Genomic DNA, 57114 nt, shown 5'->3' with positions numbered 1-57114 from the left:
TCTGTCATACTACAACTATATGCTAGGTAATACTATTGGTCTACAGACTATAGTATTCTACAGTTTTCGGAATATTAAAAAATAATGTCGGGTTTTAGTTATATTTTATTGAAGGAAACTTATATCTAAAAAGAATTAATATGTGAAAAGAATTAATATAAATAACTTTGTATCAGGTTGCGACTACGATTACCAGCGTTCTCAAGGAGCTGAAAAACAGGTACAGGCGGTCAATACAACAGCTGCCACCGAGGAGCAATATCGGCCTCCGTGGAAGAGATTGCGGCATCCAGCCAGGTTTTAGCCAAGATGGCCGAGGAATTTCAGACAGCGATTAGAAAGTTTACAATCTAGGAAGTGTGTTGTGTTTCGTTTGGAAAAATGGAAAGCATCATCAACCTTCGCGGCAAGGTATCTCTGTTCCGTAATACGTAAAAGGGAAGCCGCCTAAAGAGGGTGCTTCCCTTTTGCATAAACATTGAAAAGAGCAACTTGCGATGCAAATCTTTTCCAAGCCTAACACTATTCTTTGGGGTGAGTGGGGTATGACTGAGCTAAATGCCATTATCGAAGACATGAAAGTTTTAAAAAAATATTACAATAACGCCAGACTGGTTGACCCTTTACTCAAGAGAGTAATTAATTCTGATGGGACGCATAGCTCAATTTTTGAGACAGAACCAAATGCTGAGCCGTGCTATCAGTTTTGGGCAACTGGTCGTGTTTGTGCAAACTGCATTTCCTTGAAAGCGGCGTTAAACAACGCTACTTTTGCTAAATTCGAGGGTTGGGGCGATAAAATATATATGATTACTGCTTTGCCTATCCGTCTAGATGATCGGACTGTAGTGCTAGAACTGCTTAAAAATGTTACTAATCAGGATATCTTGCTAACTTTGATGGGTACGGTAAGTACTTTAACGGATATAAATCAGAAAGAGCAAATGAAAGCAATTTCCCCAAGATACGAAAAACACCTCGAAGATTTGGTAAGGCAAAAGACTGAAGCGCTGGAAAAGGCTAATAAGCAACTGCAAAAATATAGGATTCTGGCCGAACATGCGAAAGATATTATGCTATTTATTAACATGGATGGACGAATTATAGAAGCGAATGAGGCCGCAGTTCGTACCTACGGCTATACTAAAGAAGAGCTAATCTCGATGACTGTTGGTGATCTGCGGGAAAGCAGCACCAAACGTCAGATAGCAGCGCAGATGGCATTGGCAGATAAAGAAGGGATAGTATTCGAGACAGTTCATAAATGTAAAGACGGTCGGTTGCTTTATGTCGAGGTAAGTTCTCAGGGAACGACTATCGGCAATGAGAGGGTCCTCTTGAGTATCGTGCGGGATATATCGGATAGAAAGCAAGCCGAAGAACAGTTAAAGCACATGGCTACCCATGATTGGCTGACGGGTATTCCCAATAGGCACTATCTTGAAAAATATCTTGAGGAAACTGTGCAAAATGCAAAAAAGGAGACTACAGGTGCGCTTCTTTTTCTTGATATAGACAATTTTAAGGTCATTAATGATACGTTCGGACATGCCGCAGGCGATAAGGTATTAGTAGATTTGACGAAAAAACTAAAAGCGATTATTAGAAAAAACGATTTTTTAGCAAGACTTGGCGGCGATGAATTTGCCATTGTACTGCGTGGCGTAAGCGTCGAGGGGGCAAAAAGGGTAGCTAAAAAGATATTGGCGACACTAAATGAAGTCGAGTTTGCTGTGGATTTGATTGGCAACCATTGTAAGGTAAGTGTTAGTATCGGTATTACCATTATTGATAAGCTAACAGACACACAAAAACTCCTGGCCTATGCCGATGTGGCCTTATATCGGGCCAAAGAAGAAGGTAAAAATAGAGCGGTATCTATTGAAAACTGCGACGAGAAAATACGGCTATTTGAAACACATTCAACTGTAAAAAAGATTAATGACAGTTTGAGAGATAATCGCCTTGTTTTGCACTATCAGCCGATTATGTCAGAAGCTGGGATAAGTCATTACGAAGCACTGTTAAGAATCTTGGATTCTGATGGAAGAATTATTTACCCGAATGAGTTTATTCCTACTGCGGAGCGTTTTGGTCTAATGAGTCAAATTGACAGATGGGTCATTAATGCTGCTATGGAAGCATTGATGAAAAATCCTGAATTATCCATTTTTGTCAACCTCTCGCCTTCAAGTGTAGGTGATGATGAGTTACTTGACTTTATTGAATTTGGTCTTTTCAACAAAGGAATAAAGCCTGAGAGAATCGGATTTGAGATTACGGAAATTGCGGCAGTCAAAGATTTAATAAAGGCCCGGCATTGGATTAGCCACCTCAAAAAATTTGGATGCAAATTTGCTCTGGACGATTTTGGCGTAGGGTTTTCTTCGTTTACACATATCCAAATGCTACCTGTTGACTATATCAAAATTGACGGGTCGTTTATAAGGAACTTGGATAGTGACTTAACTCAAAAAGCCTTAGTACAAGCCATTAATACGGTAGCCCACACTTTGGGGAAAAAAACAATTGCGGAGTTTGTCGAAACCGAGATGATATGGCGAACTTTAAAGGAAATTGGGACTGATTTCGGGCAGGGATATTTCTTTGGTAGGCCTCGTCCAATTGATGACATATTAAAAATTAGCTTCTCATGTTTATGGCAGACTTATTTTGCATAGTTTGGCTGCCGAAATCTGCACGTATAAAATGCCGAAATTGAACAAAGTTTGCATAAACTTTGCATGGAGGGGCGGGTATGATTGGCTGTTCTAGCGGTGTTGCCTAAGCAACGCCGCGCAGCCTAAATATCATACCCGCAGAGGCTCCTTGTCAAGTTTATGCGGATGGATGAATAATTACTTAATTGCCGAAATCTGCATTTTTGGATTGCCAAATACATTCTCATGTGTTAATGAGTAGATGAACCAAATTTAAAGAGATTTGGTCAGCAACGTAATTAATTAAACAAAAAAGTGAATGGATACAACAAAGTAATTACAATCGCAATGAATTGGTCGAAACAATTTTGTATAAGGTGGTATGGGAAACAGTGCGGGAATGCTTAGATCTGTCGAGTGAGTTGAATGCCAGCCTTGCGGCTTTTCTCATCAAGACTATGCCGCTAGCTGTAATGATTGTAAATAACGAAGTTAGAGTACGGTGCATCAATGACGCAGCCATAAAATTTTTTTGTATTTCCAAAGAAGAAGCCCACCTGCAAAAGTGTGGAGAGGTCTTGAGATGCGTTAACGCTCGTGGTCCTGAGGGTTGCGGAGGATCACCCGGTTGTTTGAGATGCGTGTTGCGTAAAAGTGTACTCGAAGCTTTAAACGGACAAGTTGTATCTCGCAACAAAGGTATTTTTAATGTTATCCAAGATGGTGAGGTCAAGAGGCTAACCCTCTTGGTGACGGCAGCCCCAATACTATATGAAAACAAGCGAATGGCAATCGTGCTTACTGAAGATGTATCCCTTGTTACTCAGCTAGAGGGACTAATTCCAATCTGCTCGATCTGCCATCGTATTCGTGACGAACAGGGCAATTGGATAACCCTCGAAAAGTATTTAAAAACGCATTCTGAAGCGGAATTTACGCACGACTATTGTCCAGTGTGCAGTGATGAGATGCGCACCAAACACTCTTTGAGTAAAGAATAAGCAACTACTATTTTCTGCAGTATGAATTTCGTCGACACGGTAGAAAAACGCGGCAGAAGTTGAAGATGGCCTTTCCGCAACGCGTCGGCTGTGCTGCAACGCTTTTCATGCAGGTGGCTGTTTTTATTTGGCAGGGAGTGCGGCATTGAGCATGAATCGCATGCAAAAATACATCATCAGGCATTGATAGGGGCGTTTCTGCTCCTATTTTTGTTTTGGGTTGTAGGCTACTAGTGGAATGCCCGCAGTAATGCAAAATTGAACTAAAAAGTTGCTGGGACGGCATAGCAGTATTTGGGGCCGCTGGGCCCCTTGCAGTCATAAAATATATTGTAGATAGTGTGGCTAATAGCGAACAGGGAAAAAATCCGTATGATAAGGGGGAAAACTGGTGACACCCGATGAGTTTATTGCCTGGTTGGGACCCGTAGCTCAACGTGTTTGCCGCAAGTACGGCCTGCCTGCCAGCGTCTGCATCGCCCAGGGAGCACTGGAAAGCGGCTGGGGGCGGTATACAATCGGCGAGTATAACCTTTTTGGCCGCAAGGCCGTTGCTGGTGACAAGTCAATAACCATCACCACACAGGAGTATATTAACGGCGAATGGGTAACTATAAATGACGAATTCAAGGACTACGCCAGTCTGGACGAGGCCGTGGAGGACTGGTGCGTGCTAATGACTGAGGAGCCGGCATACGCTGACGCGCTGGCCATATGGCAAGAAACGCATGACATTGAGCAGTTTGTGTGTACGATGGGACGAATATATGCCACGGACCCGGAGTATGCGGATAAGGTGCTGGCGACGATCAGGGCGAACGACCTGACGTGTTACGACGAGCAAGCGGCCTAAAGTGATGTTTGATCTGCATACTAATTTCGAAAAGCTGTGTATATACTGCGGGCGGTCATTGTGGCCGCCGGCAGTATTTTTGCTAATCATTGGGTGGGCGAAAAGTTTTTCCCCAAGCAGCAACAGACGCCGCAAATCAGCGTGAACTTGGACGGAAAACCATCAAAACCCAGTGAGCCGCAAGCTGTATATATCCAGGGACAAAATACCAGTACCCGGGAAATCGTTTACGTTCCTAAAGAAACGGATCCCAAAACAGGCCAGCAAGAACGCACAAACGTCCAATTCGAGAAGCGGCAGGGTAAGGTCTATGTAAAAGTAAACGGCAAGGAGTTTGAAGTCCCTGCCGAGGTTAAAGAAGAAGCTAAGTTTGAAAAAGGCAAACTGGTTGTTACTGAAGAAACTGAAATTCGTATTAATATTACCGCCCCTAAGCCTACGCTGAATGTTGGCGTTGGCTGGTCGATGAACGGTCCGGCAGCGCAGGTGAATGGGCAACTGTGGAAATCGGTCAGCTGGTGGGTTTACGGAGACCGGAAGACGGTGGCTGGTGGAGTGCAGTTTCCAATAATGAAATAATTTCCCCTTAGGTTTCACTCGGTGGTTTCGGCTGCTTTAGGAACCTTAAAAAGGCGCAAGAGGTCATAAAAAACTATTAAAGACTACAATAGCGGCAAGTCGGAAACGCGCAATTGTTGAGGCGTGGCGATACATTCGGAACAATTGGGATGGAATATGGCTATTGACAGTGTTTATATCGGCGTGTTAATATCTAAAACAACCAAATAAGTCACTCTTATCCAGAGAGGTCGAGGGACTGGCCCGATGACACCCGGCAACCGGCAACGCAAGGTGCTAATTCCAGCAGGAGTAATCCTGGAAGATGAGAGGAGAGGTATACTAACATTCCTTTCCTCGGAAAGGATTTTTTGTTTGCCGCTGACCGATTAACAAAGAGTAGGGAGGAAATGGCCATGGCGGTTAGCAGTAACATGAATACACCCGACAACCTGCCACCCCGGGTATGGGAAAAGATTGAGGCGGCAATCCGCACAGTAGGATACGGTTCAATCACGATCATCGTTCAGGACGGGAGAGTCATCCAGATCGAAATAAACGAGAAAATCAGGCTGGTCTGATGGGAAAGGGGAAGCGAGATGGACGCGAAAACAAACGGGGTAAGCGATTTTAAGATCGGGGCTGTCAGGGCGGAAATTCTCAAGGCTCTCAGCGGTCTTCAGTACGGGCAAGTGGTCATTCAGATAAAAGACGGGAAAGTGACCCAGATCGATAGAACCGAGAAAAGGCGCCTACCGCGACTGGAAGGTGTGGACGGCGACGGCATCTGATTTCAGGCCAATCAGAAGACTACAATTAGTTTCATATAAACAATCACGCTTTTCAGGTGCCATTCGTCTGCGGCGCAAACCTGGGTGAGGCGCTGCGCCGCAACGGCGAAGGTGCGGCGATGAACCGTGCCAAGGGAGAGCCCGGTACCCCAATCTCAGCGAAGCAGTGCGGCACATACAGCCTGGTAATGGGCGAGATCAGGCAGCTCCAAGGCTGGCACCCGAAGAAGTGACGGCTTTTGCTAAGAATATAGCTGCATGGCGTGGGGTTCGAGGACCCGCGCGATCTGCTTGATGATTTGTTTGCGCCATGGCTAAAATAGAGCACGTTGACACCAATGGCTACATGTGGTAAACTTAAAAACAAGTAAATAACTCTGAGCTGATCAGTAAGACTGAAGGCTGAGGTAAAGTCCCACCGGGACTTTTATCTCAGCTTTGTTTTTTACTCTTAGTCACGGACCAACTATACCGCTGTTCCCGGTAGATCCTGCTGCCCGTGGTCGGAGTGGCTGGGCAGCGCGGTCATCGGTTACCGCACTGGCAGCATGAACCAAGTTCTTGACCTTGAGAATAAACAAAAAGCTTAGGAGGAAAACAAAAATGGCCAAAATAGCGACGAACTTGACAGATCTCATCGGCAACACCCCGCTTCTGGAACTGGGGAATTACAACAGAGCAAAGGGACTAAACGCCAAGCTCATCGCCAAACTGGAATACTTCAATCCACTGAGCAGCGTCAAAGACCGCATCGGTTACGCCATGATCAAGGACGCCGAAGACAAGGGACTTATCAATAAGGACAGCGTTATCATCGAGCCGACCAGTGGGAACACCGGCATAGCCCTGGCCTTCGTGGCCGCTGCCAAAGGCTACCGGCTTATCCTTACCATGCCGGACACGATGAGTGTCGAGCGGCGTAACCTGCTCAAGGCGCTGGGCGCGGAACTGGTGCTCACGCCAGGGGCGGAAGGAATGAAGGGGGCCATACGCCGGGCCGAGGAACTGGCGGCTGAAATACCCAATTCTTTCATACTCCAGCAGTTTAAGAACCCTGCCAACCCCGCAATCCATCGTGTCACGACTGCGGAAGAAATCTGGAACGACACTGACGGCCAGGTAGACATCTTCGTTGGTGGTGTTGGCACCGGTGGCACTATCACCGGTGTCGGGGAGGTAATAAAACAGCGTAAACCTTCTTTCAAAGTCGTCGCCGTTGAACCTTTCGACTCGCCCGTTCTTTCCGGCGGAAAACCCGGTCCTCACAAAATCCAGGGTATTGGCGCCGGCTTCGTGCCTGATGTCCTTAACGTGAAAATAATCGACGAGATTATCAAAGTCAAGAACGAGGAAGCTTTTGCCACCGCCCGCGAACTGGCAAAGACCGAGGGGCTGCTTGTCGGCATATCCAGTGGCGCCGCAGCCTTTGCCGCCACCCAAGTGGCTCAGCGCCCGGAGAATGCCGGAAAGACCATCATGGTGTTGCTGCCCGACACGGGGGAAAGGTACCTTTCGACGGCGCTTTTCCAGGAAGAACTGTAGCATATATTTATAGCGATTATGTGCGAGATATTTCAGAAGAAATGCGGCTCGTTTATTGAGTTACCCAAGATATGGATCATGACGGTTATTTAGCGGATAAGAAGACGCAGCGAACCGTTGGAAAATGCCTCGGAAATAATTGAATTGAGAAAATGACTGAGCTTAGGAAGCATAAGGTGTCAAAAACGACATTTTATGCTTCATTTTGTTATGCGACAGTATGCCAGACCTTAGCAAATTACAGGGCCTTACTCTACTCGATTATTTTATTTGTTTGCAGGTATTGCCAATGTTCGGATGTAATTTTACATTTTGGATATTTTCGCGATAGGAGGTCAGCAGTGTGGATAATGCAAGAACCGCGCAGGTAACGGAACGTGGTTTGACAATGCCGCAATTTTGGCAAGGCGCCAGGGACGCCGGGCCAATTATGGTAGGTGTTATACCTTTTGGCATTACCTGTGGTGTAATGGGATTGACAGCAGGGCTAACACCGCTGGAAACAGTGATGATGTCACTCTTAGTGTTTGCCGGAGCTGCCCAGTTTATTGGCATTACAATGATCGGGGCCGGCATCACCGGTTGGGGCATTATTGTGTTTACAACCTTATTGGTTAATTTACGCCATTTGCTGATGGGGGCTTCCTTGGCGCCATATCTGGTGCGACAGCCTTTATCGCTGCAGGTGCTGCTTTCTTTTTTACTGACCGATGAGTCTTACGCCATAACCGTCAGCCGCATTTATCAGGCAGGATATAATCCTTCCTATCATCTGGGAGTCAGTCTTTTCATGTATGTCACATGGTGCTTGTCAACGGTGGCAGGAGTTTTTGTCGGCAGTTACATTCCCGACCCGTTGGCATGGGGATTGGATTTTGCGATGCCCGCCACTTTTTTGGTACTGTTGTTTCCCAGGTTAACGGACCGGACGAGTGTGGCGGTTTGCATAATCGCCGGGCTTATCGCTGTGGCGGGAGCATTATATCTACCCGGAAAATGGTACATGATCGCGGCCTGCCTGGTGGCAACGATAATCGGGGGGCTGATGGAAGGAGACAAGAAGCGTGCATCTTGAGACTTTTGCGATAATAGTCGGTATGGCGTTGGTAACATTTGCGACCCGGTTTAGCTCTGTAGCGTTGTTCAGGCAAACGGGAATTCCCGGCTGGCTGGAGCGCTGGTTAAAACACATTCCCACAGCCATTCTTACGGCGCTGATTGTGCCGTCTTTGGTATTGCCGAAAGGGCAGCTCGATCTATCTTTTCACAACCACTATTTGTTAGCAGGTATTGTTGCAGCGATTGTCGCATATAAAAGCCGTAATATTGTTGTGACACTGACCACTGGTATGGGAACCATGCTGGCACTGCGATGGCTGTTTTTTTAAATCTTTAATTTTTTTATAAGTATTATTATCAAGTTAGGAGTTGTAGCTGGCTTATGCTTTCCGTACTAGCGATTGTTTGTACGCTCGCCGTAATTGTTATTCTTCTTAACCGAAAGATAAAAATGGGCTATGCCATGTTGGCCGGTTCGGCCGTTCTCTTTTTTGCATCAGGTCCGCAGCTATCCAAATTGACAATGGCTATAACCGCAACGCTAACGGCGCATAGCACCTGGGAAATTATTTTTGCCCTGTATTTTGTGATGTGCCTGGAATATCAGCTTCGCACCAGCGGGACGATTGATGGTTTTATGTCAGTGTCCCGGCAAGTCTTCAAAAGCGACCGTTATCTATTAGCCATGATGCCGGCTTTTCTCGGCTTCCTTCCTTCTTTGGGCGGCGCTATTTTTTCGGCCCCGCTGGTAGAAAACGCCGGCAAGTCATACGGTCTTTCCGCCGAAACCAAAACGATCATTAATTATTGGTTCCGGCACGTTTGGGAATTTACCAACCCTATCTTTACCGGGATGCTGCTGGCCAGTAATCTTTCCGGCATTCCGCTGGGCACGCTGGTTTCGCACATGGCCTGGTTAACGGCATTATCAATAACTATCGGCTGGCTGACCTTTATCTCGCCGTTAAAAGGCAAATCATCGCTTAATTCTGCCCCGGCCGGTCCCTGCCCCGATGCTTGCGCTTACCGCTATGTCGCGCTGGCCGTCGGCCCTATTTTAGCCAATTTGCTTCTGGTTGTTTTCGTTGGATTGGACGCCTCTATATCCATGGCAATAGTTGTAGCCGCCATGAGCGTCATCCTGCGGCAAAGTCAGGCCGCTGTTCGCGGGATGCTTGTTCATGCTTTTGACCGCAATCTGCTACTCGGTGTCCTTGGCATCCTTTTTTTCCAAAATATGTTGCGGCAAGCAGGCGTAGTTGACGATATTGCCGCCCTGTTTCACAGCCTTGCTGTCCCCGCCGCAGTTGTCGTAGGGATCATTGCTTTTTTGGGCGGACTCCTTACCGGAACTTCCCAGGGATTTGTCGCTATGACCTTCCCCTTTATCGCCGTTTTGTCGCCCGGCGACCTGACCTTGGTTACAGTCTGCTTTGTCATGGGCACGGCCGGGCATATGCTGTCCCCGGCGCATCTTTGTTTACTTGTTACACTCGACTATTTTAAATCCGACTTCTTTAAGTCGCTTCGCCCCATACTGGCTTTGGAGATCATTATGGTTGCGGCGACATATGGCGTCATCAGCCTTTGGGGTTGACGCCAAACGGCGGTAATGGGCCGTTACCGCCGTTTTTACCATATATTCTTGCAGGAAGATTAGTATGAAGTGATGACCTCAGCGGTTAATATATGCCAGATACTTGTCATATATTATACGTATTGCCGTGATAATTGCTTTTTTCGCGCTCCCTTGGTAAAATTTTTCGATGAGTTGAATAAGATTCTCCGGGCCATTACGCAGGCTTTTGCCGACTAATAGACGCGATACAAATTGTGCGGACATTGGTGTTGACAGCGTACAGTCAGCATCGACTATTACATCTGTTTGTCGGTCAATTAAAACAACCAAGGCCATTACTCCATAGATTTTGCCTGAAACAGTTCCTGATGGCAGTCGAGCATATCCGGAAAATAAGATATGGTTCTCATTTACCATAGTGCCTCCGTATCAGAGAGCGTAAAGAGAATTAGCCTTTTCTGAAAAAGCTAGTATTACTTGCCATCGAAAAACTGACTGATTTTTGTATCGTCCCACCCTAATACTTCTCTGATAATTTCATAGGTATGCTGCCCCAAAAGCGGAGCTGGAAATTCTACTGAGCCGGGGGTCGCCGACATCTTTACCGGAACTCCTGGCATTTTGAGTTTACCGGCTACCGGGTGTTCAACTTCGACTATCATCTCTCTCGCCTGAATATGTGGATCATTCACGATCTTGTCAATAGTATTGATCGGCGCGCAAGGAAGTCCGGCTTCTTCCAAAGCGGTCAACCATTCAGCGATTGTTTTTTCTTTAAATATTTCATTTAGGATCGTAGTTAGTTCTTTTGCATTAGCCGTTCGGCGGGCATTCGTGTCGAAGCGTTCGTCCTTAATCAGATCAGGACGACCTAAAATATTGCATAAGCGTTCCCACAACCGGTCATTACCGGCGCCTACAATAATGTATCCGTCTTTCGCCGTAAAAGATGAGAAGGGTGTGATGGACGGATGACGGTTTCCTAACGGCCCTGGCACAACGCCAGAAGTCACATAGCGCGCAATTGCATTTTCCAATATTGCAACTTGGCAGTCGAGCATTCCTACATCTATTTTTTGTCCTTCCCCGGTTCTTTCCCGGTGGAACAGAGCCATCATTATGCCATATGCAGTGAACATACCGGCGATAATGTCCCCTACTGAAGCGCCAACACGGGTCGGGTCACCGTTTTCGGGACCGGTAATACTCATTATTCCCCCCATGGCTTGTACGATTATATCATAGGCCGGTTTATCGCGGTAAGGACCGGTGTGTCCGAACCCAGAACATGCAGCATATATTAATTTGGGATTAAGCTCTTTTAGTTGGTCATAGCCAAGCCCGAATTTTTCCATTGTACCGGGACGATAGTTTTCCACAACGACGTCGGCATGTTTTACCATTTCTTTGAATAGATCACGTTCTTCCTGACGTTTAAAGTTTAAGGCGATCGAGCGCTTGTTTCTGTTAAGGCTCATAAAATAAGCGCTTTCTTTACCAACAAACGGTCCAAAGGCACGGGAGTCGTCACCTACTTCAGGTGGCTCAATCTTGATAACATCAGCGCCATAATCCGCCAGCATCATTGTGCAGTACGGTCCCGCCAGAACCCGGGTCAAATCCAATACGCGAATTCCTTGCAATGCTTTCATTTTAAACATCTCCTTTTATTACAGATAATATTTGAAGGCGCCAATCTAATTACATACGCTTGCTTCTTTTGGCTGTCTACCTCCTTCCGGCGTGTCATTACTAATGAAAAAACAAAGGGACAGCAGGAGTAGGTCACTCACTCTGTCCCTTTTTCACTAGCTTATTATTAAATTTTGGTTGCGTAAGACTTACCCGTTTCCCAGATGCATTACACCTAGTCCGGCTCTCTCATGGTTGGTCAGTGGATGAAGCGCTGAATCACCAAATAAGGCGACTGCTATCCACGAATCATCTCTGACAATCGCAATCTTCACAGCCAGGCTTACACTGCTGGCAACATTGACCATTATACCACGCTTTGCTTCGTCAGTTGCGTGGAGCAAAGCATGATAGTTAGTTGCGGACTTGCCAATAATCCCACTGTTTAAGGCTGCGCCGATAACTGCTTTGGTAGTTTTTTCCTGAAATTCCGTTAATGACGATTTACCTCCGACTTCAGTCACTACAAAGCGGTAACCTTGATCGGCAAGCATTTTTTTTACTGTCTCTTCATCACTGATTGTGCGGGTTAGGGCCAGCAGCATAGCCGCCGTTGCTACACTACGTATGCTTTGAACCAAAAAGGGCGGATTAAAGTCACTCATTCTCATTCCCTCTATCTCTATATGTAAGATTCTATCACTTTTTGGATTTTTTCGTCAAGTTATGCGAGCATTATTTATAAGCTGCGGCCGTTAGCTAGCTACCTTAGTATGCAGCTTATACTTCCAGCATCCCTTCTGCCGTTCTGGACTATAGAGATTGCATCTTGGGCGTTGGAGCTGGCTTGGTCTAGGCTGCGGATCCCTTATATACCAAGATTCTCTTTGCCGGAATTGTCACGGTTTATTCAGGTTTTGGTCTGCAATGGGGAGCGTCATGGGGAGGTGGGGCAGGGGGGCGAAGGGCATCGGCTACGGCCCTGGCTTGCTCTTTGGAAAGGCCGATATGCTTAATTAATTCGCCGATTATATCCGGCGGATTTTTCATTTTCCGTTCCATATACGCGTGGCGTTCTTCGGGAGATTGCGTCGTTTGTTGTTTTTGCATTGGCTGAGGATAATTTCGACAATACATTTCTATTACTAGTTGGCCGGTGCTTCTAAGTGGGACGGATATTGTTTAAGTTTTCACAACTTCAGGAAAAAGTTTTTAACACACTATTTACACTAGTATGGTAGAATGGTATAATTTCTCGTGGAAATGTTTTGAAATGTAATAACAGCCAAATAAGTTCTATTTTATGGAGGGATAAAGTTATATGCTCATGTCTTTTCGTTGGTATGGCAGCAAGTTGGACAAGATTCCGCTGAGCTATATTAAGCAAATTCCGGGGATGCGGAATGTTGTCAGCGCGCTCTATCATATCCCGGTAGGCGAAGTGTGGCCGTACGAAGATATTCTGGAACTTAAACGCCAGATAGAAGCTGCCGGACTTATGTTTAAAACGGTAGAAAGTGTAAACGTTCATGAAGATATTAAACTCGGGCTGCCGACCAGAGACCGCTATATTGAGAACTACTGTAAGACCCTAAGGAATTTGGCTAAAGCCGGAGTTAGCGTTGTTTGCTATAATTTTATGCCTGTTTTCGACTGGATGCGTACCGATCTGGCCAAAGTTCTGCCAGACGGTTCAACGACAATGTCTTATGACGAAAAAATTATCCGGGGTTTGAAGCCGGAAGTGCTTGTTGAGGAAATGGAGAAGGGATCGAACGGGTTTGAACTGCCCGGCTGGGAAAAAGAACGCCTGACTGAGATAAAGAAGCTGTTTGATTTATATAAAGACATCAACGAAGAAAAGCTTTTTGCCAATTTGAAGTACTTTTTAGAGGGGATTATTCCGACTGCCGAGGAGTGTGGCATAAAAATGGCGATTCACCCGGACGATCCACCTTGGTCGGTGTTTGGGTTGCCGCGCATTGTTGTGTCCAAGGAAAACCTGGAGCGGATTGTGAAGCTGGTGGACAGCCCGGCCAATGGCTTGGCACTGTGCAGCGGTTCGCTCGGGGCCAATACCCAAAATGACATGGTGGCTATTTTCCGCCACTTTGGCCAAATGAAGAAAATCCATTTTGCCCATGTCCGCAACATCAAGATATACGAGCCGGGCGTTTTTGTCGAAACCGCTCACAAAGACGATGAGGCCTCGCTCGATATGTATGGCATTATGAAGGCGTTATACGATACGGGATTTGATGGTCCGCTGCGTCCGGATCACGGCCGGATGATTTGGGGTGAAGACGGCCGGCCGGGCTACGGCTTGTATGACCGGGCACTGGGCGCGGTGTATTTACAGGGGATCTGGGATGCACTCGCGCGACAGGATAAAAAAGGATAACCAGTTGCCAACAAGAGGTGATGTCGTCTAAAGGTAAAGGTGTAATTTGGTGTCGGAGGTGGGCTGCTAGAGGGCTAATTTGTGTGTTTGGGAAAATAGACCTGCCTGCCTTATTTTTGTTTCGCGATTATAAGTTTAAAGGAAAGGGTGCGTGAAAATGTCCAAACGACTTATTCTTGTTGTATTGCTGATTGTGGCAATACTAACGCTTACTGCCTGCGGCAGTTCAACCAAGACCCAGCAACCGCAGGGGGACAAAACATATACGCTTAAGATCCATATGGTTATCAACGAGCAGGATCCGGTATACTTGGGCTACTCTGAGTTTAAAAAGGGTGTGGAAGCCCGTACCAATGGCAAAGTTAAAGTTGAACTCTATCCAAACGGCGTATTGGGCAATGACGAGGATTTATTGCAGCAGGCCATGATGGGCGGAAACGTCGCGGTTAACTCCGATGCCGGCCGCTTAGGCGTTTGGGTACCCGAGATCGGGATATTGCTTGCGCCATACCTAACCGATTCCGTGCCGGAAATGCAAAAACTGGTTAAGTCCGATTTGGTTAAAAAATGGACGACTGACCTTTCCCAGAAAAAAGGCCTAACCGTGCTGTCGTTTAACTATTACACCGGCTCGCGTAACCTTGTTACCAAAAAGCCGATTAACGGTCCGGAAGATCTTGACGGCTTAAAGATCAGAACCCCTGGCGCACCGGTTTGGCAGGAAACGGTTAAAGCCATGGGGGCTAGTCCGGTGGTTTTACCTTGGACTGAAACTTATCCCGCATTTGAACAAGGGGTTATTGATGGGGCCGAGGCGCAAGATCCGGCTACTTATGGGGCAAGATTGTATGAAGTTGGCAAATATATTACCAAAACCGGTCATATTCAATTGTGGAACTGTTTGGTTGTTGGCACAAAATGGTTTGAACAATTGCCGAAAGAATATCAGCAAATCCTGATCGAGGAATCGGTCAAAGCGGGCGACTTTACAACCAATAAGCTTCTGTCCGGCCAGAAAGAGCTTGAAGCCAAAATGGCAGCTGCCGGTGCGGTAATCAAGGAAATCGACACCAAACCGTTCAAGCAAAAGACCGAGGCGGTATATACCAAGCTGAACTATCAGGAATTGCGCAAGGAAGTTAATAAATTGTTGGGCAAATAAAGCCGTGATTTAATAGTGGTATGCCGGGCAATACCGGCATACCACCTAAAATTATTTTGAATCTGTCAAAACCGGGGGGCTAAGTATGGTGCAACGATTGGGTGAAATCGTTGACAAAGTTGAAGTTGTCTTGTCCAGGTTATTATTGGTGCTGATCGTTTTGTTGGTCTTTTTTTCTTCGTTGTTACGCTATTTAGGCTATCCGATAAACGGCGCCGACACGGTGGCGGCTGCCTTGTTTGTCTGGCTTATCTACATCGGTTCCGATCTGGTTTTGCGGCAGGATCGCCACTTAGGGGTGGACTATCTTACTCAGCGGTTGCCAATTCGCTTAAGAAAAATTGTAATGCTGATCGTCCATTTCATTGTACTGGCATTTTTGGCGGCAATTACTCACGTCGGCGTCGTTTTGACCATTGCCAATAACGGTCGGATATTGGGCGATTTGCCGGTAAGTTATGCCTATGTGGCAATGGCGGTGCCGGTGGGGGCCGCGCTCATGTGTCTGACGACGGTGACGAAGATTGTGACGCTTATCTGCAATTTTGGCCGGGTAGATTAGAAATCCGGTGGAGAAGCGAGGGGAATAACTTGTTAACAGTATTACTGATATTTACTGTTCTGCTTTTAATCAATGTACCAATAGCGTTTACATTGGGTATTGCTGGTATGACCTATTTTTTTACGGAAACCAGCATACCGCTTCCTGTCGTCGCCCAGCGCATGATAACCGGGACACAATCTTATCCGCTTTTGGCTGTGCCCTTTTTCATCTTGGCCGGTCATATCATGAATGCCGCTGGCATAACCGCCAGGTTGATGAAACTGGCAGACGTCCTGACCGGTCATTTGATCGGGGGATTGGCCCATGTCTCGATTGTTCTAAGCATGCTCATGGGCGGGGTGTCAGGTTCATCCAACGCCGACGCGGCGATGCAGGCGCGGATCTTGTTGCCGGAAATGCGCAAGCGCGGTTATTCCGACGGGTTTTCGGCTGCCGTATTGGCCTCCGGTTCGCTGACGACGGCAATTATCCCACCGAGCATAGGGCTTGTACTGTATGGTTTTGTCGGCCAGGTTTCCATCGGAAAACTCCTTATTGCCGGTATTATTCCGGGGCTACTCATGGGCCTGGTTCTCATGTTTACCGCGTATGTTGCGGCGAAAAAACGGGGTTACGACGCTGACGGTCGGAATCGGAAACGGACGTTGGGCGAATTGGTGGAGGCGGTCAAAGAAAGCTTTTGGGCCCTGTTATTCCCGGTTTTGTTGGTGCTTACCATCCGGCTCGGAATTTTTACCGCGACCGAAGCCGCGGCTTTTGCCGTGGTGTATGCCTTCCTGATCGGTAAGTATATTTATCGGGAGTTAAGTTGGGAAAAGCTGAATGCGGCGCTGAAAGATACTGCTGAGGACAATGCCGTCATCATGCTGATCATTTCCATGGCAGCTGTAGTAAGTTATGTGCTTGGTTATGAAAAAGTGCCGGTCCAATTGGCCAATTTTATTGTCGGCATATCAGATAATCCGTATGTGATTATGGGGACCATTATCGCCTTTTTATTTGTTGCCGGCATGGTGATGGAAGGTACGGTAAACATCTTGCTTCTCACGCCGATCTTTTTGCCGATTGTTACCAAAGCGGGCTTCGATCCGGTGCATTTCGGGATAATTATGGCCATTATGGTGCAAATCGGCGGGATTACGCCACCGGTCGGGGTTAACATGTATACGGTCTGCTCGCTGGGGAACATACCGATCGAGGCCTTTGTTAAAGAAAGCGTGCCGTTTGTCATTGCGCTTATGATTACCATAACGTTATTGGTGGTCTTCCCGCAGTTTAGTCTGCTCTTGCCGGGAATGATCAAGTAGAGTGGCATGAGATATCTGGGAAAGTAATTATAGCTTTGTTGGCATACATAACCTTGTCTAAATGGCGAGGTTATGTATTTGTGTATGATAGAATGGTATAATTTCTAGTGGAAATGTTTTGAAAGGAGTTACATTAAAGCTTGTTTATTATCGAACGGTCGAAACACGAATCGGCACGCGAGTACGTTTACCGGTTATTAAAATTCAATATTATTAATTTAACCCTTCCCCCGGGGCAGAGCCTTTCGGAGCAGGATATCGCCGATCAGCTGAATGTTAGTCGTACACCGGTGCGGGAAGCGTTTATCAAATTGGCGCAGGAAAACCTGCTGGATATTCTGCCCCAGAAGGGAACATACGTCTCGCTTATTGATATTGACCATGTTGAAGAATCGAAGTTTGTACGCGAAACCCTGGAGCGGGAGGTCGTCCAGCAGGCTTGCAGCTTTTTTCCGAGCGAACTGCTATTTGAGCTTCAGTCCAATGTTACGCTGCAAGAGCTGTGCATTAAAGAGAAGAACTACCATAAATTCTTTGAACTTGACGAGAGCATGCACGGTACTATTTTTAAAGGCTGCAAGAAAGCACGCACTTGGGCGATGATGCAGCAAATGAATACTCACTATAACCGGGTAAGGATGCTTAATTTGGCGGTAGGTTATGATTGGGATCAACTGATTTTTCAGCATCAAGAACTGGTGCGGGCTATTCGGGAAAAAGATGTAGCGCTGGGCAAGCAGACGATTGACAAGCATTTAAATAAAGTCGTCGTTGATTTAGAGTATCTGCGCAAAGAATACGAGCACTATTTCTTGCCGCCAAAGGCATATTCCGTGAATGTAGTAACAACTAAATAAATAACTGGACACTATCTCGCGCATAAAAATGGGGTCTGGGATGCGCTTGCCAGAAGCGCTAACGAAAACAGATCAATATAAAAGTTGAGGGGTTGCTTATGGGATTGACGTATATCGAAAATGAAAAACAGTTAACTCAGGCTATTGGGATAGCTTCGGGAAAACTTCCTGGCTGTTTCCGCCAAGTTGGGCGAAAACGGTTATGAGAGTAAAACAGATGGGATATGAAGTTGATTTTTAAAAAAGGGAGAGGGGGATACCATGTTGCAGTTAAACAAGGAAAGTATTAAAAATGTAGAGAAATGGGAACAAGCAGGGGTGGAAACGTTAAAATTTGATTATGAGAAAATGGTGGCTTTAACCAAGGAAAATCCAACTTGGGTGCATTTCGGGGCCGGGAATATTTTCCGCGGATTTATTGCCGTATTGCAGCAGGCACTTTTGAATTCAGGCGAAGTTGATACAGGAATTGTTGCGGTGGAAACCTATGATTATGAAATTATCGATAAAATATACCGGCCGTATGACAACTTAGGTTTGCTGGTAATTATGAATGCCGATGGCAGCTTAGACAAAACGATTGTCGGCAGCATTAGTGAAAGCCTGGTGGGTGACCCTTCGCGGGCAGATGACTGGCAAAGATTGCAAGAAATATTTGCCAAACCGTCACTGCAGTTAGCCAGTTTTACCATAACTGAAAAAGGTTATAACTTAAAGAATATTTCCGGCGACTATTTACCCGATGTGCAGGAAGATATGCGGAAGGGGCCGGAGTGTCCTAAAAGCGTCATGGCTAAGGTGGCGGCCTTGGCTTATGTAAGATATAAAAACGGTGAACTGCCGCTTGCGTTTGTGAGCATGGATAATTGTTCCCATAATGGCAGTAAACTTCATAGTGCAATTGATGCGATAGCCAGGAAGTGGGTAGAAAACGGGTTGGTTGAAGCAGAATTTCTTGCGTATATAAATAATCCGCAAAAAGTATCGTTCCCCTGGACCATGATCGATAAAATTACCCCCCGGCCTTCTGAAACCGTGAAAGCTGAATTACATAAAATCGGATTCGAAAGTGCGGATATTATTTGTACAAGCAAAAATACCTGGATTGCTCCTTTTGTTAATGCCGAAAAACCGCAGTACTTAGTAGTGGAAGATAATTTCCCGAATGGTCGTATGCCGCTAGAACAGGCAGGGGTATTTTTTACCGACCGCGAAACGGTCGATAACGTGGAAAGGATGAAGGTATGCACTTGCTTGAATCCTTTGCATACGGCGCTGGCTATTTTCGGTTGCCTGCTGGGATACACATCGATTGCTGCGGAAATGCAAGACCCGTTACTAAAAAGGCTGGTCGAGAAGATTGGTTATGACGAAGGATTGCCAGTGGTGGTTGATCCCGGGATAATGGATCCGGCGGCGTTTATTAAAGAGGTAATTGAGGTAAGACTGCCCAACCCATATATACCTGATACGCCGCAGCGAATTGCAACAGATACGTCGCAAAAGGTAGGGATAAGGTTTGGTGAAACCATCAAGGCTTATATGCGAAGGCCGGATCTGGAACCGCAAAATCTTACCTATATTCCGCTGGTTATCGCCGGCTGGTGCAGGTATCTGCTGGGCCTAGACGATCAGGGCCAAGAAATGGGTTTAAGCCCAGATCCTTTGCTGGATACCCTGAAAGCTGCCGTTACCGGCATCAGGTTAGGCGATGCGGCATCGGTAGGCGATAACTTAAAGCCGATACTTTCCAATGCGGAACTGTTTGGCGTAAATCTTTATGAAATTGGCTTGGGAGAAAAAATCGAAGGCTACTTTAACGAAATGATCGCCGGACCTGGTGCTGTAAGAAGCACATTGCAAAAATATTTATAAAAGCTAGAATACATTAACCATGTAACGCAATGCATTTCCGATAAGTCCGCTTTAAGCCCGCCAAAGCAAGCCGAGTAAGCCTTGGTGGGCTTGTTTTTTTAGCGTTAAAACCGGAGGAATATTATGGTTATATGTCGAATATGACAGGCAACCAGTGAAAAGAGGTGGACTCATTGTTCAAAGATCGCAGCTTAAAATTTAAATTAGTTGTATTGTTTCTTTTGTTTGCACTAGTTCCTGTCAGTATAGGCGGGATTGTCAGCACCTATTTAAATGCCGTTTCGGCGAAAGAAGATGTTTCGCAGGCCAACCTGAACACGGCTCGGCAAATCGCCGCGCAAATTGAACGGCTGCTCGACGACTCCCGCGGTCTGGTTGAAACACTGGCGGCTACGCCTACCGCCCAGTCGATGGACGTAAACGCCATCCGGCAGATGATCTTGGCGGCCAAGGAAAAAAACCCCCAGTTTGAGCTTATTTTTGTTATGAATACCAAAGGGATGCAGGTCGTCAAGACAAGCGGCAACCTGCTGGACCGTAGCGAAAAGACATATTTTAAGGAAGCCATGAAAGGCTATACTTATTTTACGGAAACCTATATTTCGGCAGGTACAAACGCGCCTACCGTGACCATAGCCACGCCGATCAAAGACCAATACGGGGCGATCGTAGGAGTCTTGGCCGCCGACATCAGTCTCAAGGCGATTTGGGATATTACCGATAATACCCGTGTAGGCGATACGGGCTATATTGATATAGTGGATAACAAGGGCGTGGTAATCGCGCACCCGGATAAGGAACGGGTAAAGAAGATGGAAAGTTTCACCGGGCATGAATATGTTACGGATGCGATTTCCGGTCAGCTGGGCGCGGTTGAAGCCGTCTCCACTCGTGGCGACAAGGCGCTCACCGTTTTCGCGCCGGTAGGAAAATACAAATGGGGCGTCATTATCTATGAGCCGATTAAGGAAGTGTTCGGTGCCCTGATCAAGACGACCCTTATTATGACGGTTGTTATCCTGGCCACGGTTGCTGCCGCAGTCGGGCTGGCGTTCAGGATTTCGCGGGGCATTGTCAGTCCTTTGCGCGAACTGATTGATGCCGCCGGTAGGGTAGCGGAAGGCAATTTAACCCAGAATATCGCGGTTAACGGTGTGCGCGAGGTCAATGAGCTGGCGGCGGAGTTCAGCGCCATGACGGCTGCGCTGCGTCAGATCATCGCCAAAACACTGGCTACCGCCCAGTCGGTTGCGGCCGCTTCCCAGGAATTAGCGGCATCGGCCGGCGAAGTGGGCAAAGCGTCGGAAGAAGTAGCGTCAACCATTCAGCATGTTGCCAACGGGGCTACCAACCAGGTTAAACTCGCCGATAAATCAGCCCAGGTTATCGCGCAGATGGTCAGCTCCATCGTCGATACTACTCAAGCGGCAAATGCTGTCGCCGCTGCTTCCAAGCAAAGCGAGCGGGCGGCCGAACACGGTGCAAGTCAGGTTAAGCTGGCTATTGACAAAATGAATGAAATTCAACGGGACGTTAACAGCACGGCGCAGACCATTCATTCTCTCGGTGAGCGGTCACGGCAAATCGGTCAAATTGTCGACGTTATAACAGGTATTGCCGGCCAGACCAATCTCCTGGCTTTGAACGCCGCGATTGAGGCGGCCCGGGCCGGCGAACAGGGGCGCGGATTTGCGGTAGTGGCCGATGAGGTGCGCAAGCTGGCCGAGCAGTCCGAAGCGGCAGCCAAGGAAATTGCCGCCATTATTGGCGACATTCAGCGCCAGACCGATGAAGCGGTTAAGGCGATGGATACAGGCAGCCAGGAAGTTGCCAACGGTGTGCAAGTTGTTGCCGCCTCCGGCAAGGCTTTTGAGGAAATCTATCAGGCGATCAAGAACATGCATCAGGAAGTCGAACAAATTGTGGCCCTGGCGGATAGACAGCAGCAGAGCAGCGGCGAGGTGGAGCAGGCGATCCACACTATCGCCGATGCTGCCCGCGCCAATGCCGCCAGTGCTGAACAAGTAGCCGCCGCCAGCGAGGAACAAAACGCCGCCGTCGAAGAGATAGCCGCATCTACGGCCAGTTTGGCCAAAATGGCGGCGGAACTCCAGGAAGTTGTCGCGAAATTTAAAGTGTAAAAAAAGCACAGGCGGAGGACGTTACTCCGCCTGTGCTTTTTTACAAATTTGGGCTTGTTCAATGGCATGGGCAAAATCGGCCGGGAGCGGCGCGTGGACTGTAAGCTCGCGTTGGTCTTGTAGGTGCCTGAAGCTGACGAAAGACGCATGCAAAGCCTGTCTGCCGATCCATGGTGAGCGCACGCCATACATGCCGTCGCCAATAACCGGGTAGCCGATATGGGCTAAATGAACCCGGATCTGGTGGGTGCGGCCGGTGTCCAGTGTCAGTTCAAGCAGGGTGGCTTCAGGGAAGCTCCTGACCGTTTGGTAATGGGTTATTGCCGGGTCGCCATGCGCGGTTACCGCCCGCCGGTTAGCAAAATGCGGGTGGGGACCGATGGGAGCATCAATCGTCCCGGCCGGGGGCGAAACGCTTCCTTTAACTAACGCCCAATAGGTGCGTTTTAGCGTCCGCGCGGCTAGTTGCTGTTCCAGGAGGAATTGGCTGCGGGCATCTTTGGCAAAAATTATACAGCCTGATGTTTCCCGGTCGAGCCGGTGTACGGCGCGAATCGTACAGATAATTCCCCGCTGCTCGAGATGATATGCCAAATAGTTGGCCAGCGTGCCGCTTGTTGTGTGGCCGGTAGGATGCACCAGCTGGTATGCCGGCTTATTTATGACCAACAGGTAGTCGTCTTCGTAAAGTATTTCGACCGGTCCTTGCTCCGGCTGAACCCCGTAGGCATTATCCCCGTCCACAATGACCCGCAAAGTGTCATCCGGTTTTACTTTCTTCTGCAGGTAAACCGTTTTACCGTTGAGGAGGATGCCCTTGCGGCGGGTTAGTTTCTGGATTTGCCGCCCCGAGTACTGTAAGACCTGTTTTAAATAATTCTCAACCGTTAAGCCCGCATGTTCCTTGCTTACTTTGTAGGTATTGAATGATTTTGTTTTCAACCCTTTTCCCTCCTCCAATACCTGGCAAGCGACCGTTTCCTGCAGTCTGCGGGAAACGGTCGCTTGGTGGTTAATCAGGTATTTTTACGAGAAAACGCAAGGTAGGGCCGGTTTTTTGGGGCGGTTCCACCATTTCATAGCCGGCTTTCACTAATTCTTCCGGAACGGAAGTAAAACTTTGCGGGCAGTCGGCGAGGATTTCCACGACTGTTCCTTTTTCCAGTTTGCTAAGTGTTTCCAACGAAAACACTACGGGATAAGGTCAGGCCTCGCCGCGTAAGTCCAGTAAATATCTTTTATCTGGCATCTGGTGACCTCCTTAAAAGTATTCCTTTTTTTGATGTTTGATACCAATCAGCCCAGATATACAGGATGAGGAGCATTGCCAGCGTTAAGCCGATCGCTCCGGCCAATCCGAACTGCTTGGCCAAATCAATCCGTGGAAAAGGTGATACTAACCAAGGATATACGATTGGATCCCAGGCAAGGGTAAGAAGCGTAGCGCCGATAATATTGCCCAGGCCTACGAACCAGAAGTGGATTTGCCCTTCCATTGCCCGATACATCCAACCGGTCTCACAACCGCCGGCAATAACGATGCCGATGCCAAACAAGAGGCCGCCGAGAAGCGCACCCGGCCCGGCCCACCAGATAACGTTTGGCGGCATGCCTTTGCTTAAAAATACGGCGGTAATCAGGGTTTGCACGGCAATTGCCCAGACGAGAGCGTGAGCCGTGTTCGACCGTCCGGTCAGCCAAAGGTCACGGAAGGCGGAAGTAAAGCAGACCTGTCCTTTCTGAATAAGAAAGCCGAACCAAAACCCAAAAATGGTTGCCAACAGCAGCTTTGGCGGATAGGCGCCGGTGGCCTGGTTAACAAGGTAAAGGATAAATAAAGCAAAGCCCACAAAGCCGATATACGGCTGCAGGCGGTAGTATGCCTCGTTTTCTTGGGGCTCACCTACATTTTTTACCGCTACCAGCTTAGGTTTTCCTGCCAGCCAGGGATGCATGCTAATTTTCAGGCCGAAATATGTTCCTATGATCGTGCCCAGGGTGAAAAGCCAGGTATGAAAGGAAAACTGGGGAATCCCGGTAAATAAGGCGGCTAAGTTGCAGCCCATGGCCATTCTGGTACCGAACCCGGCAATAATACCGCCGATAAGCGCCTGAATGACGCGCTTGCCGGTAGGAATTCTGAATTTGAAATTCTGCCCGAAAAGGGCGCTGATAAAAGCGCCGGCAAACATGCCGAACACCAAAACGCCATCGACCCGGGTCAGCGGCGTGCCGGTGAAGTTGATCAGCTTCAGGTAGCTGTAAGCAGTAGTATTAACACCAATTAGCTGAAGAATGTGTCCACCCCACCGGGTAAATTCGCCGGTTACCGCCCAGGCAATGCCGATGACGCCGAAATACAGCGCGCTTAAAACACCGAGCGCGATAATCGTGTATTTTTGATTCCAAAAACTGGTGATAATATTGGTATAATAGCGACTTAGCAGCGAGTTCATCCAACGGCCCCTTCCCAATAATATATTAAATCTATGACACTCATAAATTTTATTACAGTTTGCTGAGGTCGTCAATCCGCAAAAATACCACTTGTCAATCTCTGGTATTCGTGCTACGATGAAGACAAAACCGAATATGGTTGGAGCTAGGGGAGCCGGGAGGCCGGCTGAGATACAGAACCGTTAATTTCTGTGACCCTTTAACCTGAACTGGGTAATGCCAGCGTAGGGAAGCTTAAGCGATTGTTTCAAGGTCAGGAAAGCGCATCCTTACGGGGGAGGCGCTTATTTTATTATGGGCGAGGTGGGCTAACCATGAAAAAAGCATTGACGATTGCCGGTTCGGATTCATCCGGCGGCGCCGGTATCCAGGCCGATTTAAAGGCTTTTGCCGCCAACGGTGTTTTTGGCATGAGCGTTATTACGGCCGTTACGGCGCAAAATACCCAGGGTGTTTTTGCGGTTCAGGATATTGACCCGGCAGTTATCGCCAAACAGATCGAAGCTGTCTTTGAAGACATTGCAGTCGATGCGGTTAAAATTGGCATGGTTTCCCAGATTGAAACCATCGAGACGATTGCGGCCGGGCTCAAAAAGTACCAGGCCCGTAACGTTGTCGTCGATCCGGTGATGGTATCGAAAAGCGGGTATCATTTGCTCAACCCGGCGGCTGAGAGCAAACTGACCGCTTTGCTGCTGCCGCTGGCGACGGTAGTGACGCCCAATATTCCGGAAGCGGAAGTTATTACCGGCATGAAAATTACCAGTTTGAAGGATATGGAAGAAGCCGCTAAAATGATCCACCGCTTTGGCCCGCAAAATGTCTTGCTGAAAGGCGGCCACCGGGCTGACGATGCCACCGATATTTTGTTTGACGGCAATACTTTTCGCTATTTTTCATCGCCTCGTATCGCCACCGCGAATACTCATGGCACCGGCTGCACGCTGTCGGCGGCCATTGCGGCCAACTTGGCCAGGGGGTATGCGGTGTATGACGCCGTAGCGCTGGCCAAGGAATATATCACTACTGCCATCGCGCACGCGCTGGCCATTGGCAAAGGCGTCGGTCCGACGCATCATTTTTATGATTTATATAAAAAAGCAGGGGTGTTTATTGATGAGTAACGGGCAAACCGACCTACTGGCCAAAATTGCCGCCATCCTTACCCAGGTAAAGCAAAAGCGACCGTTAGTTCACCATATTACCAACTATGTGACGGTTAATGATTGCGCCAATATCACGCTCGCGCTCGGCGCCTCGCCGGTTATGGCGAGCGATATCGCGGAAGTGGAGGAAATGGTTTCTCATGCCGCAGCGCTGGTGCTCAATATCGGCACATTGAGCTCCCGGGCGGTGGCGGCGATGGTTGCCGCCGGTAAAAAGGCTAATAGCTTAGGGGTTCCGGTTATTTTCGATCCAGTGGGCGTAGGTGCCACCGCCATGCGGACCGCAGCGGCCGAACAAATAATCCGCGAGGTACGGCTGGCCGTCATCCGGGGTAATATGTCCGAGATTAAAGTATTGGCCGGTCTGAATACGGGTATAAAAGGGGTAGACTCGATAGCGGACGAACAGGGCGGCGTGCAAGCAGCCCAAAATCTTGCCCGGCAGCTGGGGTGCACGGTGGCCATTACCGGTAAGACGGACATTGTGGTGCGCGGCGACGATCTCTGTCTGATCAACAACGGACATCCGCTGCTGACAGCGGTAACCGGTACGGGGTGTATGGCGACGTCCCTGATCGGGTGCTGCTGCGGCGCGACCGACGACTATTTTGCCGGGGCGGCGGCCGGTATTGCCGTTATGGGGATCGCGGGGGAACTGGCGCAGCGGTTCCTAAAACCCGAAGACGGGATCGGCACTTTCCGGATGCGCCTTTTTGATGCGGTGTTCAAGATGACGCCGGCCATCATCCATGAGTATGGCCGGATTGAATACTACGGCAGGGAGCGATAAGCGTGAGGCTGAAAAAACTGACGTTTACGGCCTTATTTATGGCTATTGGGGTTTTGTCCGCCCACCTGGTGTATATTCCGGTTGGTGCGGCCAAATGTTTTCCTGTCCAGCATGCCATCAACGTCTTATTAGCGGTGCTGCTGGGGACCCGCTATTCGGTCAGTGCCGCTTTCGGGATTTCGCTTTTGCGCAATATTCTTGGCACCGGTTCGCTCCTCGCCTTTCCCGGCAGCATGATTGGCGCGGCCCTGGCCGGAATTGTGTACCACCGGACAGGGCATATCCTCGGTGCGGTGGTGGGCGAAGTTATCGGCACCGGCATCATCGGCGCCCTGGTGGCGTTCCCGGTGGCCAAATATCTTATTGGTTCTAAGGTTGGCGCGTTCTTCTTTGTTATTCCCTTTTTCGTCAGCACTGCTGGCGGTAGTATTATTGCTTATCTGTTGTACCATACGCCGGTGGTTAAATTTTTTCGGGAAAAGCTTGGGCAAGGTGCTGCCTAATTAAAGATTTATAGATTTATCCGGCCAACTTGCCGATTGCGCATAATGCCGATTACATAACAGTCCCCGTCAGCCGTAAGGCCGACGGGGACTGTTTTTGGTCGGAGTAATATTTGGGCCGATTTATTTGGCAACCGGTGTTACGGACAGGTATAATGATGGGTAAGCGTGGTAGTATGGTTTATATTAATAATAACAGGTGGTGTTTTACATGGTCCCAAGCGGTTTGCTGCGCTGGTGGGGATGGCTGAAGGTGTTCAAGAATAATGCCCTAATCCTATATTTCGCCTGGAAGCATCCCCGTACCCCCATCGTTGTAAAAGTAATGCTGCTTGCTTTAATTGCTTATATCATTAGCCCGGTAGACATATTGCCCGATTATCTCCCCCTCTTTGGGTTTGCCGATGACGCCGTATTAGCGCCGGCGGCAATGTTCTACCTGATAAACCTTTTGCCGGAAACAGTTCGGACGGAATGTCAAAGGGAAAGTGAAAGATGGAAACGGCGGGCGCCCCTGATCCTCGGATTGATTGTTTTGTTTGTGGTTGCCTGGGTTGCCCTAATCATCATCGGGGTTAAATATCTTTGGGTTTACCTGTCGCGCTGAACAGTGGAACGTAGAAAGTGGAAAGGGCGGAGTGGTTTTGTTAAGAGGCGCGTCTGCGCTTTTTTATTTTCTATAAAAAAAGTGCAGGTTTTTTTGAAAGAAGTTCAGGCGAAATGCAAAGGGAAATGCCTATATTATGCAGAATTTCAAAAATAAGACAGGCAATAGGTGGGGGCACTGCTAATTTGGGGCGGACTATACAGGCTGGAGGAATATAACCATGATGCCTATTTTGTTTCTTGCTCCGTTTCATAATATGGCGGAATTGGCGGCAAATATTGCCCAGCAGATGGGGATAGAGCTGTATGTTGCTACTGCCAGTGACCAAGAAGCAGAACGGGTTATAAAGAGATACGGCGATGTCGAAGTAATCATCAGCCGGGGCGGTTTAGCGGAAGAAGTAAAGGCGCTGAACAGGTTCACGGTTATTGAGATTACCATGTCGGTATACGACCTGCTTAGTATTGTCAGTAAGCTGACCGCCTTGGATATTCGGCGGATCGGCATTGTCAGCCGGGCGAATATCTTTGACGGGATAACCGGTAATTTTAACATATCAGAGACCGAAATACACATCCGCTCCTGCCGGAATGAAAGCGAGATCGCCAAAACGGTTCTGGAACTTTACAGGCAAGGCGTGGAAGCCGTTATTGGCTGTCGTGCGGCTTATGAAACGGCCAAAACCTGCGGCATGGTGGCAGAAATGTTGGAATCCGGTGCTACGTCCATAAGGCGGGCGATTGAAGAAGCGGTGCGGATTGTTAAGGCCAAGGAACGCGAGAAATTGCAAACGGCCCAGCTCAAGGCAATCATCGACAATATTGATGAAGGGGTCATCGCGGTCACCGGTAACAATCAACTGAGTTTCTATAATAACGTCGCGCGCAAAATCTGTGCGGGTGAAGGGAAGGAACTAACTTTTCATAGCATCAAGGAGCTTGTTAAACACCGGTATCAAGAAAAGATTGTTACAATTAATGGCAGTAATGTAATTGCCCGGGTAATTCCGCTGGAATTTAACAATAAAGAAAACGGCAAAGTAGTAACCTTTCATGAGGTGGCCAGCATCCAAGCGTCGGAACGGAAGATTCGCTTTTCACTATACCAGAAAGGCCTGTATGCGAAAAATACGTTCGAGGATATCATCGGTCAGTCCGGCATAATGAAAAAACTTATTGAAAAAGCCAAAAAATATGCGCTGTACGACTCTAACCTGCTTATTTATGGTGAAACCGGTACGGGAAAAGAGGTACTGGCGCAAAGCATTCACAACCACAGCAACCGCCGCAAGGGCCCCTTTGTATCTGTCAATACTGCGTCCATCCCGCCGAGTTTGATGGAAAGCGAACTGTTTGGCTATGTCGAAGGGGCGTTTACCGGGGCGCGTAAAGGGGGTAAACCGGGCCTGTTCGAACTGGCCCACGGCGGCACGATTTTTCTTGATGAAATCGGGGAGCTTTCGCCCGATATCCAGAGCCGACTGCTCAGAGTCCTGCAGGAAAAAGAAATCATGCGTATTGGCGATGACCGGATCATACCGGTTGACGTACGGATTATTTCGGCGACTAACCGCGATTTGTTTGAACAGGTAAAACAAGGCCGGTTCCGCCAGGATCTCTATTACCGCATCCATGTACTTGGGTTGCGCCTACCGCCTTTGCGAGAACGGCCGGAAGATATTCCGTTGATATTTTTGTACTACTTTAATAAGTTTCGTCCGGACAAGACCGTTAAGCTTGATCCGGCTGCTACGCGGCTATTAATTTCGTATCCTTGGCCGGGCAATATTCGCCAACTGCGGAATGTAGCGGAAGTGATTGCTTATAGCATCGGCGAAGCTGACCGGATTGGCTATGAGCAGGTCGCCGAAGTTCTGGGCGAGCAGGAGGCAAGGGTAGACAGCGGCTATTATCTTGCCATCAAGGAAGCAGGAAGTCTAAAGCAGATGGAGAGCGAAATCATTCGGCAGCTCCTGGCGCGATATGGCCCGGACGAAGTCTGTGCTAAACTGGGCATCAGCAAAGTTACGCTATGGCGCAAAACCAAAGCTCCATTTCAATAATGAAATGGAGCTAATTTCATTTTTGAAATAAAACCAGGTCTTGGTCAGGACAGATCACGTCCCGAGACTTGGCATGATTTTTGCATATTATTGGTTTTGCTTACTAATTTATTCATGGGTGGTGATAATTGGCTGTTAGCGTGTGTCTAGAATTTAAGAAATATTCTGAGGAGGATGGGTATGAAGCGGAAATGGTTTGTTGGTTTACTGGCAGTTATAGTAATTACTTCACTGGTGCTGGTCGGCTGCGGCGGCGCGAAAACTACAGATAAGAAAGCAGATGAAAAAATCATTATTAAGATTGCCTATGGTAATAACGTTGGTGAACCAAATGATAAAGCAGTGCGCGAATGGGGCCGGTTAATGAAGGAAAGAAGCAACGGCCGGGTTGAGTTTCAATATTATCCAAGTTCTCAATTAGGATCGCAAAAGGACGTTACCGAGCAACTGACTATAGGTTCAAACGTTATTACTATCTCTGACGGCGGTTTTCTCATGGATTATGTTCCCGAGTTTGGCGTTACCTATCTGCCATACATCTTTGACAATAAAGAACAGTTATATAAGTTGGTTGACAGCGATCTTTTTAAAGAATTGTCCAAGAAACTGGAAGCTAAGGGGCTGTATGTGGTTCACAGTAAATGGATATATGGCGATCGCCATTTGATTGCCACAAAACCGGTTACCAAGCCCGAAGACCTTCAGGGTTTAAAAATTCGGGTACCTAACATACGCCTGTCTACGGAAATGATGAACGCCATGGGCGCAGTGGCAACACCGATGCCGCTCGCTGAAGCTTACCCTGCTTTAATGCAAGGCGTTATTAACGGCGCGGAAAACCCCCTTCCCGTATTATATGGCGGCAAGATGCATGAAGGAGCAAAATACTTGATGCTGACGCGCCATCAAGTTAATCTTTCCACCTGGATCGCGGGTAAAAAGTTCATCGACACACTACCTCCTGATATCGTTAAAATGCTGAAGGAAACTGGTGAAGAAGCGGGACGTTTCCTTGAGAAAGAAAACGAAAAGGCTGATAAAGAAGCGCTCGAAAAGATGAAAGCAGCCGGCGTGCAGGTAGTTGAGGTAGACCGTGCGGCCTTTAAAGAGCGGATGAAAGACTTCCCCAAGAGATTTAGCAAAGAGTTTCCGCCTGAAGTAATGGATAAAGTAATGGCTATTATTAACAGCAAATAACCGATATAACCCGGCCTCGGTTATACGACCGGGGCCGGATTACTAAAGGACGTGATACGATGGGGCGTATAATCTGGAGAATGATTAAAAACTTGGATGATATTCTTGGGATGCTGTTCATGGCGTTCATTATCCTACTAGCCTGTGCCAATGTATTTATGCGCTATGTAGTAGGTAAACCCTGGGGGTGGGTAGAGGAGGTAACTATTTTTACCTTTGTTTGGCTGACCATGCTAGGCGCTGCGTCGGTTATAAAAGCTGAAGGCCACTGTAGTATTGACGTATTGGCAAGAAAACTGCCTTCCAGGGCAAAATGGGTTTTAAACTTGTTAGTAGATGTCTGTGTAATTGCAACGTTGTTGTTGATGATATGGTACGGCACTAAGTTAGCGTTATCGGCAAGCCAAAAATTAACGCCGATGCTTGGAATACCATATACGTATGTAGACCTTGCTGTTCCGGTTGGAAGCGCATTTATGTTGTTGTATTATATCCGGCTTTTCTGGTTGGACCTTACCGGTAAGAGAGAAAACTGTAACATAGAGGAGTAGCGAAATATGGAGGTTTTAGCAGCATCACTTGTCATGCTAGCCCTTTTCGGGATTAATGTACCAGTGGCTTTCGCTATCACACTGGCAACATTTATTTATTTTTTTATGGCTAATAACTTATCACCGGTTATGGTTATTCAACGTATGATAGGCGGCGCCGATAATGTACCGCTACTGGCTATACCTTTTTTTATGATGCTGGGCTCAATTTTAAATTATACCGGTATTACTCAGCGCTTGCTCAAGCTTTCCGATGTTTTATCAGGCCATTTACGGGGCGGATTGGCCCAGACCAATGTTGTACTGGGGGCACTGATTGGCGGACCCTCCGGCGCCGGTTTAGCAGACGCCGCGATGATTTGTAAAGTATTAGTGCCTGAGATGGTGCGCAACGGTTACAGTAAGCCGTTTGCCGCTGCATTGACATCGGCATCGGCGCTGCTGGGGCCGATCCTTCCGCCTGGTATTGGCCTCATCATTTATGGATTTGTTTCCGATACATCAATCGGCAAATTGTTTTTGGGCGGCATAGGCCCGGGAATTTTACTTACGCTTTTATTAATGGTTGCGGTAGATTTTGTTGCCCGACGCCGGGGCTATAAGCCGACCAGGACCAAAGCGCCGACGGTTAAAGAGGTTTTTCTGGCTACCAAAGAAGCCTTTTGGGGCCTAATGTTGATGGTCATTATTTTAGGTGGTATTCGCTACGGGATTTTTACGCCTACTGAGGCAGGGGCAGTAACAGTTATCTATTCGCTGTTAGTCGGATTAGCGTACCGGGAAACCAAATGGTCCGATATTAAAGCGGCGCTCCTAGAATCAGCGCGCTCAAACGGCGCTATCATGTTAATCTTGATGGCTTCCGCCGGTTTCGCCTGGATTCTCACCTGGGAAGGCATTGCCGAACGTGTTACCGTCATGTTGACGGACATTACTACCAGTCCGGAAGTATTTCTCCTTATTGTCAACATTTTTCTTTTGGTTGTCGGCATGTTCTTGGACGGTAACGCGGCAATTATTGTCCTCACCCCATTATTAATGCCCACCGTGCATGCCCTAGGCATTGATCCTGTCCATTTCGGTATTACAATGATATTTAATTTGTCAATTGGGGCAATTACCCCGCCCTTTGGTACGACAATGTTCCTAACATGCACATTAACCGGGGTAAAAATGGATGAGTATCTAAAAGAAATCATTCCTTTCTATGTCGCGCTGCTGGTTACTTTGGCAGTAACTACCTATTATCCGCCCTTATCTTTAGTTTTAGCTGATTTGGTTAAATAGAAAATTGATTATCAGAGTAAGTAACTGGCGTAATCATATATAGGCCTAGGAAGGAGCGTGTACGTGAATGAAAGTTGTTTGCTTAAGAGCTCCCGGTGATATACGAATTGAAGAAACTAACCGGCCTGAACGCGCAAACGACCACGTGTTAATCAAGGTCCGCAGCGCTGGAATATGCGGTTCGGACATCGGCGCCTACCGGGGCACAAACCCGCTTGTTACCTACCCCCGGATTATTGGCCATGAAATTGCCGGCGAAATCGTAGAGGTAGCGGCTGACGAAACAATGTTTGCCGTAGGCGATCGCATCGTGCTGGAACCGTATGTTTATTGCGGTAAGTGCTATCCGTGCTCGCTTGGCCGTACCAACTGCTGTGAAAACCTGACCGTGCTAGGCGTGCATATCGAAGGCGGCATGGCCGAATATTTTTCTCACCCGCGACACTTAGTCCACAAAGCGCCAGATAATATTCCCTGGGAAATTATGCCAATGGTCGAGCCGCTGGTCATTGCCATGCAGGCGGTTAAGCGGGCGCAAGTAAAGGCCGGCGAACATGTGGTGATTACCGGCGCAGGGCCGATTGGTCTTTTAGCAGCGCAGTATGCACTAACGCTGGGGGCCGTTCCGGTCGTCGTCGATCCGGTGGCCGCAAGATTGGAACTTGCCGGAAAACTGGGGATAAACTATGTCATAAATCCGGTTGTTCAGGATGCCGTCCAGGAAATTAAGGCAATTACCAATGGCCGGATGGGTGAAGCGGTAATCGAGGCGTCGGGCGATGCCCGGGCTATCCGCAACAGTATTGACTATGTTGCCTATGCTGGCCGGATATCGCTGGTTGGATGGCCGAAAAGCGAAATATCGCTGCCCACGGCGTTGTTTACCAAAAAGGAACTAAACGTTGTTGGCTCGCGCAACAGTGTGAACATGTTCCCTGAAAGTTTACGGCTGATCGCTGAACAAAAAGTTAACGTAGGAGCCCTGGTGACCAAGACCATCCCGATGGCGGCTGTCCCGGCCCTGGTGGAAGATATTGCCGCCCGTCCGGAAAAATACCTGAAAGTTATTGCCATGTTTTAAACGCCGTCGCCTAGCTTTTATAGCTAGGGCGCTTTAATCTGCTTTCTGCAGCTGCCGCGCGGGCTGCAGGGTGGCCAGATGTAATCGCATGGCATAAAAGCTGCCAGCCCGGCCGAAGGGCCGGAGCTGGCAGCTTTTTTTACTTACCCGTCGCGCCGAAGAGTTTCTAATAGCCTACTGCTTTTAGTCTAGCCGGTTGGTTTTCTGCCTGCGCCAGTCTTTGTCCAATGTAACGGGCCAGATCAATTACCCGGCAGGAATAGCCCCATTCGTTGTCGTACCAGGCTAAAATTTTGGCGGTCCGGTGGCCGACAATCATGGTGGAAAGCGCATCGACAATCGCCGAATGGCTGTTACCGAGGAAGTCAGCGGAGACAAGCGGTTCGTCGCAATACTCGATGATGCCTTTCATCGGGCCGTTGGCCGCGCTGCGCAGCGCATTATTGATATCTTCCACCGTAACATCGCGACTGAGTTCGACTACTAAGTCGGTTAGCGACACATTCGGGACCGGAACACGGATTGCAATCCCGTTCAGCTTGCCTTTCAACTCAGGGATAACAAGGCCGATGGCTTTGGCGGCGCCGGTTGTCGTCGGAACGATTGATTGGACGCAGCTTCTGGCGCGGCGAAGATCTTTGTGGCTGTTGTCCAGGCTGCGCTGGTCAGTAGTAAAGGCGTGAACAGTTGACATAATACCAGTGACAATCCCAAAGTTATCGTGAATTACTTTGACGATTGGCGCTAAACAATTGGTAGTGCAGGACGCGTTGGACACAATGTGATGAACTTCGGGAAGGTACGATGCTTGGTTAACCCCCATGACAAACGTGGGGGCATTGTCTTTGGCCGGTGCGGTGATGATGACCTTTTTTGCTCCGTTTTCAAGATGGATTTCACAGTCTTTGCCGGAATTAAATTTGCCGGTGGCTTCGATGACGATGTCGACGCCCAGCTTGCCCCACGGCAAGTTGGCGGGGTTGCGGTCAGATATTACCCTGATTGGGCGGCCGTCAATCACGATTTCGCTGTCGGTAGCCTCAACCGTGTTAGTAAGCTTGCCGTGGACCGAGTCATATTTTAACAGGTGAGCCGACGCTTGGGGGCTGGACGTGCTGTTAATCGCGACAACTTCCACGTCTTCGTTGCGTAGCGCCGCTCTTAGACACATTCGCCCTATGCGACCAAACCCGTTAATCCCTATCCTTATTGGCATAGTTCTTCCCCCTCTGACAATAGTGCTAAAAGAAGAAATGCAGAAATATGATGAACAATACGTAATTAGTATAGCATATTTCAAGGGAATAACAACCATAAATTCCCTTGGATATTATTAAAATACGGCCTTATTTGACTGTTTTGCTTGATTTTGTATATTTTTCTAAAAAGGATAGGTGCAAAAATACCGGTCGTAAGGTACTTTAACGTGCGTAAAAGGTGCTGAAGCTATTTAGCTACTAATTCTGGTGGCTGAGCGAAGCGAGAGAAAGAATAATTAAGGGATTAAGTCCAAAATGGATTATTTTGGCAGGAAATATCGCGCTGGCTGCCGAAACACTGGCTAGCTCCAATAACAGGGAGGGATGAGGATTGAGTGCGTACAATGGAAAGATTTTGGCAAAAGTGTTCCGCTTTAATCCCGCCAGCGATACTGCAGGGCGGCTGGAAGAATACACGGTTGAAAGCAGCGAGCCTTTGTCTGTTATGGCACTGCTTGCAAAAATTCACGACCTGGATCCGACCTTTGCCTGCCGGACGTCAACCTGTTTTAAAGGAAAATGCGGCTCCTGCCTGGTCCGGGTAAACGGCAAGGACGTGTTCGGCTGTACGACGCTGGTGCGGCCGGGCGAAACGGTGGTCATCGAGCCCCATTCCCAGTTTAAGCTTTTGCGGGATGTAGTGGTCGATTTCACGCAGCCGTTGCCGGCGGGGCAAGACAAGGCAGAGGAGGGACGGCAATGAAAGTTAGCAAACAAGTGATGACCGAAGTCCTGGTCATTGGCGGCGGCGGCGCCGGGCTGCGGGCCGCCTTGGCGGCGGCCGAGGCAGGGTCGGCGGTGATGCTGGTCAATAAAGGGCCGGCGGCCAGGTCGGGGATTACCCTGACGGCGGCCGGCGGTATGCAGGCGCCGTTCCATCCTGATGACAGTCCTGAGTTATTTTTTCAGGATACGGTTAAGTTCGGCTATGAGTTAGGGGACCAAAATCTTATCAAGGTTTTGGCGGAGGATGCCTGTGCCAGGGCTTTGGACGCCGAACGCTTCGGCGCCCGGATTGTGCGAGACGAAGCGGGAAATTTCGCCATCGGCCAATTCCCCGGCCAGTCTCGGCCGCGCAATATCTTTTTCCGGGGCGGCGGCGTCGGCTTGGCGGGCGCCTTGGCTCGGGCCTGCCGCAACCATCCGCACATAGACCTCCGGGATGATTTTTATGTAACCGGACTGATTAAAGCAAGCGGCGGGCAGCCGGCCGTAGCCGGCGCGGTCGGAATGGACCTGCGCACCGGCGAATTCACGCTGCTGAGGGCGAAAGCAATTGTTATGGCGACCGGCGGCTGTCAGTGGCTGTGGGAAGTCAACGACTGTCCGACCGATGCCACGGGCGACGGCATAATTTACGCCTATCGGGCCGGAGCCGAACTGGTAGATATGGAGATGGTGCTGTTTTATCCGTCGGTCATTGTTTGGCCGCCCTCGCTGCAAGGCGCTTTTGTTCACTACGAGTTTCTTGATCCTGCCATCTTAGACGGGAATGTTTACGATAAGGAAGGCAAGGCCGTCCTGCCCAAGCCCCTGCCTGTGCGGGACGAGGCGATGCGCCTGATGGCCCGGACCATTCGCGAGGGACGGGGCACGGCGCGGGGCGGACTACTGTGGTATGTCGGCGACTCACCGCAAGGGGAAGAAGCTGTCCGCAAACGACTTAGCACTGCCCAGTACCAGTATATCCGAGCCCATGGCGTTGACCCGGCGACGGCTAAGGTGGAAGTGGCGCCTGGCGCTCATTATCTGATGGGCGGCATTTTCATCGACGAGCAGTGCCGCACCACCATTGCCGGTCTCTACGCCACCCCCGAGTGCGCCGGCAATTTTGACGGCGCGAACCGCCTGGCTGGCAGCGGGCTTGCGGCGACCCAGGTGTTCGGCGCGAAAGCGGGTGAGGCGGCCCATGCCTGGGCGGCAATGGTTGAACACGTAAACCCCGACCCCGCCTCGCTCGAAGCGGAGGCGGCGCGGGTGACCGGCCGCATTGGGGCTGGGGGGCCGCAGGAGCCCCGGATAGCGGCCTTGCGGGATAGGTTGCGCCGCGCGGTCCAGCAGTATGCCGGCGTCAGCCGGGAGGCAGCCGGGCTAAAGCAACTGCTGGCGGTCACGGCCGAAGTGGAGGATGCCTTGGCCCAGGTGCGCGTGCCGGCCATGGCGGTTTATAACCAGGCTCTTATGGATGTGCTCCAACTCGCGAATATGTGCGAAATTGCCAGACTTGTCGCCGGCAGCGCGCTTATGCGGGAAGAATCGCGGGGCCACCATTTCCGGAGTGATTTTCCGCGCCAGGACGACACTAACTGGCTTAAACATACAGTGGCGGTCAAGGGCGAAACGGGGCCGCAGTTTGGGGTTAGGCCGGTAATTAGGCTTTAAAAGAGCAAACTGCCAAAATAGCCGACAGCGGTGATTGGGGAAAAGTCCTCTAATCACCGCTGTTTTTTGGTCTTTTTTCAGTTTTTTTTCAGAATCGGGTCGTATACTGGACTTGCTGCGGACCGGTGCGTCCGGGGTAGATGTTTTCGGTAGACGGGTGGTGATCATGATCAAACGGTTAATTGTCAATGCCGATGATTTTGGGCTTCATGAAAGTATCAATAATGCTATTATTGCCAGCCATCGCGAAGGCTGTGTGACCAGTGCATCCCTTATGGCCGGCGGTAACGCTTTCGCCCACGCCGTCGCCCTGGCCCGGCAGCATCCGCGGCTGAGTGTGGGCGTGCACCTTACATTAGTGGGGGCGCGGCCGGTGGCGCGGGGCAACATTAATACCCTGCTGACCGATGACGGCAAGCTGCTGCCTGACTATGGCGCTTTTGCGCGCCGCTATTTACGCGGGGCCATTGCCAAAGAACATATTGAGTATGAACTGCGCTGCCAAATGCAAAAAGTGGTCGGGAGCGGCATCGCTATCAGCCACCTCGACAGCCATCAGCACTTGCATGTGTTGCCTGGACTGGCGCCTATTGTTGCCAAAATCGCCCGTGAATTCCAGGTGACCAAAATCCGCATTCCTGCCGAGCCGCTGTCCTTTTTTCCAAAGCAATATACGGTTGGCCGCGTGCTGGCGCGGACGGCGTTAACGGTTTGCGCCGCCTGGGCCCGGCGCCAGTATGCCCGCAGCGGTCTAAAAAGTCCGCAGCACTTCTTTGGCATGCTGACCGGCGGGACCATGCATGCCGCCAACCTTAAAGCGGTGATTGAGAACCTGCCTGAGGGGCTATCGGAAATCATGGTTCATCCAGGTATGGACAATAAGGTCCTTGATGCGGCCTACGGGTGGAGGTATCAGTGGCAGGAGGAATTGGCGGCCCTGCGCAGTGCGGAAGTTTTAGGGGCGCTGCAGCGCCATAAAATAAAACTTATCAACTACTGGGAGTTGGATGATGAAACAAGTTAGTTTGCGGCTGGCTGCTAGCCTTGGTCTGCTGCTGGCGGCAACGGCGGCGGTAATTTTTGCCACTTTTGACGCCCAGATGTTTATCCATTTGCGGGCGCTGCGGCTGTGGGCCGTGTTGCTTGTCCTGGGGCTCGTGGCAACCGGTCTTTACTTTGACGCCTATCGCCTAAAACGCATGGCCGAGCTGGCCGGGGCGGCCGTTACGCTCAAACAATGCGTGCCGGTAATTTTGGGCAATTACTTTTTTGCGCTATTAACCCCTGGTGCTACCGGCGGGCCGGTTGCGCAGGTAGCACTGCTCCGCAAGGCCGGCGTTCCCGTTGGCAAAGCAACGGTCCTGGCGGTCGTCCGCACCCTTTTATCGTTGTTCGTTTTGGTTCTTTGCCTGCCGGTAGTCGTCTACTTGGACGACGGGATCGCGGCGTGGTTCCCCAAACATTTAGCGGTAGGCGCGGCAATGGCTATTGTCGTCGCCGGCTGCGGAATGCTAAAGCTAATGCGGGTGCGGCGGTTTGCCCTGCTGTTTAAACGGGTGGCCTGTCGCTTGTTGCCGGGAAAGGCCCGTCAATTATTGCGCTTTTTCCGGGATCTGGAAGCGGCGTTGACGCTGCTTGGCCAAAACGGTCGCGGTCTGGCCGAAGCCTTTGTGTACACGATTTTTAGTTTGCTTGCCCTGTATGGTATTGTGCCGGTCCTGTTTGCCGGCATGGGCGCTCCGGTGGCCTGGGGGACGGTTCTTGGCCGGGTCGTTTTGCTCAATTTTGTGCTGTATTTTGCGCCGACGCCTGGCGGCGCGGGTGTTGCCGAAGGCGGCTTTGTCTTCCTGTTTAGCACGCTCTATCCCGCCAGCATGGTTGGAATTGCCGCGCTCTTGTGGCGGTTATTCAGCGAGTACCTGCCTTTTATGCTCGGTTTTATTGCCATGGTTCGTGTTTTTGGCTATCATTTCCTGAAAAACAGCCAATTGCTGGCGGCTGACGAAGGAGGTAAGTGCGGATGAAAGTGTTGGTTACCGGGGGAGCGGGCTTTATCGGTTCCCATATCGTCGATCGGCTGATTGAAGCTGGCTTTCAGACCGTCGTTTTGGACAATCTCAGCGCCGGCTGTCTGGCTAATGTGAACCCTGCGGCGCGTTTTATTGAAAAGGATGTCCGGGAGCGGGACCTTGTGGACTTGTTGGGCGCTGAACGATTTGATTTTGTCATCCACCAAGCGGCCCAGACCACCGTTCCTAAATCGCTGGCCGACCCGCGGTACGATTGTGATGTCAACATCATGGGACTGGTCAATCTTCTGGAGGCCTGCCGCTCTTCAGGCGTGAAACGGATTGTCTTTGCTTCCAGCGCGGCGGTGTACGGCGATCCGGCGGTTTTACCGCTCCATGAGGAAGCGGACAAGCAGCCCACATCTTTTTACGGGCTGAGTAAACTTACCGCCGAAAAATATCTGGAGCTGTATTATAAAAATTTTGGTCTCGAGTATGTGACGCTGCGCTATGCCAACGTCTACGGCGAGCGTCAGACGGACAGCGGTGAAGGCGGCGTCATTAGCAGCTTTTTGACGAAGGCGCTGGTTGGCGAGCCGCTTACCGTCTTTGGCGACGGCACCCAAACGCGGGATTTCATCTATGTCCGCGATGTGGCCGAGGCCAACTACCGCGCTCTGTTTACCGCTAACGCCAACCGCAGCTACAATATCGGCACCGGGCAGGAAATATCGATTAATGAGCTTGTTCGTCTGATGCAGCGGCTGGTGGGCAAACCGCTGATAACGCAGTATGCGCCGCCGCGGGCGGGCGACATTTACCGGTCGGCGCTAAAAATTTTGGCCGCCTGCGCCAATTTGGACTGGCAGCCGGTCTATTCGCTGGCCGAGGGCCTGGGCCGGACGCTGACAAGCTTGCGGTGAAGCATCCAAGGTCGTCCGGGCGGAACGGCGGTCGGCGCATGAGGCCGATAAACTTTTCAGGAGGGAATATGATCAGTAAACCTTGGTTTCGTCTGCTGGCAATTATCTGCGTAGCGGCGTTCGTTATGTTTTTCCGGCTGGGCAGCGTGCCGCTGCTGGACCCGGATGAGCCTGTTTATGCCGAAACGGCGCGGGAGATGCTGCAGTATGGCGATTTAATCTCGCCGCGCATTTACGGTGATTTTTGGTATGACAAGCCTCCTATGTACTATTGGCTGGTAGCCGGTGCCATCCGCCTGTTTGGCGACAGCGAGTTCAGCGCCCGCTTTCCCTCGGCTTTACTGGCCGTTGGCGGCGTCGTGACCGTTTATTGCGCCGGGGCGCGGCTGTTTAGCGACCGCGCGGGTGCTATTGCCGCGCTGGTGCTGGCAACGAGCTTTGAATATTTCTATCTGGGCAAGGCGGCGGTTACCGATATCACCCTGACCTTCTTCCTTACGGTGTCGCTCCTGGGCTTTTTTCAGGGACGCTACTACCTGGCCTACGCCAGCGCCGCCCTGGCGGTGGTTACCAAGGGGCCCATTGGTGTTGTTTTTCCGGCTTTGATTCTCGGCCTGCATTATACCTTGACCCGCAATTGGGGGATTTGGCGCCGGCTGCGGCTGATAAGCGGCGCGCTTGTTTTCGCGGCCATTGCTCTCCCCTGGTACGGGGCGATGTACGCCTATCACGGCCTGGAGTTTGTCAACACTTTTCTGGGCTTTCATAACGTTACCCGCTTTTTGCAGCCCGAGCATCCCGAGGGCAAACTGTGGTATTACTACTTTCCGGTTTTGCTAGTCGGTTTTTTTCCGTGGACTGCCTTCCTCATCCAGGCCGGGCGCGCTGCCTGGCGCGAGCGGCAAAGCGCCGGGGGCGAAGCGCTATCGTTTTTGCTGGTGTGGGCCGGTGTGGTGTTTGGCTTTTTCACCCTGTCCCAGACCAAGCTGGTTTCGTATATTTTGCCCATGTATCCACCGCTGGCGCTGCTGGTCGGCTGGTATATCGACCGGACGCTGGCTGCCCGTGACCGTTGGGCAGTCTATCTTGCCGCTTTTGTCCTGACGCTGCTGGCCGGCGCGTTAGCGGCGGCTCTGGGGCTGGCCGGCGCGAAATTAGCCCCGGCCCTGATGCCAGGAGTGGTGGCCGTATGTACCGCTTTGGCGGCGATGGTGGCGATGGTCTGGTGGAGCGCCGTCCGCCATGGCGGCCGCGGGACGGTGGCTTCGCTAACAATCGGCATGGCCTTGTTTGTCGCCGCGTTGATGACGGCCCTGCTGCCGGCCGCAGCCCCGGCCTTTTCCATGAAAGAGTTTGCCACGGCTTTTGCGGCTCGCTACGACGGTCAGACGCCTGTCTATGTGGCTAAGTTTTACCGTCCTGGTTTTATGTATTACGCCGGTATGCCGGGGATTGAAATCAAAGCGGCGGAACAAGCCTCTGACGTTATCGCCGGCGCGGCGGGCAAAGCCTATTTCATTCTGAGTGAGAACGCCTACCGTAAGCTCCCGGTTTCCCTGCAGGGCGATCTGCAGCTGCTTTACCGGCAAGAAGATAAAGTTTTGCTCTTGAAAGATGCGAAATGATTGGAGGCAACCAACATGAAAAAACCATTCAGTCTGTCGTTTGTTTTTCCCATGTACAACGAAATTGACAATATTGAGCCCTGCGTACACGGCGCGATGGCGATCGGCAATAAATTAGGCATCGATTATGAGATTGTAGTCGTCGACGACGCCAGCACCGACGGGAGCGGGGCGTTGGCTGACCAATTGGCCCGGCGCTATCCCGTAATCCGGGTTATTCATCACGAAGTTAACCGCAAATTGGGAGGGGCGCTCAAAACCGGGTTTGCTCACGCGACCAAAGACTATATTTTGTACATGGACTCCGATTTGCCGCTTGATTTCGATGATGTTAAAAACGCCATCCCGCAAATCGGCGACGCCGACATGCTTATCGGCTACCGCCTGACCCGGGATGAACCGTTGCGGCGGAAAGTTATCTCCAAGGTGTACAACCTGATGATCCGCCTGATTTTTGGGCTTAAGGTCCGGGACGTTAATTTCTCCTTTAAACTGTTCAAACGGGAAATTTACCAGAACATTGTCTTAAAGTCGGAAGGGTCGTTTATTGACGCCGAGCTGCTGCTCGAGGCCCACCGGCGGGGCTACACCATCCGGGAAATTGGCCTTGTTTATCACCCGCGCGTTGCCGGGCAATCTACCCTGGCCAGCACGTCGGTCATTAAAAAAGTTTTTGTGGAAATGTGGCGGTACTATAAGACGCGGAATTCGTGGCAGAATAAGCATACCGATTTGGTCGCGCCCCGTCACTCGAGTTAAAGGGGAAACGGCGGCCGTGGCGAAAGGGATATAGCAGGTGATGAAGATGCGGATTTTACTGGCTGAGGATGACACCCGTCTGGGCAAGCTCATTAGGCATATGCTGGAAAAAGAAAAAATGCAGGTTGACTGGGTGACAGAAGGAAACGCCGCGTTGGAATACGCCCTGTACTCCCCTTACGACGTAGCCATTTTGGATTGGATGATGCCGGGCATGAGTGGTCTGGAGGTATGCGACAGATTGCGCAAGAAGGGGTATCAGGGCGCGATTTTGATGCTGACGGCCCGGGATGCCGTCGATGATAAAGTCTTGGGGCTGGATACCGGCGCCGACGATTATCTGGTCAAGCCTTTCGAGTTTTCCGAACTCATGGCGCGGATCCGCGCCTTGTCCCGCCGCAGTGTTGTTGCCCTCAAAGAAGATATCGTCCAGGTGGGCGACTTGGTGCTTAACCGCACGACGCGGGTAGTGCGGCGGGGCGCTCGGGAAATCCAGCTGACCGGGCGGGAGTTTCAAATGCTTGACCTGTTGGTGCAAAATCGGGGCAAAGTCGTGCCGCGGGAAGTGATTTTAGACCGTGTTTGGGGCCTTGAGTCCGAAGTATCTTCCAATAACCTGGATGCCTATGTCCGCCTGTTGCGCAAAAAAATCGACTTCCCCGGCGAGGAAAAGCTAATTCACAATATTCGGGGAATTGGGTATAAGCTGGGGGAATAAGATGTTCAGCAAGATTCGGCGCCGCCTAACGCTTTTTTATACCGGTTTGATGACCGCTTTTCTCCTGGCGTTTGTAGGGATCATTTATAGCGGTCTGACCTGGACCATTTATTCGGAGGAAAAACAGGAAGTGCGCCTGTTTGCCGAAGAGGAAGCCAGGGAGCATTTGGTGATTTTCAAACACAAGGAACTGCTGCCGAATATGCCGGAGGAAGATTACCGCGACGGCAGCGGCCGGATGTTTTTTTACGCGTTTGACGCTCAGGGTAATTTAATCAATGCGGCCGAACCGTACCCCGCCCTGCGCGAGCCTGTTCTGGCCAAAATCCGGAGCTGGGATACAGCTGACGGTGATGTGGATTTGGAGACCTTTGTTCTCCCAAACGGCGATGAGGCCATTCTTATGCTTTGCGCCCAGCGGGTGTATGATGGCGATATGTTTTTAGGAACGGTATACGTCGGCCGGGACATCACCCTCTATTATCAGGTCTTAAAAAACTTCCTGGTGGTCACGACCGTGGTGTCCTTCGCTTTTCTCATTCTCGTTTCATTGGCGGGATACATTATGGCCGGCCGGGCAATGGTGCCGATTAAGGAGTCGTTCCGCCGCCAGCGCGAGTTTGTGGCTGATGCGTCCCACGAGCTGCGAACGCCCCTGAGCGTGCTGCTCACATCGGTGGACGCCGTCCAAAGCGATGACGGGAGCAGCATGTCGCCATTCGCGCAGCAGGTGTTGTCCGACATGAAGGACGAAATCAGAAAGATGTCGAAGATTGTAAGCGACCTGTTGACCCTGGCCAGAGGGGATGCGGGGGCATTCAACTTGATTAAGGAGAATTTTGATCTAAAGGTTGTGGCTGAACAGGTCGTCCGGTCGCTCCAGCCGCTGGCCGGCGGGAAAGGGATTGAGCTGTGTCTCGATAGCCCAGACCGGGTAATGATATATGCCGACCGGGAGCGGCTCAGCCAATTGCTGCTGATTTTGCTGGACAACGCGGTAAAATATACGCCGCCGGGCGGGCAGGTTAAAGCCATCCTGGAGCCGCCTGCCCGAAATAGAGCCGAGCTCCGGATTATTGTGCAGGATACCGGCATTGGCATTGCCCCTGAGCACCAGGCGCTGATTTTTGAGCGGTTTTACCGGGTAGACAAGGCCCGGTCCCGGGAACTGGGCGGGACCGGGCTGGGACTAGCTATTGCCCGTTGGATTGCGCAGAGTCATGGCGGCGCGATTACAGTTACGAGCCGGCCCGGTCAGGGCAGTACCTTCACGGTAACGCTGCCGCAGCTTGGCGGCGGCAGTTAGGGTGGTGCGGCGAAAGCCGATTTGCCGGCGGTGAGAGTTTTTTTGCGGATACCTTCCATGGTTAAGTGGAGGTATCCGCTTTTTTATTTTTTGTGCAGGAGTTTACCCATAGAGAACGAATGTATTTTCCAGATATTTTCAGGAGGTGGTTTTTGCTAATCGGCGAAGCCGGTGGCCTGCAAACCTAGGAAGGTTATGGCGCTGGGTCGCCGGGTTTGCCGGGAAACGGGCATGCCTCCCGTTGTGGAAAGAAGGTCGAGGAGGGATAACGAATGGAAAAACGTACAAAATGTTTATTGGCGTTAATACTAGTTGTTGTGGTGCTTACGCTGGCAGGGTGTGGCACGCCGGCGCAGCAAGCGGCGCAGCAGCCGTCGGCGAAACCGGCCAGACCGGATATTATTCTTGCCACCACGACCAGTACACAGGACAGTGGTTTATTGGACGTCTTAATCCCTGTTTTTGAGCAAAAAACCGGTTATCGGGTGAAGACGGTGGCCGTCGGTTCGGGTCAGGCCATTGCCATGGGGGAGAAAGGCGAGGCCGACGTGCTCCTTACGCATGCGCCGGACGCGGAGAAAAAGGTGATGGCCGCCGGCGCCGTGACCAGCCGCCGTCTGGTAATGCATAATGACTTTATTATTATCGGACCGGCAAGCGACCCGGCGAAGATTAAAAACAAAAATGCCAAGGAGGCGTTCGCGGCCATCGCCGCCAGCCAGGCTAGTTTTGTTTCCCGCGGCGATAATTCCGGCACCCACCAACTGGAGAAGAAACTCTGGATACAGGCGGCTGTCAAGCCGGCCGGCGCCTGGTACTATGAAGCAGGCGCCGGTATGGGCCAGACGCTGAGCATTACTAATGAAAAGAAAGGCTATACCATAACCGACCGGGCTACTTACCTGGCGCAGCGGAAGAATATTTCCCTGGAAATCCTTGTCGAAGGCGACGCCAAGCTGCTCAACATCTATCATGTTATGGAAGTAAATGCGGATAAGTTCAGCAAGGTCAACCGCGAGGGCGCCAAGGCGTTTGCCGATTTTCTCCTGTCGGCTGAGGGTCAGCAGCTAATTGGCAGTTTTGGCAAGGATAAATTTGGCCAGCCGCTCTTCTTTGCCGATGGTGGCAAGACGGAAAAAGATTTGGGGTTATGAACAAACGTTAGGCTTAGGGGCGAATCCCGGTGATAGTGGCGAAAATCCCCCAGACGTTGACAATCCGGAGATTGCGAAACCCATGTTCCGCCAGGAAGGCAAGCCAGTCCGCCTGGCGGAACATTTCTTTGCCGCCGCGGGCCAGCCAAACCAGCCGGGCGAGGGCGCTTTGCAGGCTGTCAATGCCGTCGGCGACCCGGCACTTGACGATAAGCCGGCCGCCGGGACGGAGGGCGGTTTCCGCTTTCCGCCGCTTCCTGCTTTTTACCGCCACTTGCACCTTCCCCCCTTTCATTTTCCCCGGTGCCAAGCAGGTGTGCGGCGGCCACCGCCAACCATGGCCACGGCTGCTATAGCGGTCACTAGGGTAGGGGAGCATGGTAAAACAGTACCCCCATCAGTCAATGCCGATGGGGGTATCATTATTAGGCAAATTGTTCCAGTGCCCGGGCCAATTGGTCGGCGCAGGACGTCTGGTTGTCTTCGCAGGGGATGCCGCGGAGTCTTTGAATGACTTCTTGCACCGGCATGCCTTGCACGAGTTTGCTGATCGCGGTCAGGTTTCCCTGACAGCCGCCGCTAAACCGGACTTCCTTGATAAGGCCATTTTCAATAGCGAACTGGATTTCCGTGGCGCATACGCCTGACGTTGTGTATGTAATCATGGCCACCTCTCCCATAAGCAGTTCCTGTTTACAATATTACCTTATCACGCCGTTTGCCTGACGTCAATAAAAATTCCCCCGCCGGATAGGGGGCGGGGGCGAAGGAGGTTAAGGAAGATAACGGCGGGCGCCGATATAGCGTTCGGTATAGTATTGTTCGTCGAGTGCAGAAATGGTTACTTTGTTTGCGACCGAGCTGGCATGGATGAACTTGCCGTCGCCCATGTAGAACCCAACATGGGACGCGCCCGGTTTATAGGTGGTGAAGAACACCAAATCACCGATTTTGAGGTTCGCTTTGTCTACCGGCATGCCGGCGGCAAATTGTTCGGCGGCCGTACGGGGGATGGCAATGCCGTGCTGCTTTAAGACATACTGGGTGAAGCCGGAGCAGTCAAACCCGGCCGGCGTATCGCCGCCCCAAACGTAAGGCACGCCCATGTACCGCTGGGCGGTGGCGATAACGGCACTGCCGGTCACGCTCGCTTCCGTCTTGTCGCTCAGGCCTAACGCCTTGCCAAGTGTGCTGGTGCCGGGCGCTGCGTCGCTGGTGTTAAAGATATTGCCCAGAAATTTGCCGAGCAGCAGGCCGAGGAGTAGGTCAAAAACCGAGCTGCCGGAAGAAGTCTTGTCGGCAGCAGCTGTCGGGGCAATCAGGTCGGTTAAGGAGAAGGCATAGGCCGGTACGGCCGGGGTGAAAACGGTGGTGAGCATAGCTGCCAATAGCACAGTTACAATTGAAGATTTAAATTTCTTCATCGCATCAACCTCCTGCGATATACTAGGTAGGGGAAATTATATATAACTTTTCGCCTCCTAGCGACATAATTAATAATAACATAATACATTAATTATGTAAACTTAACTAATAAAAAATAATCCCCATCGCTCCGCGCGGCAATGGGGATGGAAACAATTTAGCAAGACCGGCGGCCAAACTGCGGGTGGCGGACGGGTTTAAGGCTTAGGCGCAGTACCAGTTCGATGGCTTCGTCCAGGCTGACGTCCCGGCGCCCTTCTGGTGTTTCGAAGACGCAGACCGGGCTGGTTACCCCTACTTCGCCGGCCGGCATATAGACATATTCCCCGGCGGCAATGTCGCCGAAAATATAACCTGCTTTTAACTGGGAAGCGGTAATCGCGCTCATGCTCTCCTTCCTTTCCTGCGGTATGCAGTCAATTATACCATAACCGGCCAAATATCGCGCCTATTTATGTTATAATGGGAAAAAACGAAGAAAGTTATCGCAATAAAGGCTGTCACTTTGACGGAGGGGTATAATATGGCGAAAGACAAAGAAATCATTCACGCCATCGACCGGGCGCTGGACATTTTGCTTTTACTGCAGCAGGAAGGGAAGGAGATGGGGGTAACCCAAATCAGTGAAACGCTCGGCATGTATAAGAGCACGGTTTACCGCACGCTGGCGACCCTGGAAAACAAGGGCTTTGTTCAACAAAATCCGGAAACCGGGCGGTACTGGCTGGGGTTTAGACTGTACTCGCTCGGCATGCTCGTCCGCGAAAAGGTGCCGCTGCCGAAAATCGCCTACCCTCATGCCAAGGCGCTGTCCGAGCGGTTCAATGAAGTGGTTCACATTTCGGTCTTGGACAAAACCGCCGATCTTTATCCCAAGCATATTATTGTCGAAAAGATTCAGAGCCAGCAGGTGCTTAGCTTAACGCCGCCGGTAGGCTCCAGTTCGCCCAGCCACTGCTCGGCGGTCGGCAAATGTCTGCTGGCCTTTAGCCCGGCCGAATATACAAATCGGTTTATTGGCCGGGAACTTCCCCGCTTTACGCCGAAAACCATTACCGATTGGGACAGGCTGCTCGCCGAACTGGCCGCCATTCGTGAGCGAGGGTATGCGCTCGACGACGAGGAGCTGGAACTGGGACTGACCTGTGTGGCGGCGCCCATTCTCGGCCGGGACGGGGAGATTATTGCCGCTCTCAGCTTATCCGGCCCCACGTCGCGGATTAGATCGGACCGGTTTACCGAAATCGTGGAGCAGGTAAAACAGACCACGGCGACCATATCTTCCTTAATGAAATAATTCGGGCGGCATGTTAAAATATTTTTACAAATAGCCAGGGAAAAAGAAACCGCTTGGCGAATATAATCAAATATAATTGTTGTGTGGTAATTACGGAACAGTGTTCCTGTGAACGGAACGAACAAGAGGAGGTGAATACCGTGGCCAAAGTGGTTGTCTTGCCCGAATACTGCAAAAGCTGCGGTCTCTGTGTGAATATTTGTCCCAAGAAAATTCTGGCCATTGGCGACAAAGCCAATCAGAAAGGGTACTATACCGTTATAGTCACCGACCCGGATAAGTGTATCGGCTGCGCGCTCTGCGGCACCGTCTGTCCGGATATGGCCCTGGAAGTATATCGTTAGATTGCGGGAAAGGGGAGAAAAGGCATGAGCAAACAGCTAATGAAAGGCAATGAAGCGATTGCCGAGGCTGCCATTCGCGCCGGGTGCAAATTGTTTTTCGGCTATCCCATCACGCCCTCGACCGAGATTGTCGAGTATCTGGCCAAACATTTGCCCAAGGCAGGCGGCACGGTACTGCAGGGTGAGGATGAAATTGCCTCGATTAATATGTGCTATGGCGCGGCTGCTACCGGAACACGGGTAATGACGGCCTCGTCCAGTCCTGGTTTTAGCCTTAAACAGGAGGGGCTGTCCTATCTGGCGGCCGTCGAACTGCCGGTGGTGGTCGTCAACGTTAACCGCGCCGGCCCCGGTCTTGGCGGGCTGGGCCCGTCGCAGTCCGACTATTTTCAATGCACCAAGGGCGGCGGCCATGGCGATTACCGCCTGATTGTGCTGGCGCCGTCCAAGGGCCAGGAACTTTACGACTTTACCATGGAAGCCTTTGATTTGGCGGACAAATACCGTAATCCGGTGCTCATTATGGCCGATGGTTTCTTGGGTCAGATGATGGAGCCGGTACAGCTGAAAGAGCGGCCGCCGGTGGAGCTGCCGCCGAAAGACTGGGCGGTAGGGGGGTGCCGCGGCCGGGCGAAACGTAAAATCGCCAGCTACAGCCTGACCAACGAAATTGGTGAAGCCAACTGTCTGCACTGGCAGGCCAAATATGAACAAATCCGCGCGCTAGAGCAGCGGTGGGAAGCTTTTTACGCCGATGATGCCGAATATCTGCTGGTAGGCTATGGCACCTGCGGCCGCATTGCCAAGAGCGTGGTGCTGAATGCCCGCCGGCAGGGGCTGAAAGTGGGCCTTATCCGCCCCATTACTTTGTGGCCCTTCCCGGAAAAAGCCTTCATCCCCGTCAAAGACCGGGTCAAAGGCATCCTGACGGTCGAACTCAACGCCGGCCAGATGATCGAGGATGTCAAGCTGGCCGTGGAATGCCGCGTGCCTGTGCATCTTTACAACCGGCAGGGCGGCATGCTGCCTACGGAAAACGAGATTCTCGCCCATCTGGCGAAGGTATTTCAATTGCCGCTGGCGGAGGAGGTGTAACCATGCAGAAAGTTTTTGGCCGACCGCAAGGACTGACTGATTTACCGTTTCATTACTGCCCGGGGTGCACGCACGGCATTATTCACCGCTTAATCGGCGAGGTGCTCGAGGAACTGGACATTATCGGCGACACGATTGGCGTGGCGCCGGTTGGCTGTGCCGGCTTTTCGCTCGACTTTTTCGCCTGTGACTTTGTCGGCGCCGCCCACGGCCGGGCCCAGGCGGTGGCTACCGGGATCAAGCGCGCCCTGCCGGATAAAATTGTCTTTACTTACCAGGGCGATGGCGATATTGCCGCCATTGGCACGTCCCATGCCATTCACGTTGCCGCCCGGGGCGAAAAAATTACTTCCATCATGGTTAACAACGCCGTATTTGGGATGACGGGCGGGCAGATGGCGCCCACGACGCTCACCGGGCAAGTGACGACCACCAGCCCCTATGGCCGCGATAAAAATATTTTCGGCGCCCCGATCGACCTTCCCCAGATCATCGCCACCATGGACGGCGCCGCCTATGTGGCCGCCGTGTCGGTAGACTCGCCTAAAAACATTCAACTGGCCAAACAAGCGCTTAAAAAAGCCTTCAAGGTGCAGCAGGCCGGATTAGGTTTCGCCTTTGTCAGCATTTTGTCCACCTGCCCGACCAACTGGGGAATGAGCCCGGTGGACAGCCTGAAATGGCTACAGGAGAACATGCTGCCCCTTTACCGGATGGGCGAACTGAAAGTGGCGGAGGAGGTTAAAGCCCTATGATGGACAAGGTGTTGTTAGCCGGCTTCGGCGGTCAGGGCGTCATGTTCATTGGCAAGGTGCTGGCTTATGCCGGCATGCTCAGTGACCTGGAGGTGTGCTGGATTCCTTCGTACGGCCCGGAAATGCGCGGCGGTACTGCCAACTGCTCGGTTATTACCGCCGATACGGAGATAAATTCGCCGGTCATCGATGTCGCCGACGTGGGCATTGTCTTAAATCAGCCGTCCTATGATAAATTTTTGCCCCGCATCAAACCGGGCGGCACGCTGGTGGTCAACAGCTCGATCGTCCAGTTGGCCAGCAAGCGGGAGGATATCGACATCATTGCTCTGCCGGCTACCGATCTGGCCAACGAACTCGGCAATCCCGGCCTGGCCAACATGGTGTGCCTGGGGGCGCTGCTGCCTAAGCTTAAGTTAACGAGTCTGGCGAGTGTGGAAAAAGCCATCGACGCCGTGGTTGGCAAGAAAAAGCCCGAGATGTATGAGCTAAATCTCGCGGCCATCCGGAAAGGATTGGAATTTGCCAAGGCGTAAACAGGATGCAAAAAGCTGCCGTCAATGCGGCAGCTTTTTGCTTGTTAGTGGTAAAACTAAAATTGCGTTACAAGGAAGGGAGAGAAAAGCATGCAGCAACTTCGCGAGCGGTGGCAGGCCCTGATGGAGCGGCTCGGCGGTTCGCCGGCGGCGGAAGGGATTTTCGCCGTTATTGTCGACAGCTACTCGGGCTATGGCCGCTACTATCATAACCTTAACCATCTCGCCAATGGTTTCGCCGAATTGGCGGCTGTTGCCGGTGAACTGGCAGACCGGGAGGCGGTGGAATTTGCCCTGTGGTTTCATGATATTGTGTATGTGCCGGGAAATAAATACAATGAAGTAATCAGTGCTGCCGTTGCTTATACCTATGCCCTTGAACTTACCGGCTGCACCGTTTTCGCCGGGAAAGTGCGCCGCCTGGTTGAGGCGACGCAACATGACGCTGACGCCGGGCTGGACGCCGATACGCAGTTTCTCCTCGACGCCGACTTGGCCATCCTCGGTTATCCCTGGCCGCAGTTTGCGGCGTATAGCGACGGCATCAGGCGCGAGTTTTTCTTTCTGTCCGATAACGCTTACCGGGCCGGGCGGCGCGCCGTCCTGCAAAAGTTTCTCAACAGGCCGTACATATACCACACTGAATTTTTCCGCGCCAAATATGAAAATTGCGCCCGCGCTAATATCGCCCGGCTGCTGGCGGACATTACTTCTCTTTCACCATTTTTTCGGGGGGAGGGGGAGTGAGGGCTAATTTTTCGGAGGGGATGACATCGGTTATGGCATCTTGAACGGGGTAGACGCGGGGGTGGGCAGTTTCGTCGTATTCTTCAGGCCGCATGGTATCACCTCGGCTTTTAGCTTTCCCGGTTTGGGGTACAGGCATGCACCAATCGGTTATCGGGCTATAAATTTGTTCTATGAGTTTGTGACGATTTACACATAGGAAGCCGGTCAACAGTCTGCTACAATTAAGGTGTGAAAATTATGGCGAAAGGCGGGAGAAGTTTGCTGCGTCAAGATCCGTGGAGGAGGGATTGCCGTGCTTAGTTGGCTGATTTCCGGCCCGTTTATGTATTTGGCAATATTAGTATTTATTCTTGTTACCGCCCGAAAAGTCTGGTCCATTGCCCAGATGCCCCGCCATCTGCGGTGGGATCTGTATCCGATTGCCCATGACGGCCCGCAGGGGTCGCCGTATCAGGAAGTGGACTTTTGGCAAAAGCCGCGGCGGGTGTCGCTCGCGCACGAGCTGGCCGAAATGGCCGAGGAAATTCTGCTCCTGAAACGCACTTTTCTCTATAACCGCAAAATGTGGTTCTTTTCCTTCCCGATGCACTTTGCCTTCTACCTGATTATTGCCTGGCTGGTTTTGCTGGTCGCCGGAGCGGCGCTGGAACTGGCCACCGGTCTTAGGATTTCCGGCAACTCCACGGTCGGGTGGGCTATGCTCTTTAACCTCGCCACCCTGGCAGCCGGAGTTGCCGGTCTGGTCCTCGGCGTATTTGGTACAGCGGGCCTCTTGTGGCTGCGGCATACCGATGAAAATCTGAAAGATTTTTCCGCGCCCATCACCTACTTTAATTTATATTTGCTGCTTGCCCTGTTCGGGGTCGGCCTGGCCGCCTGGTGGGTTAACGACCCGTCTTTCGAACTGGCCCGCGCCTATGTGCGGTCTTTGCTCAGCTTTAGCCCCATGGCCCTACCGCACCCGCTGATGGTGCTGGAAGCGCTGCTGTTTAGCCTCTTCCTCATATATCTGCCCTTTAGCCGCATGCTCCATTTTGCCGCCAAGTACTTCTTTTACCATAACATCATGTGGGACGATGAACCGGTTGTCCGCGGCAGCAATTTGGAAAAAAGCATTGCCGGGTATCTCAATTACCAGATGGAATGGTCGGCCCAGCATATTGTGTCCGGTGCCTCCTGGCTCCAGCAAGCCACGGCCAATCCGACTGCGGAGGTGAAGAAAACTAATGAAACAAAGAGTCAGGATAAAGGACTTGGCCAAACCGGCGGACATACTTTCTCCGCTTGATGTGAGTGAACTCCAGCCGGTACCCGGGTACGAAGAAAAACCGTTTAAGCCGGTCAAACCGGACTGGATGGAAAAATACGATTTCTCCCTGGACGGCTTTTCGGCCCTCGGTCTGCCCAAGCCGCAGAGCAAAGAAGAGGAAGACGCCCTGGTCAACAAGTTCCTGCGGGGCCTGGAAAAGCTGTTTAAGAAGGAAAACAACTGGACGTTCCTCATGCCGGCGCTGCTCAGCACCGAATACTGCGTCCGCTGCAATACCTGTAACGAGGCCTGTCCGGTGTATACCTGCAGCGGCCGGCAGGACATCTACCGGCCCAACTACCGCTCGGAAGTGCTGCGGAAAATTTATCGCAAATACTTTACGACCAGCGGCCGGCTGCTGAGTAGCTTCGTTGGCGCCGACATCGACCTTAATTGGCGGGTAATCTACCGCCTGGCCGAGCTGTCCTACCGCTGTTCAATTTGCCGCCGCTGCGCCTCCACCTGTCCTATCGGTGTTGACAACGGTCTGCTCACGCGTGAACTGCGCAAACTCTTCAGCCAAGAACTCGGCATTGCCCCGGAAGCGGTACATAAAAACGGGACCATGCGCCATCTGCAGACCGGCTCGTCCACCGGCATGACGCCGGCGGCCTTCCTTGACACCATTGAATTTATCGAAGACGACATCGAGGAAAAAATCGGCCGCCGCATCAAAATTCCCGTGGATAAAAAAGGCGCCGACATCCTGCTCATCCATAACGCCGGTGAGTATGTCGCCTGGCCGGAAAACCCGGCGGCGTTCGCCATTCTGTTTGAAGCGGCCGGCCTTAGCTGGACGCTGTCCAGTGAAGTGATGGGTTACGAAGGCGTTAACTACGGCACCTGGTATGACGATGTCCAGTATTCGCGCATTGCCGTGGCCCAGGTGCAGGCCGCCAAGAAACTAGGCGTTAAGAAGATTGTCGTTGGCGAATGCGGCCACGCCACCAAAGCGCTCGTGGAAATTGCCGACCGCGTTTGCATAGGCGATTTGGCCATTCCCCGCGAAAGCTGCCTGCCGTTACTGGAGCAGATTGTCACCAGCGGCGTTATCAAGTTCGACCCGGCCCGCAACAACTTCCCGGTTACGCTCCATGACCCCTGTAATATCGTACGCCTGATGGGCATTGTTAATCCGCAGCGCAACATCATTAAACGCATTGTTGCTCCCGGCCAGTTCCGCGAAATGCCGCACGCTGGCACACAGAACTACTGCTGTGGCGGCGGCAGCGGCTTTGCCATCATGAATTCCTACAATTTCCCTGAGTGGCGCAACAACGTTATCGGCCGGGCCAAAGCGCTGCAGGTGCTGGAGGCATTCAAAGACTGCCTTGATCCGTCCATTCCCAAATACTACTGTGCTCCCTGCTCGAACTGCAAGGGTTCGGCCCGCGACATACTCCAAGAGCATTACGAGTTCAAAGAGAAATACAACATTATCTATGGCGGTCTGGTCGAGCTCATGGTTAACGCTATGGTTGACCTCCCCGCGCCCTTTATCAAGTGGGAAGATGAATTTTAAGTCTCGCGGCCTCGCCCGGTTGGTGCGAGGCCGTAATTTTCCGTTGCCATCTTTTCACCTGGTAATATTTATGATAAAATTCGATATTGTAGATTGCGCATAGACAGGTAAATCCGTGGTTTATAATAACACCGATTAGGAGGAGATGACAGATGGAGTTGTGGATTACCGAAAGACAGACCAAGAACCTGGGGCTGACCTGCCGGGTGAAAGAGGCGCTGTTTACCGGCAAGTCGGAGTTTCAGGAAGTTGTCGTTGTGGATACTTATGAGTTCGGCCGGATGCTGGTCTTGGATGGAGTATTTCAGACCTCTATCTTTGACGAGTTTGTTTATCATGAAATGATCGCCCATGTGCCCCTCTTTACCCATCCCAATCCGAAAAACGTGCTGGTCATTGGCGGCGGCGACGGCGGCACCATCCGCGAAGTGGTTAAGCATCCTTCGGTCGAGCGGGCCGAAATGGTGGAAATCGACGGACTGGTCGTTGATGTCTGCAAAAAGTACCTGCCGGAAATCAGCGAGGCGTTAATCAATAACCACCCGAAAGTACATCTGAAGATTGACGATGGCATCAAGCACATGAAAGAAGCGGAAAACTTCTATGATGTTATCATAGTTGACTGCTCCGACCCCATTGGTCCCGGCGAAGGCCTGTTCACTTACGAATTCTACAAAGATGTCTACAAAGCGCTCAAAGCCGACGGCCTGTTCGTGCAGCAGACCGAATCGCCTTTCTTCCATCAGCCCCTGATCAAACGCCTGTGGAAGGACATTTCCTCCCTGTTCCCGATCACCCGTTTGTATCTAACGCAAATTCCCCTCTATCCCGGCGGCACGCACTGCTTTACCATCGGTTCCAAGCAGTATGATCCGCTCAATGTTGATACTGCCAAACTGCCGGAACTGAACACCCGGTACTACAACCGCGATATTCAAAAAAGCTGCTTTGTGCTCCCCAATTTTGTCAAAGAACTGCTTAAATAATAAAAAAGCGCTCTTGCGCTCTTTAGCGCGAGGGCGCTTTTTGCACGTTATACCAGGTTTTCCGGATTTAGGCCGGAGAGTTCGGGCAGGACAAACCGCCCGTCTTTACGCACCAGCCGATCGTCAAACCAAATTTCGCCGCCGCCGTACTCCGGATTTTGAATACAGACCAAATCCCAGTGAATGGCCGAACGGTTGCCGTTGAAGGTCTTGTCGTAGGCGTTGCCGGGCGTGAAGTGAAAGCTGCCTTTAATCTTTTCGTCAAATAGGGTATCTTTCATCGGTTTCTCAATATAGGGATTAACGCCCAGCGCGAACTCGCCGATATACCGGGCGCCTTCGTCAGTGTCAAGAACCTTATTAATTTTTTCGGTATCATTGGCGGTAGCCCGGACGATTTTGCCTTCCCGGAACTCAAAGCGGATATTTTCGTAAGTGACGCCCTGGTAGACGGCAGGGGTGTTGTAGGAAAGGACGCCGTTGACCGAATTGCGGACCGGCGCCGTATATACCTCGCCGTCGGGGATGTTGCGGAGGCCACAGCACTTAACGGCGCCGATGCCCTTAATCGAGAAGGTGAGGTCGGTGCCGGGGCCAATGATGCGCACTTTGTCCGTCTTTTCCAGAAGGGCGACGAGGGGATCCATCGCCCGGCCCATGCGGGCATAGTCAAGGTTGCAGACTTTAAAATAGAAGTCTTCAAAGGCCTCGGTACTCATGTTGGCCAGTTGGGCCATTGCGGCGTTGGGGTAGCGCAGGACACACCATTTGGTGTTGGGGACGCGGATATCAATATGGACAGGTTTAGACCAGTGTTGCTGATAAAGCTGCAATTTCTCCGGTGGCACATCGGATAGTTCGCTCACATTGTCGCTGGCCCGAATGCCGATATAGGCGTCCATTGCCTTCATCCGTTCGCCTTCCCACTGGCCAATCAATTTGAGTTGCTCGGCGGTGGCGCCGCGCAGCAGCGTCCGCTGCAGGGTGTTGTTTTTGAGGGTGACAAAAGGCAGCGCTCCGGCGGCATAAGCTTCGGCGACGAGCGCCTTGGCCAGCGGCAGGGCATTGTCAAAGACTTCAATGAGAAGTTTTTCGCCTGGTTTAAGATCCGTAGAATAGGTTATAAGGTTATGGGCTAGCGTCGCGATTCGCGGATCCAATAGAGGTTCCTCCTTTGCATGGCAAATAAATTTCCTGTAATATAATCTTTACCATTAGGCTAAATTATTCCTGTTTTGGATTGTAACAGGAAAAAACGGCCTTTACCCGAATATTA

At 50.9% G+C, this 57114-nt stretch carries 59 protein-coding genes and 3 riboswitches (1 of these 62 cut by a window edge); of the genes, 46 read left to right on the top strand and 13 right to left on the bottom strand.

What is annotated here, in order from left to right; genetic code table 11:
* Nucleotides 1–8, bottom strand: the 5' end (the start) of a protein-coding gene (locus BLQ99_RS15425) for a helix-turn-helix domain-containing protein (protein ID WP_093689166.1). 211 nt of this gene lie to the left of the window's left edge; the window shows 8 of its 219 coding nt (coding positions 1–8); its start codon is at nucleotides 6–8; its stop codon lies off the left edge, out of view.
* A gap of 537 nt (nucleotides 9–545) precedes the next feature.
* Here BLQ99_RS15425 and BLQ99_RS06135 point away from each other — a divergent pair.
* The 11 genes from BLQ99_RS06135 (at nucleotide 546) to BLQ99_RS06085 (ending at nucleotide 10061) form a co-directional block, all read left to right on the top strand.
* Nucleotides 546–2681 carry a putative bifunctional diguanylate cyclase/phosphodiesterase gene (locus BLQ99_RS06135; RefSeq protein WP_171904612.1) on the top strand — a complete coding sequence of 712 codons (2136 nt, stop codon included), beginning with the start codon at nucleotides 546–548 and terminating at the stop codon, nucleotides 2679–2681.
* 371 nt (nucleotides 2682–3052) lie between these two features.
* Nucleotides 3053–3661, top strand: a complete 609-nt coding sequence (locus tag BLQ99_RS06130) for a transcriptional regulator (protein ID WP_093689162.1) — start codon at nucleotides 3053–3055, stop codon at nucleotides 3659–3661.
* Between the two features lie 391 nt (nucleotides 3662–4052).
* Entirely contained in the window at nucleotides 4053–4514 is a 462-nt protein-coding gene (locus BLQ99_RS06125) for a glycoside hydrolase family 73 protein (protein ID WP_093689160.1), read from the top strand.
* A gap of 60 nt (nucleotides 4515–4574) precedes the next feature.
* Nucleotides 4575–5093, top strand: a complete 519-nt coding sequence (locus BLQ99_RS06120) for a hypothetical protein (protein WP_093689158.1) — start codon at nucleotides 4575–4577, stop codon at nucleotides 5091–5093.
* Nucleotides 5094–5307: 214 nt separating this feature from the next.
* Nucleotides 5308–5404, top strand: a riboswitch (SAM riboswitch).
* A gap of 84 nt (nucleotides 5405–5488) precedes the next feature.
* Entirely contained in the window at nucleotides 5489–5653 is a 165-nt protein-coding gene (locus BLQ99_RS06115; protein ID WP_245690294.1) for a YezD family protein, read from the top strand.
* An 18-nt stretch (nucleotides 5654–5671) separates the two neighbouring features.
* Nucleotides 5672–5863 carry a YezD family protein gene (locus tag BLQ99_RS06110; RefSeq protein WP_093689154.1) on the top strand — a complete coding sequence of 64 codons (192 nt, stop codon included), beginning with the start codon at nucleotides 5672–5674 and terminating at the stop codon, nucleotides 5861–5863.
* Between the two features lie 56 nt (nucleotides 5864–5919).
* Complete coding sequence (locus BLQ99_RS15035) at nucleotides 5920–6096, top strand: hypothetical protein (protein ID WP_093689152.1); 177 nt, start codon at nucleotides 5920–5922, stop codon at nucleotides 6094–6096.
* A gap of 370 nt (nucleotides 6097–6466) precedes the next feature.
* Nucleotides 6467–7405 (top strand): cysteine synthase A, encoded by a 939-nt coding sequence (cysK, locus tag BLQ99_RS06100; protein ID WP_093689150.1) that lies wholly within the window; start codon nucleotides 6467–6469, stop codon nucleotides 7403–7405.
* A gap of 343 nt (nucleotides 7406–7748) precedes the next feature.
* Nucleotides 7749–8480 (top strand): AzlC family ABC transporter permease, encoded by a 732-nt coding sequence (locus BLQ99_RS06095; RefSeq protein ID WP_245690292.1) that lies wholly within the window; start codon nucleotides 7749–7751, stop codon nucleotides 8478–8480.
* Nucleotides 8470–8793 carry an AzlD domain-containing protein gene (locus BLQ99_RS06090; protein ID WP_093689148.1) on the top strand — a complete coding sequence of 108 codons (324 nt, stop codon included), beginning with the start codon at nucleotides 8470–8472 and terminating at the stop codon, nucleotides 8791–8793. The genes BLQ99_RS06095 and BLQ99_RS06090 overlap by 11 nt, the downstream gene beginning before the upstream one ends.
* Nucleotides 8794–8846: 53 nt before the next feature.
* Nucleotides 8847–10061, top strand: a complete 1215-nt coding sequence (locus BLQ99_RS06085) for a DUF401 family protein (protein WP_093689146.1) — start codon at nucleotides 8847–8849, stop codon at nucleotides 10059–10061.
* Nucleotides 10062–10139: 78 nt separating this feature from the next.
* Here the strand turns inward: BLQ99_RS06085 and BLQ99_RS06080 are convergent, their stop codons facing one another.
* From BLQ99_RS06080 to BLQ99_RS06070, 3 genes are all read right to left on the bottom strand, one after another.
* On the bottom strand, nucleotides 10140–10460 hold the full coding sequence (locus BLQ99_RS06080; RefSeq protein WP_093689144.1) for a DUF3870 domain-containing protein: 321 nt from the start codon (nucleotides 10458–10460) through the stop codon (nucleotides 10140–10142).
* 56 nt (nucleotides 10461–10516) lie between these two features.
* Nucleotides 10517–11695 carry a CaiB/BaiF CoA transferase family protein gene (locus BLQ99_RS06075; RefSeq protein WP_093689142.1) on the bottom strand — a complete coding sequence of 393 codons (1179 nt, stop codon included), beginning with the start codon at nucleotides 11693–11695 and terminating at the stop codon, nucleotides 10517–10519.
* Nucleotides 11696–11884: 189 nt separating this feature from the next.
* Nucleotides 11885–12340: a HutP family protein gene (locus tag BLQ99_RS06070; protein WP_093689140.1), complete on the bottom strand. Its 456-nt coding sequence runs from the start codon at nucleotides 12338–12340 to the stop codon at nucleotides 11885–11887.
* Between the two features lie 656 nt (nucleotides 12341–12996).
* Between BLQ99_RS06070 and uxuA the strand changes: the two genes are divergently transcribed.
* From uxuA to BLQ99_RS06035, 7 genes are all read left to right on the top strand, one after another.
* Nucleotides 12997–14076 carry a mannonate dehydratase gene (gene uxuA, locus BLQ99_RS06065; protein WP_093689138.1) on the top strand — a complete coding sequence of 360 codons (1080 nt, stop codon included), beginning with the start codon at nucleotides 12997–12999 and terminating at the stop codon, nucleotides 14074–14076.
* A 157-nt stretch (nucleotides 14077–14233) separates the two neighbouring features.
* Nucleotides 14234–15238: a C4-dicarboxylate TRAP transporter substrate-binding protein gene (locus BLQ99_RS06060; RefSeq protein WP_171904611.1), complete on the top strand. Its 1005-nt coding sequence runs from the start codon at nucleotides 14234–14236 to the stop codon at nucleotides 15236–15238.
* Nucleotides 15239–15323: 85 nt separating this feature from the next.
* Nucleotides 15324–15800 (top strand): TRAP transporter small permease, encoded by a 477-nt coding sequence (locus BLQ99_RS06055; protein ID WP_171904610.1) that lies wholly within the window; start codon nucleotides 15324–15326, stop codon nucleotides 15798–15800.
* Nucleotides 15740–17110, top strand: coding sequence for a TRAP transporter large permease (locus BLQ99_RS06050; protein WP_245690290.1), 1371 nt, complete (start codon nucleotides 15740–15742; stop codon nucleotides 17108–17110). Before BLQ99_RS06055 ends, BLQ99_RS06050 begins: the two co-directional genes overlap by 61 nt.
* A 140-nt stretch (nucleotides 17111–17250) precedes the next feature.
* Nucleotides 17251–17967 (top strand): GntR family transcriptional regulator, encoded by a 717-nt coding sequence (locus tag BLQ99_RS06045; RefSeq protein WP_093689133.1) that lies wholly within the window; start codon nucleotides 17251–17253, stop codon nucleotides 17965–17967.
* A gap of 261 nt (nucleotides 17968–18228) precedes the next feature.
* Complete coding sequence (locus tag BLQ99_RS06040; protein ID WP_093689131.1) at nucleotides 18229–19842, top strand: mannitol dehydrogenase family protein; 1614 nt, start codon at nucleotides 18229–18231, stop codon at nucleotides 19840–19842.
* Between the two features lie 173 nt (nucleotides 19843–20015).
* Entirely contained in the window at nucleotides 20016–21983 is a 1968-nt protein-coding gene (locus BLQ99_RS06035) for a methyl-accepting chemotaxis protein (RefSeq protein ID WP_093689129.1), read from the top strand.
* Between the two features lie 21 nt (nucleotides 21984–22004).
* On the opposite strand, the gene BLQ99_RS06030 is transcribed toward BLQ99_RS06035, so the two are convergent.
* The 3 genes from BLQ99_RS06030 to yedE form a co-directional block, all read right to left on the bottom strand.
* Nucleotides 22005–22925: an RluA family pseudouridine synthase gene (locus tag BLQ99_RS06030; RefSeq protein WP_093689127.1), complete on the bottom strand. Its 921-nt coding sequence runs from the start codon at nucleotides 22923–22925 to the stop codon at nucleotides 22005–22007.
* Between the two features lie 70 nt (nucleotides 22926–22995).
* A complete protein-coding gene (locus BLQ99_RS06025; RefSeq protein ID WP_216093633.1) occupies nucleotides 22996–23175 on the bottom strand; it encodes a sulfurtransferase TusA family protein in 180 nt (59 codons plus the stop codon).
* Nucleotides 23176–23221: 46 nt separating this feature from the next.
* On the bottom strand, nucleotides 23222–24439 hold the full coding sequence (yedE, locus tag BLQ99_RS06020) for a selenium metabolism membrane protein YedE/FdhT (RefSeq protein WP_093689125.1): 1218 nt from the start codon (nucleotides 24437–24439) through the stop codon (nucleotides 23222–23224).
* A 138-nt stretch (nucleotides 24440–24577) separates the two neighbouring features.
* Nucleotides 24578–24688: riboswitch (TPP riboswitch) on the top strand.
* A gap of 66 nt (nucleotides 24689–24754) precedes the next feature.
* Here yedE and thiD point away from each other — a divergent pair.
* From thiD to BLQ99_RS05975, 9 genes are all read left to right on the top strand, one after another.
* Nucleotides 24755–25564 (top strand): bifunctional hydroxymethylpyrimidine kinase/phosphomethylpyrimidine kinase, encoded by an 810-nt coding sequence (gene thiD, locus BLQ99_RS06015; protein WP_093689123.1) that lies wholly within the window; start codon nucleotides 24755–24757, stop codon nucleotides 25562–25564.
* Nucleotides 25557–26396 carry a hydroxyethylthiazole kinase gene (thiM, locus tag BLQ99_RS06010; protein WP_093689121.1) on the top strand — a complete coding sequence of 280 codons (840 nt, stop codon included), beginning with the start codon at nucleotides 25557–25559 and terminating at the stop codon, nucleotides 26394–26396. Before thiD ends, thiM begins: the two co-directional genes overlap by 8 nt.
* 2 nt (nucleotides 26397–26398) lie before the next feature.
* Complete coding sequence (thiW, locus tag BLQ99_RS06005) at nucleotides 26399–26899, top strand: energy coupling factor transporter S component ThiW (RefSeq protein ID WP_093689119.1); 501 nt, start codon at nucleotides 26399–26401, stop codon at nucleotides 26897–26899.
* 211 nt (nucleotides 26900–27110) lie between these two features.
* Complete coding sequence (locus BLQ99_RS06000) at nucleotides 27111–27506, top strand: YkvA family protein (RefSeq protein ID WP_093689117.1); 396 nt, start codon at nucleotides 27111–27113, stop codon at nucleotides 27504–27506.
* Between the two features lie 220 nt (nucleotides 27507–27726).
* The gene (locus BLQ99_RS05995) at nucleotides 27727–29568 is read left to right on the top strand and encodes a sigma 54-interacting transcriptional regulator (RefSeq protein WP_093689115.1); all 1842 of its coding nucleotides are present in this window, start codon (nucleotides 27727–27729) and stop codon (nucleotides 29566–29568) included.
* Between the two features lie 180 nt (nucleotides 29569–29748).
* Entirely contained in the window at nucleotides 29749–30765 is a 1017-nt protein-coding gene (locus BLQ99_RS05990; protein WP_171904609.1) for a C4-dicarboxylate TRAP transporter substrate-binding protein, read from the top strand.
* 59 nt (nucleotides 30766–30824) lie between these two features.
* Nucleotides 30825–31316, top strand: coding sequence for a TRAP transporter small permease (locus BLQ99_RS05985; protein ID WP_093689111.1), 492 nt, complete (start codon nucleotides 30825–30827; stop codon nucleotides 31314–31316).
* Between the two features lie 6 nt (nucleotides 31317–31322).
* On the top strand, nucleotides 31323–32603 hold the full coding sequence (locus BLQ99_RS05980; RefSeq protein WP_093689109.1) for a TRAP transporter large permease: 1281 nt from the start codon (nucleotides 31323–31325) through the stop codon (nucleotides 32601–32603).
* A 67-nt stretch (nucleotides 32604–32670) separates the two neighbouring features.
* Nucleotides 32671–33684, top strand: a complete 1014-nt coding sequence (locus tag BLQ99_RS05975) for a zinc-binding alcohol dehydrogenase family protein (protein ID WP_093689107.1) — start codon at nucleotides 32671–32673, stop codon at nucleotides 33682–33684.
* Between the two features lie 166 nt (nucleotides 33685–33850).
* On the opposite strand, the gene gap is transcribed toward BLQ99_RS05975, so the two are convergent.
* Nucleotides 33851–34900, bottom strand: coding sequence for a type I glyceraldehyde-3-phosphate dehydrogenase (gene gap, locus BLQ99_RS05970; RefSeq protein WP_093689105.1), 1050 nt, complete (start codon nucleotides 34898–34900; stop codon nucleotides 33851–33853).
* Between the two features lie 374 nt (nucleotides 34901–35274).
* Between gap and BLQ99_RS05965 the strand changes: the two genes are divergently transcribed.
* The 10 genes from BLQ99_RS05965 (at nucleotide 35275) to BLQ99_RS05920 (ending at nucleotide 45819) form a co-directional block, all read left to right on the top strand.
* Nucleotides 35275–35646 carry a 2Fe-2S iron-sulfur cluster-binding protein gene (locus tag BLQ99_RS05965; RefSeq protein ID WP_093689103.1) on the top strand — a complete coding sequence of 124 codons (372 nt, stop codon included), beginning with the start codon at nucleotides 35275–35277 and terminating at the stop codon, nucleotides 35644–35646.
* On the top strand, nucleotides 35643–37325 hold the full coding sequence (locus BLQ99_RS05960) for an FAD-binding protein (protein ID WP_093689101.1): 1683 nt from the start codon (nucleotides 35643–35645) through the stop codon (nucleotides 37323–37325). The genes BLQ99_RS05965 and BLQ99_RS05960 overlap by 4 nt, the downstream gene beginning before the upstream one ends.
* 166 nt (nucleotides 37326–37491) lie before the next feature.
* A complete protein-coding gene (locus BLQ99_RS05955; protein ID WP_171904608.1) occupies nucleotides 37492–38349 on the top strand; it encodes a ChbG/HpnK family deacetylase in 858 nt (285 codons plus the stop codon).
* Entirely contained in the window at nucleotides 38336–39349 is a 1014-nt protein-coding gene (locus BLQ99_RS05950) for a lysylphosphatidylglycerol synthase transmembrane domain-containing protein (protein WP_171904607.1), read from the top strand. Before BLQ99_RS05955 ends, BLQ99_RS05950 begins: the two co-directional genes overlap by 14 nt.
* On the top strand, nucleotides 39346–40257 hold the full coding sequence (locus tag BLQ99_RS05945; RefSeq protein WP_093689097.1) for an NAD-dependent epimerase/dehydratase family protein: 912 nt from the start codon (nucleotides 39346–39348) through the stop codon (nucleotides 40255–40257). Before BLQ99_RS05950 ends, BLQ99_RS05945 begins: the two co-directional genes overlap by 4 nt.
* Nucleotides 40258–40325: 68 nt before the next feature.
* The gene (locus BLQ99_RS05940) at nucleotides 40326–41882 is read left to right on the top strand and encodes an ArnT family glycosyltransferase (RefSeq protein ID WP_093689095.1); all 1557 of its coding nucleotides are present in this window, start codon (nucleotides 40326–40328) and stop codon (nucleotides 41880–41882) included.
* A 15-nt stretch (nucleotides 41883–41897) separates the two neighbouring features.
* A complete protein-coding gene (locus BLQ99_RS05935; protein ID WP_093689093.1) occupies nucleotides 41898–42641 on the top strand; it encodes a glycosyltransferase family 2 protein in 744 nt (247 codons plus the stop codon).
* 46 nt (nucleotides 42642–42687) lie between these two features.
* Entirely contained in the window at nucleotides 42688–43359 is a 672-nt protein-coding gene (locus BLQ99_RS05930) for a response regulator transcription factor (protein ID WP_093689091.1), read from the top strand.
* A 1-nt stretch (nucleotide 43360) separates the two neighbouring features.
* Nucleotides 43361–44665: a sensor histidine kinase gene (locus BLQ99_RS05925; protein WP_093689089.1), complete on the top strand. Its 1305-nt coding sequence runs from the start codon at nucleotides 43361–43363 to the stop codon at nucleotides 44663–44665.
* Between the two features lie 148 nt (nucleotides 44666–44813).
* Nucleotides 44814–44935, top strand: a riboswitch (molybdenum cofactor riboswitch).
* A gap of 2 nt (nucleotides 44936–44937) precedes the next feature.
* Nucleotides 44938–45819 (top strand): ABC transporter substrate-binding protein, encoded by an 882-nt coding sequence (locus tag BLQ99_RS05920; protein WP_093689087.1) that lies wholly within the window; start codon nucleotides 44938–44940, stop codon nucleotides 45817–45819.
* 13 nt (nucleotides 45820–45832) lie between these two features.
* Here BLQ99_RS05920 and BLQ99_RS05915 read toward each other — a convergent pair whose 3' ends face one another.
* The 4 genes from BLQ99_RS05915 to BLQ99_RS05900 all read right to left on the bottom strand — a co-directional run bounded on the left by BLQ99_RS05915 (nucleotide 45833) and on the right by BLQ99_RS05900 (nucleotide 47632).
* Nucleotides 45833–46093 carry a hypothetical protein gene (locus BLQ99_RS05915; protein ID WP_093689085.1) on the bottom strand — a complete coding sequence of 87 codons (261 nt, stop codon included), beginning with the start codon at nucleotides 46091–46093 and terminating at the stop codon, nucleotides 45833–45835.
* A gap of 151 nt (nucleotides 46094–46244) precedes the next feature.
* A complete protein-coding gene (locus tag BLQ99_RS05910; protein WP_093689083.1) occupies nucleotides 46245–46484 on the bottom strand; it encodes a TIGR03905 family TSCPD domain-containing protein in 240 nt (79 codons plus the stop codon).
* 108 nt (nucleotides 46485–46592) lie between these two features.
* A complete protein-coding gene (locus tag BLQ99_RS05905; RefSeq protein ID WP_093689081.1) occupies nucleotides 46593–47243 on the bottom strand; it encodes a C40 family peptidase in 651 nt (216 codons plus the stop codon).
* A 158-nt stretch (nucleotides 47244–47401) separates the two neighbouring features.
* On the bottom strand, nucleotides 47402–47632 hold the full coding sequence (locus BLQ99_RS05900; RefSeq protein WP_093689079.1) for a hypothetical protein: 231 nt from the start codon (nucleotides 47630–47632) through the stop codon (nucleotides 47402–47404).
* Between the two features lie 135 nt (nucleotides 47633–47767).
* Between BLQ99_RS05900 and BLQ99_RS05895 the strand changes: the two genes are divergently transcribed.
* The 9 genes from BLQ99_RS05895 to speE all read left to right on the top strand — a co-directional run bounded on the left by BLQ99_RS05895 (nucleotide 47768) and on the right by speE (nucleotide 55838).
* A complete protein-coding gene (locus BLQ99_RS05895; protein ID WP_093689077.1) occupies nucleotides 47768–48541 on the top strand; it encodes an IclR family transcriptional regulator in 774 nt (257 codons plus the stop codon).
* Nucleotides 48542–48681: 140 nt separating this feature from the next.
* Nucleotides 48682–48885, top strand: coding sequence for a DUF362 domain-containing protein (locus BLQ99_RS05890; protein WP_093689075.1), 204 nt, complete (start codon nucleotides 48682–48684; stop codon nucleotides 48883–48885).
* A 24-nt stretch (nucleotides 48886–48909) separates the two neighbouring features.
* Entirely contained in the window at nucleotides 48910–49980 is a 1071-nt protein-coding gene (vorB, locus tag BLQ99_RS05885; RefSeq protein WP_093689073.1) for a 3-methyl-2-oxobutanoate dehydrogenase subunit VorB, read from the top strand.
* A 2-nt stretch (nucleotides 49981–49982) separates the two neighbouring features.
* Complete coding sequence (locus tag BLQ99_RS05880) at nucleotides 49983–50735, top strand: thiamine pyrophosphate-dependent enzyme (protein WP_093689071.1); 753 nt, start codon at nucleotides 49983–49985, stop codon at nucleotides 50733–50735.
* A complete protein-coding gene (locus BLQ99_RS05875; protein ID WP_093689069.1) occupies nucleotides 50732–51271 on the top strand; it encodes a 2-oxoacid:ferredoxin oxidoreductase subunit gamma family protein in 540 nt (179 codons plus the stop codon). Before BLQ99_RS05880 ends, BLQ99_RS05875 begins: the two co-directional genes overlap by 4 nt.
* Nucleotides 51272–51361: 90 nt before the next feature.
* On the top strand, nucleotides 51362–52018 hold the full coding sequence (locus BLQ99_RS05870) for an HD domain-containing protein (RefSeq protein WP_093689067.1): 657 nt from the start codon (nucleotides 51362–51364) through the stop codon (nucleotides 52016–52018).
* Nucleotides 52019–52313: 295 nt separating this feature from the next.
* Nucleotides 52314–53309, top strand: coding sequence for a respiratory nitrate reductase subunit gamma (locus tag BLQ99_RS05865; RefSeq protein WP_093689065.1), 996 nt, complete (start codon nucleotides 52314–52316; stop codon nucleotides 53307–53309).
* The gene (locus BLQ99_RS05860; RefSeq protein WP_093689063.1) at nucleotides 53248–54852 is read left to right on the top strand and encodes a (Fe-S)-binding protein; all 1605 of its coding nucleotides are present in this window, start codon (nucleotides 53248–53250) and stop codon (nucleotides 54850–54852) included. The genes BLQ99_RS05865 and BLQ99_RS05860 overlap by 62 nt, the downstream gene beginning before the upstream one ends.
* Nucleotides 54853–55004: 152 nt before the next feature.
* Complete coding sequence (gene speE / locus BLQ99_RS05855; protein WP_093689061.1) at nucleotides 55005–55838, top strand: polyamine aminopropyltransferase; 834 nt, start codon at nucleotides 55005–55007, stop codon at nucleotides 55836–55838.
* Between the two features lie 47 nt (nucleotides 55839–55885).
* Here the strand turns inward: speE and BLQ99_RS05850 are convergent, their stop codons facing one another.
* Nucleotides 55886–56998: an aminopeptidase gene (locus BLQ99_RS05850; RefSeq protein WP_171904606.1), complete on the bottom strand. Its 1113-nt coding sequence runs from the start codon at nucleotides 56996–56998 to the stop codon at nucleotides 55886–55888.
* Nucleotides 56999–57114 lie beyond the last annotated feature (116 nt).

The organism is Sporolituus thermophilus DSM 23256, from assembly GCF_900102435.1.
GTDB lineage: Bacteria > Bacillota > Negativicutes > Sporomusales > Thermosinaceae > Thermosinus > Thermosinus thermophilus.
This window is presented reverse-complemented; position numbering and strand designations above follow the sequence as displayed.

What these genes read in the sequence shown, in the direction of transcription:
- BLQ99_RS06135 (WP_171904612.1), top strand. Translation starts at nt 546, where the DNA reads ATGACTGAGCTAAATGCCATTATCGAAGACATGAAAGTTTTAAAAAAA.
- BLQ99_RS06115 (WP_245690294.1), top strand. Translation starts at nt 5,489, where the DNA reads ATGGCGGTTAGCAGTAACATGAATACACCCGACAACCTGCCACCCCGG.
- BLQ99_RS06110 (WP_093689154.1), top strand. Translation starts at nt 5,672, where the DNA reads ATGGACGCGAAAACAAACGGGGTAAGCGATTTTAAGATCGGGGCTGTC.
- cysK (WP_093689150.1), top strand. Translation starts at nt 6,467, where the DNA reads ATGGCCAAAATAGCGACGAACTTGACAGATCTCATCGGCAACACCCCG.
- BLQ99_RS06085 (WP_093689146.1), top strand. Translation starts at nt 8,847, where the DNA reads ATGCTTTCCGTACTAGCGATTGTTTGTACGCTCGCCGTAATTGTTATT.
- BLQ99_RS06080 (WP_093689144.1), bottom strand. Translation starts at nt 10,460, where the DNA reads ATGGTAAATGAGAACCATATCTTATTTTCCGGATATGCTCGACTGCCA.
- BLQ99_RS06075 (WP_093689142.1), bottom strand. Translation starts at nt 11,695, where the DNA reads ATGAAAGCATTGCAAGGAATTCGCGTATTGGATTTGACCCGGGTTCTG.
- BLQ99_RS06070 (WP_093689140.1), bottom strand. Translation starts at nt 12,340, where the DNA reads ATGAGTGACTTTAATCCGCCCTTTTTGGTTCAAAGCATACGTAGTGTA.
- uxuA (WP_093689138.1), top strand. Translation starts at nt 12,997, where the DNA reads ATGCTCATGTCTTTTCGTTGGTATGGCAGCAAGTTGGACAAGATTCCG.
- BLQ99_RS06060 (WP_171904611.1), top strand. Translation starts at nt 14,234, where the DNA reads ATGTCCAAACGACTTATTCTTGTTGTATTGCTGATTGTGGCAATACTA.
- BLQ99_RS06055 (WP_171904610.1), top strand. Translation starts at nt 15,324, where the DNA reads ATGGTGCAACGATTGGGTGAAATCGTTGACAAAGTTGAAGTTGTCTTG.
- BLQ99_RS06040 (WP_093689131.1), top strand. Translation starts at nt 18,229, where the DNA reads ATGTTGCAGTTAAACAAGGAAAGTATTAAAAATGTAGAGAAATGGGAA.
- yedE (WP_093689125.1), bottom strand. Translation starts at nt 24,439, where the DNA reads ATGAACTCGCTGCTAAGTCGCTATTATACCAATATTATCACCAGTTTT.
- thiD (WP_093689123.1), top strand. Translation starts at nt 24,755, where the DNA reads ATGAAAAAAGCATTGACGATTGCCGGTTCGGATTCATCCGGCGGCGCC.
- thiM (WP_093689121.1), top strand. Translation starts at nt 25,557, where the DNA reads ATGAGTAACGGGCAAACCGACCTACTGGCCAAAATTGCCGCCATCCTT.
- BLQ99_RS06000 (WP_093689117.1), top strand. Translation starts at nt 27,111, where the DNA reads ATGGTCCCAAGCGGTTTGCTGCGCTGGTGGGGATGGCTGAAGGTGTTC.
- BLQ99_RS05995 (WP_093689115.1), top strand. Translation starts at nt 27,727, where the DNA reads ATGATGCCTATTTTGTTTCTTGCTCCGTTTCATAATATGGCGGAATTG.
- BLQ99_RS05990 (WP_171904609.1), top strand. Translation starts at nt 29,749, where the DNA reads ATGAAGCGGAAATGGTTTGTTGGTTTACTGGCAGTTATAGTAATTACT.
- BLQ99_RS05985 (WP_093689111.1), top strand. Translation starts at nt 30,825, where the DNA reads ATGGGGCGTATAATCTGGAGAATGATTAAAAACTTGGATGATATTCTT.
- BLQ99_RS05980 (WP_093689109.1), top strand. Translation starts at nt 31,323, where the DNA reads ATGGAGGTTTTAGCAGCATCACTTGTCATGCTAGCCCTTTTCGGGATT.
- BLQ99_RS05975 (WP_093689107.1), top strand. Translation starts at nt 32,671, where the DNA reads ATGAAAGTTGTTTGCTTAAGAGCTCCCGGTGATATACGAATTGAAGAA.
- gap (WP_093689105.1), bottom strand. Translation starts at nt 34,900, where the DNA reads ATGCCAATAAGGATAGGGATTAACGGGTTTGGTCGCATAGGGCGAATG.
- BLQ99_RS05960 (WP_093689101.1), top strand. Translation starts at nt 35,643, where the DNA reads ATGAAAGTTAGCAAACAAGTGATGACCGAAGTCCTGGTCATTGGCGGC.
- BLQ99_RS05955 (WP_171904608.1), top strand. Translation starts at nt 37,492, where the DNA reads ATGATCAAACGGTTAATTGTCAATGCCGATGATTTTGGGCTTCATGAA.
- BLQ99_RS05950 (WP_171904607.1), top strand. Translation starts at nt 38,336, where the DNA reads ATGAAACAAGTTAGTTTGCGGCTGGCTGCTAGCCTTGGTCTGCTGCTG.
- BLQ99_RS05945 (WP_093689097.1), top strand. Translation starts at nt 39,346, where the DNA reads ATGAAAGTGTTGGTTACCGGGGGAGCGGGCTTTATCGGTTCCCATATC.
- BLQ99_RS05940 (WP_093689095.1), top strand. Translation starts at nt 40,326, where the DNA reads ATGATCAGTAAACCTTGGTTTCGTCTGCTGGCAATTATCTGCGTAGCG.
- BLQ99_RS05935 (WP_093689093.1), top strand. Translation starts at nt 41,898, where the DNA reads ATGAAAAAACCATTCAGTCTGTCGTTTGTTTTTCCCATGTACAACGAA.
- BLQ99_RS05930 (WP_093689091.1), top strand. Translation starts at nt 42,688, where the DNA reads ATGCGGATTTTACTGGCTGAGGATGACACCCGTCTGGGCAAGCTCATT.
- BLQ99_RS05925 (WP_093689089.1), top strand. Translation starts at nt 43,361, where the DNA reads ATGTTCAGCAAGATTCGGCGCCGCCTAACGCTTTTTTATACCGGTTTG.
- BLQ99_RS05920 (WP_093689087.1), top strand. Translation starts at nt 44,938, where the DNA reads ATGGAAAAACGTACAAAATGTTTATTGGCGTTAATACTAGTTGTTGTG.
- BLQ99_RS05910 (WP_093689083.1), bottom strand. Translation starts at nt 46,484, where the DNA reads ATGATTACATACACAACGTCAGGCGTATGCGCCACGGAAATCCAGTTC.
- BLQ99_RS05905 (WP_093689081.1), bottom strand. Translation starts at nt 47,243, where the DNA reads ATGAAGAAATTTAAATCTTCAATTGTAACTGTGCTATTGGCAGCTATG.
- BLQ99_RS05900 (WP_093689079.1), bottom strand. Translation starts at nt 47,632, where the DNA reads ATGAGCGCGATTACCGCTTCCCAGTTAAAAGCAGGTTATATTTTCGGC.
- BLQ99_RS05895 (WP_093689077.1), top strand. Translation starts at nt 47,768, where the DNA reads ATGGCGAAAGACAAAGAAATCATTCACGCCATCGACCGGGCGCTGGAC.
- vorB (WP_093689073.1), top strand. Translation starts at nt 48,910, where the DNA reads ATGAGCAAACAGCTAATGAAAGGCAATGAAGCGATTGCCGAGGCTGCC.
- BLQ99_RS05880 (WP_093689071.1), top strand. Translation starts at nt 49,983, where the DNA reads ATGCAGAAAGTTTTTGGCCGACCGCAAGGACTGACTGATTTACCGTTT.
- BLQ99_RS05875 (WP_093689069.1), top strand. Translation starts at nt 50,732, where the DNA reads ATGATGGACAAGGTGTTGTTAGCCGGCTTCGGCGGTCAGGGCGTCATG.
- BLQ99_RS05870 (WP_093689067.1), top strand. Translation starts at nt 51,362, where the DNA reads ATGCAGCAACTTCGCGAGCGGTGGCAGGCCCTGATGGAGCGGCTCGGC.
- BLQ99_RS05860 (WP_093689063.1), top strand. Translation starts at nt 53,248, where the DNA reads ATGAAACAAAGAGTCAGGATAAAGGACTTGGCCAAACCGGCGGACATA.
- speE (WP_093689061.1), top strand. Translation starts at nt 55,005, where the DNA reads ATGGAGTTGTGGATTACCGAAAGACAGACCAAGAACCTGGGGCTGACC.